The organism is Paracoccus sp. SSJ (genome assembly GCF_030234105.1).
In the GTDB taxonomy this organism is placed as follows: Bacteria; Pseudomonadota; Alphaproteobacteria; order Rhodobacterales; family Rhodobacteraceae; genus Paracoccus; species Paracoccus denitrificans.
Map to the genome: position 1 here is coordinate 1 of NZ_JASSPE010000024.1, position 52,339 is coordinate 52,339.

Sequence of the window (52,339 nt, forward strand, 5' to 3'; positions counted from 1 at the left end):
TGGAGCCGATGATCACCATCCCCGAGGGCATGCCCGGCGCCGGCGGCTATCGCGAGCACGACATCCTGGTGATCGAGGAGACCGGCAACCGCAACCTCACCGGCTTCCCCTACGGACCAGAGCACCTAATCGTCAAGGCCAAGGCCAGGGCCGCCTGATCCCGCCGACCGCCGGAACACCCGGCAGGCGGATCGCGCAACGGCGGTCCCGACCGCCCCAACCGGCCCGCATCCCACCGCGGGCCGGACAGGATGCCCGCTGCCGGCAGAGGAGGCCGGCAAAACACCCAGGGAGGGTAATCAATGTCCAATCCAATGCTCGCCTCGGCGGCCGAGCTGCCGCAGGATGCGGCGAAAGACGCCGAAGTCTCGCCCGACGTGGTGAAGAAGGTGCTGGGCGCCAGCTTCGTCGGCAATTTCGTCGAATGGTTCGACTATGCCTCATACGGCTATTTCGCCACCGTCATCGCCCATGCCTTCTTTCCCGAGATCGCGCCGACCAGCGCATTGCTGGCGACCTTCGCGGTCTTTGCCATCTCCTTCATCATCCGCCCGGTCGGCGGCATCATCTGGGGTGCGATCGGCGACCGGGTCGGCAGGCGCACCGCGCTGTCCTGGTCGATCCTGATCATGTCGGGCGCCACCACCGTCATCGCGCTGCTGCCGTCCTATCACCAGATCGGCATGCTGGCGCCGGTGCTGCTGCTGGTGGTGCGCATGGTGCAGGGCTTTTCCGCCGCGGGCGAATATGCCGGCGCCACCTCGTTCATCGCCGAGTATTCGCCGACCCATCGCCGCGGGCTCTATACCAGCATCGTGCCGGCTTCGACCGCCGCGGGGCTGCTGGCCGGCTCGCTGATGTCGGCGGGCCTGTTCTCGCTGCTCACCGAGGCGCAGATGCAAAGCTTCGGCTGGCGCATCCCCTTCCTGCTGGCGCTGCCGCTGGGCTTCATCGGCCTCTATATCCGGCTGCGGCTGGAGGATACGCCGAAATTCCGCGAGCTGGAAAAGACCCATCACGTCGAGGCCACCCCGGTGCGCGAGCTGTTTCGCAACCACCGCCGGCAGATCGCCATCGCCTTCGGCGTCACCTGCCTCAACGCGGTGGGCTTCTACCTGATCCTCAGCTACATGCCCACCTATCTCTCGACCGAGATGGGCATGGGCAAGGCCCAGGCTTTCCTGGCCACCAGCATCTCGCTGGCCAGCTATATCTTCCTGATCTTCCTGATGGGCATGCTGTCGGACCGGCTGGGGCGCAAGACGGCGCTGATCACTGCCTCGGTGCTGTTCATCGGCCTGACCGTGCCGCTGTTCAGCATGCTCGACGGCGCCAGCTTCGCCACCATCGTGCTGATCCAGATCGCCTTCGGGGCGCTTCTGACCGTCAACGACGGCACCCTGCCCTGCTTCCTGTCCGAGATCTTTCCGACCCGGGTGCGCTATTCCGGCTTCGCCTTCAGCTTCAACGCCGCGAATGCGCTGTTCGGCGGCACCGCGCCCTTCGTCGCGACCTGGCTGATCAGCGCGACCGGCAGCAAGCTGGCCCCGGCCTGGTATCTGGTCGGCGCCGCCGGGCTGGCGCTGATCGCCATGCTGATGGCGCGCGAGACCGCCGGCAAGCCGCTGGAGGACTGATCGCGCCGCCCAAGGGGCCGGCCGCAGGCGATCCGCCGGCGGCCGGTCCTTACGATTCCACCGCCGGCAGGAAGGCCCCGTTCAGCGCCAGGACATGATCGTGAACGCGCTGCCCGGCCGGCGACAGCGCCATGTCCTCGCGCCGGATGATGAACCAGTTGCGCTGGATCGGCAGCCCCGCCGCCTTCAGCGCCACCAGCCGGCCCGCGCGCAGTTCCTCGGTCACCGTGTGCTGCGAGATCAGTGCGATCCCCAACCCCGCGATCACCGCCTGCTTGATGGTCTCGTTCGTGCCCATCTCGACCATGCGCCAGGGCGTGCCGTCCCCGATCCGGTCCAGGAACCGCGTCATCAGGATGCGCGTGCCCGAGCCGGGCTCGCGCGCCAGATAGGTCTCGGCCAGCAGGTCCTGCGGCAGGGCCGGATCGGCGGCGGCCAGCGGGTGGTCGGGGGGCGCGACGATGATATGGGGATGCGGGCCGATGGGCTCGGCCAGCACCGCCGGGCTGCGCGGCGGCCGGCCCATGATCGCCAGGTCCAGCGCGCGCGAGGTCAGCCACTGGATCACCGCATCGCGATTGCCGATGCGCAGCGTCACCTCGACCTCGGGCAGCGCGCGGCGCAGGTCGGCGACAAGGCGCGGCGCGAAATATTTCCCGGTCGAGACCACCCCCAGCGAGACGTTGCCGGTATGGCCGCTTTGCAGCGCCGCCACCCGGCGCGCGCAGGTCTCCAGCGCGATGGCGATCTGCGCCTCGGCCTCCAGCACCGCGCGCCCCTCTTCGGTGGCCAGAAAGGCGCCATGCTCGCCCCGGATCACCATGGGCGCGCCCAGCAGGTCCTCAAGCGCGCGCAGCTGGCTATGGATCGCGGGCGGGCTGAGGCTCAGCAGCCCCGCCGCGCCGGTCAACGAGCCGCTGTCGATCACCGCGCGCAGCACGCGCAACTGGCGCAGGGTGACGGCATTGATGCGGGCCATTCAGAATTTCCGAAATACATTTTTGCATTATTAAATGTTCCTTAAAATTTTGACATGTCAACAAGAGGGTGGGACTTGCGCCAGAGGAGGGGCCGATGACCGCCGAAACAATCCAGACCGACCGGATTCCCCCGCATCTGCGACCGGCCATGCAGGCCCTGGCCGAGGCCGGCGCCCGGCTGGCTGCGCTCATACGCCGGGGCGGCGACCTGGCCCAGCCGGTCGGCACCAATGCGGATGGCGACGGGCAGAAGGCGCTGGACGTGATTGCGGACGACCTGTTTTGCCAGACGCTTGCCGGGGCGGGCGTGCGCTGGCTTGCCTCGGAAGAGCAAGAGCAGGCCGTCTCGCTGGATCCCGAGGGCATGCTGGCCGTGGCCATCGACCCGCTGGACGGCTCATCGAACATCGACACCAACGTCTCGATCGGCACGATCTTCTCGATCTACCCCGCCGAGACCACGGCCGAGGCCAGTTTCCTGCGCCCGGCCCGCCAGCAGATCGGCGCGGGCTACATCATCTATGGACCGCGCTGCGCGATGATGGTCACCTTCGGCGACGGCGTGCAGCATTATGCGCTGGACCCCGAAGATGGCGTCTTCCGGCTGGTCGCCACGCGGCGGCAGATGCCGGACTGCGCGCTGGAATTCGCCATCAACGCCTCGAACTACCGGCACTGGCCGCAGCCGATCCGGGCCTATATCGACGACTGCCTGGCCGGCAGCGACGGCCCGCGCGAGCAGAACTTCAATATGCGCTGGATCGCCTCGCTGGTGGCCGAAACCCATCGCATCCTGGTCCGGGGCGGCGTGTTCCTTTATCCCTCCGACGCGCGCAAGGGCTATGAGCACGGCCGGCTGCGCATGCTTTACGAATGCGCCCCCATCGCCTTCCTGATCGAACAGGCCGGGGGCGGCGCCACGGACGGCCGCACCGCGATCCTGGAACAGGGCGCCCCGACGCTGCACCAGCGCACGCCCTTCGTCTTCGGCTCGGCCGAGAAGGTCGCCCGCATCGCCGCCTATCACGAACTGCCCGAGACCGAGGTTTCGGCGCTTTTCGGCCATCGCGGCCTGTTCCGGGCCTGACCTGGAAAACCGAGGGACAACCATGAGCAAGAAACACCCGATCATTTCCGTCACCGGCTCGTCGGGCGCGGGCACCACCACGATCAAGAACACTTTCGACCAGATCTTTCGCCGCGAAAAGATCACCGCCGTCAGCATCGAGGGCGACGCCTTCCACCGCTTCGACCGCGCGGCAATGAAGGCCGAGCTGGCGCGGCGGACCGAGGCGGGCGACCATACCTTCAGCCATTTCAGCGTCGAGGCCAACGAACTTGAACGGCTGGAGCAGGTGTTTCGCCATTACGGCCAGACCGGCACCGGCCAGACCCGGCATTACGTCCATGACGACCGCGAGGCCGAGAAATACGGCACGCCCCCCGGCCATTTCACGGCATGGGAGGATTTCGCGGCGGACTCGGATCTGCTGTTCTACGAAGGGCTGCACGGCGCGGTCAGAACCGATGGCATCGACATCGCCGGGCAGGCGGACCTGAAGATCGGCGTGGTGCCGGTGATCAACCTGGAATGGATCCAGAAGATCCACCGCGACAAGGCCAGCCGGGGCTATTCGACCGAGGCCGTGACCGACGTGATCCTGCGCCGGATGCATGCCTATGTGCATGTGATCTGCCCGCAATTCACCCAGACCGACATCAACTTCCAGCGCGTGCCGGTGGTCGACACCTCGAACCCCTTCATCGCCCGCTGGATCCCGACGCCGGATGAAAGCCTGGTCGTCATCCGCTTCAAGAACCCGAGCGGCATCGATTTCCCCTACCTGACCTCGATGATCCAGGGCTCGTGGATGAGCCGCGCCAATTCCATCGTCATTCCGGGGCCCAAGATGGACCTCGCCATGCAGCTGATCCTGACGCCGATGATCTTGCGTCTGGTCGGCGAATCGAAACGCGCCTGAAGGGAGGAAGGATGATGAACCAGATGGCAAGGATCGACACCGGGCAAGAGGCGCAGATGGCCAATGCCATCCGCGCGCTGGCGATGGATGCGGTCGAGGCCGCGAAATCCGGCCACCCCGGCGCGCCCATGGGCATGGCCGACGTGGCCGCGGTGCTGTTCAACCGCTTCATGAAGATCGACCCTGCGGATGCGTCCTGGCCCGACCGCGACCGTTTCGTGATGTCGGCCGGCCATGGCTCGATGCTGGTCTATGCGATCAACCACATGCTGGGCTATGACGACATGGACATGGACCAGCTGCGGAATTTCCGCCAGTTGGGTGCGCGCACCGCCGGCCATCCCGAATACGGCCATGCCAAGGGCATCGAGACCACCACCGGCCCGCTGGGCCAAGGCATCGCCACCGCCGTCGGCATGGCGCTGGCCGAGCGGATGATGAACGCGCGTTTCGGCGACGATCTGGTGGATCACTGGACCTATGTCATCAGCGGCGACGGCTGCCTGATGGAGGGCATCAGCCACGAGGCCATCGACTTTGCCGGCCACCAGCAGCTTGGCCGGCTGATCCTCATGTGGGACGACAACGGCATCACCATCGACGGCGGGACCGACCTTTCGACCTCGACCGACCAGCAGGCGCGCTTTGCCGCCGCGGGCTGGCATGTGCAGGTGGTGGACGGCCATGACCGCGAGGCGGTGGCCGCCGCCATCGAGGCGGCGCGCGAAGACGACCGCCCCTCGCTCATCGCCTGCAAGACGGTGATCGGCTATGGCGCGCCGAACAAGCAGGGCAGCCACGACGTGCATGGCGCGCCGCTGGGCGCCGACGAGATCGCCGCCGCGCGCGCGCATCTGGGCTGGAGCCATCCGCCCTTCGAAATTCCCCAAGACATCCTGGACTCCTGGCGCTCTGTCTCCGCGCGAGGGGCCGAGGCGCGGTCGGCCTGGCAGAAGCGGCTGGAAACGTCCCCAGATCAGGGCCGCTTCAACGCCATGCTGGCCGCGCCCGATGCGGCGGCGCTGCGCAGCGCCATCCGCGACCATACGGCAAAGCTGGCGGCCGACCGGCCCAAGGTCGCGACCCGCAAGGCGTCCGAGATGGCGCTGGACGTGGTGAACACCACCCTGCCCAACACGGTGGGCGGCTCGGCCGACCTGACCGGCTCGAACAACACCCGCAGCAAGGGCATGGCCTCGGTGACGCCCGGCGACCGCAGCGGCCGCTATGTCCATTACGGCATCCGCGAGCACGGCATGGCCGCGATCATGAACGGCATCGCGCTGCATGGCGGGCTGGTGCCCTATGGCGGCACCTTCCTGGCCTTCAGCGACTATTCCCGCCCGGCGATCCGGCTGGGCGCGCTGATGGGGGTGCCGGTCGTCCATGTCATGACCCATGACAGCATCGGGCTGGGCGAGGACGGCCCGACCCACCAGCCGGTCGAGCATGTCGCGGCGCTGCGGGCGATCCCGAACCTGATGGTGTTCCGCCCCGCCGATGCGGCCGAGACCGCCGAAAGCTGGGAGATCGCGCTGACCGCGCCCGCCAGCCCTTCGGTCCTGTGCCTGTCGCGCCAGAACCTGCCTGCCGTGCGGCTGGAGGCCGGCGACGACAACCTGACCCGGCAGGGCGCCTATGTCCTGCGCGAGACCGAGGGCGCGCGCGACGTGACGCTGATCGCCACCGGCTCCGAGGTCGAGATCGCGCTGGAGGCCGCCGACCTGCTGGCCGCACAGGGCGTGCGCGCCGCCGTCGTCTCGGCCCCCTGCTTCGAGCTTTTCGCCGAGCGCCCACAAGCCGAGCGCGAGGCCGTGCTGGGCCGCGCCCCGCGCATCGGCATCGAGGCGCTGATCCGGCAGGGCTGGGACGGGCTGATCCTGCGTCCCGGCGACGGCTTCATCGGCATGGCGGGCTTTGGCGCCTCGGCCCCTGCCCCCGCGCTTTACCGGCATTTCGGCATCACCCCCGAACGTGCCGCCGACCTTGCCAACCAGCTTATCCAGGGAGGAAAGTGATGGCCCTCATCACGCTGCGACAGCTTCTGGACCACGCCGCCGAGCATGGCTATGGCGTGCCCGCCTTCAACATCAACAACATGGAACAGGGCCTGGCCATCGTGAAGGCCGCGGCCGAGGTCGATGCGCCGGTGATCCTGCAGGCCAGCCGCGGCGCCCGCTCCTATGCCGGCGACATCATGCTGAAGCGCATGGTCGAGGCGCTGGCCGAGATGAACCCGGGCGTCCCGATCTGCCTGCATCAGGACCATGGCAACAACCTCGCGACCTGCATGTCGGCGATCCGCCACGGATTCACCAGCGTGATGATGGACGGCTCGCTGCACGAGGACATGAAGACGCCCGCCGATTACGACTACAACGTCGCGGTGACGGCCAAGGTCTCCGAGGCCGCCCATGCCGTCGGCGCCTCGGTCGAGGGCGAACTGGGCGTGCTGGGTTCGCTGGAGACCGGCGAGGCGGCGGCCGAGGACGGCTCGGGCGCCGAGGGCAAGCTGGATCACAGCCAGCTTCTGACCGATCCCGACCAGGCGGTGGATTTCGTCGCGCGCACGCGCTGCGACGCGCTGGCCATCGCCTGCGGCACCAGCCACGGCGCCTACAAGTTCAGCCGCAAGCCCGATGGCGACATCCTGGCCATGCATGTGATCGAGGCGATCCATGAACGCCTGCCCGGCACGCATCTGGTCATGCACGGCTCCAGCTCGGTGCCGCAATACCTGCAGGACCTCATCAACGAGGCGGGCGGCGAGATGCCCCAGACCTACGGCGTCCCGGTCGAGGAGATCGAGCGCGGCATCCGCCACGGCGTGCGCAAGGTCAATATCGACACCGACTGCCGCATGGCCATGACCGGGCAGTTCCGCAAGGTCGCCCGCGAGCGCCCCGAGGAATTCGACCCGCGGAAATTCCTGATCCCCGCGATGAAGGAACTGACCGCGCTGTGCCGCGACCGCTTCGAGCGTTTCGGCACGGCGGGCCATGCCAGCAAGATCAGGGTCATCCCGATGGACGAGATGGCCCGGCGCTATGCGTCGGGGGCGCTGGACCCGGCAATCACTGGCGCGAAAGCCGCCTGAGAGGAGGAAGCCCGATGAACGAGATGAGCAAATCCGAAATCACCGACAAGAAGAAGCGCTATGCCGCCGGCGTGCTGAAATACGCCCAGATGGGCTATTGGGACGGCGACTACCAGCCCAAGGACACCGACATCCTGGCGCTGTTCCGCATCACCCCGCAGGATGGCGTGGACCCCATCGAGGCGGCGGCGGCCGTGGCCGGCGAAAGCTCGACCGCGACCTGGACCGTGGTCTGGACCGACCGGCTGACCGCCTGCGACCAGTATCGCGCGAAAGCCTACAAGGTCGAGCCGGTGCCGGGGCAGGAAGGCCAGTATTTCTGCTATGTCGCCTATGACCTGATCCTGTTCGAGGAAGGCTCGATCGCCAACGTCACCGCCTCGATCATCGGCAACGTGTTCAGCTTCAAGCCGCTGCTGGCCGCGCGGCTCGAGGACATGCGCTTTCCGGTCGCCTACATGAAGACCTTTGCCGGCCCGCCCACCGGCATCGTGGTCGAGCGCGAGCGGCTGGACAAGTTCGGCCGCCCCCTGCTGGGCGCCACCACCAAGCCCAAGCTGGGCCTTTCCGGCAAGAACTACGGCCGCGTGGTCTATGAGGGGCTCAAGGGCGGGCTCGACTTCATGAAGGACGACGAGAACATCAACTCGCAGCCCTTCATGCATTGGCGCGACCGTTTCCTCTATTGCATGGAGGCGGTGAACAAGGCCACCGCCGTCACCGGCGAGGTCAAGGGCCATTACCTCAACATCACCGCCGGCACGATGGAAGAGATGTATCGCCGCGCCGAACTGGCCAAGGAGCTGGGCTCGGTCATCGTCATGGTGGACCTGATCGTCGGCTGGACCGCGATCCAGTCGATTAGCAACTGGTGCCGGCAGAACGACATGATCCTGCACATGCACCGCGCCGGGCACGGCACCTATACCCGGCAGAAGAACCACGGCATCAGCTTTCGCGTCATCGCCAAATGGCTGCGCATGGCGGGCGTCGACCACCTGCATTGCGGCACCGCCGTCGGCAAGCTCGAGGGCGATCCGCTGACCGTGCAGGGCTATTACAACACCTGCCGCGAGATGGTGAACGAGGTGGACCTGCCGCGCGGCATCTTCTTCGAGCAGGACTGGGGCAACCTGAAAAAGGTGATGCCGGTCGCCTCGGGCGGCATCCATGCCGGGCAGATGCACCAGTTGCTGGACCTGTTCGGCGACGACGTGGTCCTGCAATTCGGCGGCGGCACCATCGGCCACCCGATGGGCATCCAGGCGGGCGCCACGGCGAACCGCGTGGCGCTGGAGGCCATGGTGCTGGCCCGCAACGAGGGCGTGGACCTGAAGACCGAGGGCCCCGAAGTCCTGCGCCGCGCCGCTAAATGGTGCAAGCCTTTGGAGGCCGCTCTGGATGTCTGGGGCAACATCACCTTCAACTATACCTCGACCGACACCTCGGACTTCGTTCCGACCGCGTCCGTCAGCTAAGGGAGGATCACATGCGTATCACTCAGGGCTGCTTTTCCTTTCTGCCCGACCTGACGGACGAGCAGATCCGCGACCAGGTCGAATACATCCTGTCGCGCGACTGGGCGGTCGGGATCGAGTTCACCGACGAACCCCATCCCCGCAACACCTATTGGGAGATGTGGGGCAATCCGATGTTCGACCTCAAGGACGCCAAGGGCGTGATGATGGAGCTGGACGAGTGCCGCAAGGCGCATGGCGACAGCTATATCCGCATCAACGCCTTCGACAGCACGCGGGGATGGGAGACGGTGATGATGTCCTTCATCGTCAACCGCCCGAAATCGGAGCCCGGCTTCAGGACATGGCGGATGGAGGCCGACGGCCGGCATATCCGCTATACGCATGAGCTGGTCGGCTGATGGCATGGCCGGACCGGGGGGCCGTCTGCCCCCCGGACCCCCCGAGAGTATTTGGAAAACGGAGAAAGGCCGATGGACGGCGATATGGGCGAGAAGCTGGCGACCGTGGACCTGAAGGCCGAGTATGAATCCTCGGGCGTGCGTGAGATCCTGGACGAGCTGGACCGGGAGCTGATCGGCCTGGCCCCGGTCAAGGAGCGCATCCGCGAGACGGCGGCGCTGTTGCTGGTCGACCGGGCGCGGCGCGACCTGGGGCTGGCCTACGAGACGCCGACCCTGCACATGAGCTTTACCGGCAATCCCGGCACCGGCAAGACCACCGTGGCGCTGAAGATGGCGGGGCTGCTGCATCGCCTCGGCTATGTGCGCAAGGGCCATCTGGTCAGCGTCACCCGCGACGACCTGGTCGGGCAATATATCGGCCATACCGCGCCCAAGACCAAGGAAGTGCTGAAGAAGGCCATGGGGGGCGTGCTGTTCATCGACGAGGCCTATTACCTCTACAAGCCCGACAACGAGCGCGACTATGGCCAGGAGGCGATCGAGATCCTGCTGCAGGTGATGGAGAACAACCGCGACGACCTGGTCGTCATCATGGCCGGCTATGCCGACCGGATGGACCGCTTCTTTGCCGCCAATCCGGGCTTTCGGTCGCGCATCGCCCATCACATCGAATTTCCCGACTATACCGACGAGGAACTGGCGCGGATCTCGGCCTCGATGCTGGAGAACCAGGGCTATGCCCTCGACGAGGGCGGGCGGCTGGCAATGGAGGACTATATCCGCCTGCGCCGCGACCAGCCGCATTTCGCCAATGCGCGCTCGATCCGCAATGCACTGGACCGGGCGCGGCTGCGACAGGCCAACCGGCTGTTTTCCGGCGATGCGCCGGTGGATGCGCAGGCGCTATCGACCATCACCGAAGCCGATATCCGCGCAAGCCGGGTGTTCTCGGGCGGGCTCGACATCGACGGCAGCCGCCGGGTGGACGCGGACTGACCGGAACACCGCTGTCGCAACCGTGACAGCATGCCGCCCCGCCCGGCACCGATCAGGGGTTGAACGGGCGGCACGGGGCGCCATGTTGGAAGGGACCGTTAAGGTCGCTAACGACCCTTTTTCGACAGGTTGGACAGTGAAACGGCTTGGCTCTGACGACGATGCGATGCGGGTGGTCCCGGCATCGGGGACGCCCCGGCGGCTATCCGCGCCGCGGCCCGGACAAGGCGGGACGGGGGTCGGCGGACGGCCCACTCGTTTCGTCGCAGGGTTCTGACATGGCCCGCTCCTTCCTGCCCACGGTTTGCCCGCAATGCGGACGCGACGTGCCGCGCGCCGCCGCCCGGCGCTGCCCGATCTGCCATGCGCCTTTCGATCCGCCCTTCCAGGGCGAAGCCGAACGACCGTCCCACGAACCGGGCGGTCGCCGGGAAGATACCTGACGCACCTTGCAGGCCGGCCTTCGCAACGGCCTTTCAGGCTGCGCTGACGGGCCAGGGGGCGATTTCGGACAGCAACCGCCGGGCAAGGGCGGGAGCCGCGCCGCCCCATCGCGCCTGCAATGCCGCTTCGCCGCCCCGCTGCCAGAGGCGCCAGACCTCGGGTGCGGGGATCGCGCCGAACCAGCCGATGCCCCCGGGCGAGCGGGGGGTGCAGAGCAACTCGCGCTCGGCCAGCAAGCCGTCCTCGACCAGGATGGCGGGCTCGATCCGGGGCGCGGTCGGTGCGATGAGCGGGTGATCGTCGGGAAAGTCCCGGCGTGCCGACCAGAAGGGCGCGTCGCGAAAGCGGGTCTCGGCGCGCAGGAAGTCGCGGCCGACGCGCATCTGGTGCAGGCTGGTCTCCCAGGCGCGGCGGATCAGGAAGCGGCGGCATAGCGGACCTGATCCCGGCCGGGCGGCCAGGGTGCGGCGGACGGCGGCGACGGCCAGCGCACTCGATACCGCCCAGAACTGGCCATGTCCCGACAGCGGGTCCATCGCGGCAAAGGCATCGCCGACGCGCAACAGCGCCAGGTCCGCGACCGGGGCCGGCAGCCGCGGCGCCGCTTCGCGCGCCAGCACCGGGCCCGCCGGTGCGGCGCAAAGCGCGGGCTCGGCCTCGACGAGCGCGGCCAGGAGCCGTGCCTGCGGGTCGCCCTCGCCCGCCGCATCCAGCGTGGCCTGCGCCCAGGCCCGGCCATCGGGCAGCGCCACGCGCCAGAGCCAGCCCCGCGCAAAGGCGGTCAGCCGGATGCCGGGGGGCAGCGCCGCCCGGACCCAGCCCGACAGGGCCACCGTCGCGGACGCCCGCCCGGCCGTTGCCTGCGCATTGCGACCGCGCGCATCGATCACCAGCGGGGCATGAAGCCGCCGGCCGTCAGACAGCACGGCACCACCCGCCTCGGGCCTGCCGCTGGCGACGACGGGCACCGCACCGGCGGCCACCGCCGCTTGCCGCAGATGCGCATCCAGCGCACCACGCAGCACCACATGTTCCGCATTGCTGTCGCTGATCCCCGCCCAATCCACCTGCCTCCGCAAGGGCCCGTGGATATGGGCAAAGCCGCGCAGCAACCCTTGCTGCGCCAGCCAGCGATGCAGGCGCGGGCTGAGCCCCTCGATCCGCGGGCGCTGGCGGTCGGGATCGACCAGCAGCACGCCCAGCCCCTCGCGCGCCGCAAGCCAGGCCGAAACGGCGCCCGCAGGCCCGCCCCCCAGCACGATCAGATCGGCATGGCGTGTCATTCCGGTCCCCCGCCTTAGGTCCATCGCCGCTGCGACAATGAGCAGTCTGGCCTCGCATCGGGGGCGATACCTGACATTTCCGGCCAGAGTGGCGCGCCGCGACGATTGGCCGCGTCTTTGGCCGGGAATGACAAGAACGCCGCCGCGCCCGGCGCTTTTCTGGACGGCGAAGCAATCGGGCCCCGCCCGGCCAGCCAGAGGAAACGCCAGATGAAGCCATTCACCCGAACCGCGCTGGTCTCTGTCTCCGCCCTCGCCTTCGCCGCGCCGGTCCTTGCGGTGACGGGCGAGGAGGTGCTGCAGAACGCCTGCGCCGCCTGCCATGTCCAGCACGAGGACGGCCGATGGGAGCGCATCGACGCCGCGCGCAAGACGCCGGAAGGCTGGGACATGACCGTCACGCGGATGATGCGCAACCACGGCGTCGCGCTGGAACCCGAGGAGCGCGCCGCCATCGTGCGCCACCTCTCGGACACGCGCGGCCTGAGCCTGGCCGAGACCGAGGAGCGCCGCTATATCCTGGAACGCGAGCCGGTGGCCTGGGACGAGGGCCCCGACACGTCGATGACCCAGACCTGCGGCCGCTGCCATTCCTATGCCCGCGTCGCGCTGCAACGCCGCACGCCCGAGGACTGGAAGCATCTGGTCAACTTCCACCTGGGCCAGTTCCCCACGCTGGAATACCAGGCGCTGGCGCGGGACCGCGACTGGTGGGGCATCGCGCAGGCCGAGATCATCCCCTTCCTTGCCAGGACCTATCCGCTGGGCGAGGCGCCGGACGCCTATGCCGGCGACGCCTCGGGCGACTATGTGCTGGCCGGACGGCAGCCGGGGCGCGGCGATTATACCGGCCGGCTGGTGCTGAAGAAGGCAGGCGAGGATTACGAGGTGACCATGACCCTCGACTTCGCCGATGGCAGCCGGAGCTTTTCCGGCACCGGCCGCATCCTCGGCGCCGGCGAATGGCGAGCGACGCTGAGCGACGGGACGGTGACCATTCGCCAGATTTTTGCCCTGCAGGACGGCCGCTTCTCGGGCCGCTGGCACGACGCGGACAGCGACGTGATCGGCGGGCGGCTGGCAGCGGTCAAGGCGGATGCCGCGCCGCAGGTGCTGGCGGTCGCGCCCGCGCGGCTGAAGATCGGCGAGGAAACGCAGGTCCGCGTCGCTGGCACCGGGCTGGGCAGCGACCTGACCCTGCCCGAAGGCGTCGCCGGCAGCGTCGAAGGCACCGGGGACGGCGTGACCGTGCTGAAGCTGACCGCCACCGGCACGCCCGGGCCGGTCAGCCTGGAATTGGGCGGGCAAAAGGTCGATCTGGTGGCCTATGACCGGCCCGACCGCATCAGCATCGTGCCCGACCTGACCATCGCCCGCATCGGCGGCAATGGCGGCCCGATCCCCAAGGTGCCGGCCCAGTTCGAGGCGATGGGCTGGCTGAACGGCCCAGACGGCCAACCCGGAACCGGCGACGACATCGCCCTTGGCGCCTTTCCGGCCAGTTGGGCCACAGACAATTTCGACGAGGAGGCGGAAAAGATGCAGGACGCGAAATATGCGGGCTCCATCGACGACACCGGCCTGTTCACGCCGGCCGAGGCCGGGCCGAACCCTGAACGCCCGATGCAGACCAACAATGCCGGCAACCTGAAGGTGATCGCCACCGTCGATGCCGAAGGCGAGCCGCTGAGTGCCGAGGCGCATCTTTATGCGACGGTGCAGCGCTTCGTCGATGCGCCGATCCGGTGACGCCATGGGAGCCCTGACCCTGATCCGCCACAACGCCCACCGCGTCGATGTCGACGGCCACGCCATGCTGATGCATGTGCCGACGACCAGCCTGTTCGAACTCGACGGCGTGGCGCGCGACGTCTACGACCTGTTCCGGCGGGCGCCCGCCGTCGACCCCGACCTGATGCGCGCCGAGCTTGGCCCGCGCCACGGCCCCGACACGCTGTCGGAATGCCTGCAAAGCTTTCTGGCACTGGACATCCTGCGCGATGCCGAGGCGGCGGACATTCCGCGCCCGGTGGTGAAGGTCGAGGAGATCCCCCTCTCGACCATCATCCTGAACGTCAACACCGGCTGCAACCTGGCCTGCACCTATTGCTACAAGGAAGACCTGACCACGCCCGCCAAGGGCCAGAAGATGGGCTTCGAGACGGCGAAGGCCAGTTTCGAGCTGCTGCTGAAACAGGCCCATGCGCGCGACCGGGTGAACGTGGTGTTCTTCGGCGGCGAGCCGCTGTCCAACATGCCGCTGATCCGCGAGCTGGTGGCCTATGCCAGGCCGCGCGCGGCCGAACTGGGCAAGGCGGTCGATTTCTCGCTGACCACCAATGCCACGCTGCTGACCCCGGAACTGGTGGACTGGTTCGACGCGCATCGCTTTGCGCTGACGGTCAGCATGGACGGCCCCAAGGCGCTGCACGACGCGAACCGCAAGACGGTGGGCGGCAAGGGCACCTACGACCTGGTGGCGCGCAACGTGCGGATGCTGCTTTCGCGCTATCGCTCGCGCCCCGTGGGCGTGCGGGTGACGCTGACCCGCGGCGTGACCGACGTGATCGGCATCCACGATCATCTGAAGAACGAGCTGGGCTTTCACGAGGTCGGCTTCGGCCCGGCGACCTCGGGACCGATCGCGGTCTTCAACCTCGACGCCGAGGCGTTGAAGCGCGCCTTCGAGGACATGAAGACGCTCGGCCGGCGCTATGTCGAGGCCGCCTGCCGGGGCGAGAACATCGGCTTTTCCAACATGCACCAACTGCTGACCGACATCGCGCAGGGCACCAAGAAGGCCGTGCCCTGCGGCGCCGGGCTGGGGATGCTGGCGGTGGACAAGGAGGGCGATCTGCACCTCTGCCACCGCTTCGTCGGCTCGAACCAGCCGACCTATGGCAATGTCGCCAAGGGCATCGACATCCCCAAGCTCGCCGGCTTTATCGAGACCGCGCAGGACCGCAGCGCCTATGGCTGCAAGACCTGCCGGATACGCTCGATCTGCGCCGGCGGCTGCTATCACGAAAGCTATGCGCGGCAGGGCGATCCCTTAGCGCCGGTCTGGCACTATTGCGACCTGATGCGCGACTGGGTGGATTTCGGCATCGAATCCTATGTCCGCATCATGCAGGCCAACCCGTCCTTCTTCCGCAGCCAGTTGGAGCCCCGGATCGCCCGGTCCGGCACAGCAAGGGAGGTTCTCCAATGAAACATCTGACGCCCGCCAATGCCAAGGCAAAGGCCTTTGTCGAAGCCGAGGCCGAGGGCCGCGAGGAGGAGGTCGTGGCTATGAATGCGCTGGTCGGCTGCACCACCTCGTTCGATCCCGGCTGGGAGGTGGACGCCTTCGGCGCCGTCTCGAACCTGTGCCAGCCGATGGAGGCCGACCTTTACGGCTGCGCCGATCCCTGCTGGTGGCCGGCGCAGGTGGCCGACACGCTCAACACCTATCCGAACTGGAGCGCCGGCGCCGACGACGTCATGCAGGACTGGCGCAAGCTGCAATCGGTCTTCCCCGAAACGAAAGGCTCGTCGTGATGCGCAAATCGCTTATGCTCCTGGCATCCGCCGCGGCGATGCTGGCCGGCCCCGCGCTGGCGCGCGACTACATCCTGGCCCCGGCGCGGCCCGACAAGCTGGTCGTGATCGATACCGAGAAGATGGCGGTGGACAAGGTCATCACCATCGCCGATGCCGGCCCGACCCCCATGGTGCCGATGGTCGCGCCGGGCGGCAGGATCGCCTATGCCACGGTCAACAAGTCCGAAAGCCTGGTCAAGATCGACCTTGTGACCGGAGAGACGCTGGGCCGCATCGACCTGTCCACCCCCGGGGAACGGGTGAAAAGCCTGTTCGGCGCCGCACTGTCGCCCGATGGCAAGACGCTGGCCATCTATGAAAGCCCGGTCAGGCTGGAGCTGACGCATTTCGAGGTCCAGCCCACCCGCATCGCCCTTTACGATGCCGAGACGCTTTCGCGGCGCAAGGCGTTCGAGGCGCCGCGCCAGATCACCATGCTCGCCTGGGCGCGGGACGGCTCGAAGCTCTACGGGCTTGGCCGCGACCTGCATGTCATGGACCCCGAGGCCGGCACGCTGGTCGAGGACAAGCCGATCCAGAGCTGGGAGGCCGAGACCTATGCCCAACCCGACGTGCTGGCGGTCTGGAACCAGCACGAAAGCTCGGGCGTGATGGCGACGCCCTTCTACACCGCGCGCAAGGACATCGACCCGGCCGACCCGACGGCCTATCGCACCGGGCTGCTGACCATGGACCTGGAAACTGGCGAGATGGCGATGCGCGAGGTCCGCATCATGGACGTGTTCTATTTCTCGACCGCGGTGAACCCGGCCAAGACCCGCGCCTTCGGCGCCTATAACGTGCTGGAAAGCTTCGATCTGGAAAAGAACGCCTCGATCAAGCGGGTGCCGCTGCCGCACAGCTATTACTCGGTGAACGTCTCGACCGACGGCAGCACGGTCTGGCTGGGCGGCGCGCTTGGCGACCTTGCCGCCTATGACGCCGAGACGCTGGAGAAGAAGGGGCAGGTCGACCTGCCCGGCAACGCCTCGATGTCGCTGGCCTCGGTGCGGCTGTTCACGCGGGACGAATGACATGCTGCGGGTGGGGGTGATCGACAGCGGCCCCGGCCCCGATGACCGGGCCGAGGACGCCCGCGCCTTCATGGCCGACGGCTCGGCCATCCCCGCCCTGCCCGACCGGCTGGGCCACGGCACCGCCGTCGCCGCGATCATCCGCCGCGCCTGTCCGGGCGCGGCGATCATCCATGCGCAGGTCTTCGACGACCGGCCGGTGACCAGCGCGTTGCGCGTTGCCGCCGCGCTGCGCTGGTTCGGCGCCATGACCGAGGCGCGGCCCCAGGTGATCTGCATGAGCCTGGGCCTTGCCGCCGACCGCGCGCCGCTGCGCCGGGCCTGCGAGGCGCTGGTGGCCGGCGGCGCGGCGCTGGTCGCGGCGCATCCGGCCCGCGGCGCGCCCTGCTTTCCCGCAGCCTATCCCGGCGTGATCGCCGCCACCGGCGATGCGCGCTGCGGCTGGGATGATCTGTCGCAACTCGCCCCGGCGCTGTTCGGCGCCTGGTGCAACTCGCCCGAGCACGGCCCGCCCGGCATGGGCGGCGCCAGCCTGGGCGCGGCGCGCATCGCCGGCCATCTGGCGGCGATCATGGCAAGGACGGGGCGGCTCGACGGGCCTGCCGCCATCGCCGCGCTGGCCGCACGGGCAATCCATCACGGCCCGGAACGGAAATGCGGCCATGGATAGGCTGGCCGCGCGCCTTGCCCGGCTGATCTTCGGCCCCGAGACGGCGGGTTGGCTGGCGCCGGTGATGGCGCGTGCCCTGCCCTCGGGGCTGGTGGTGCTGGCGGCCTCGCTTGCCGCGGCGGCGCTGGGGCTGGCAATGCCGATGCTGACCCGGCAGGTGATCGACGCGGGCATCATGGCGCGGGACATGGGCGCGCTGATCTTCTGGGCCGGGCTGTCCTTTGCGCTCGGCCTTGGTGCAGTGGGGTTCGGGATGGTGAACGGGATGCTGCACCTGCGCGCCTCGGCCCGGATGCTCGCGGACCTGCGCGGCCGGCTGTTCGGCGCGGCCCTGGCGCGCGACCCCGCCTGCCCCGACCTGCCGCTGGGCGAGGCGATGGCGCGGCTGGACGGGGACTGCGCCGAGATCCAGGGCTTTGCCTTCGACACGGGCCTGGTCGCGGTCGGTGCGCTGTTTCGCCTGGCCGGCGGGCTGGGCCTGATGATCGCGCTGGACTGGCGCATGGCGATCCTGCCGCTGCTGGCCGCGCCGTTCGAGCTGTGGTTCCTGTCCCGCGCCCGCCCCCGGACCCGCGCCCTGGCCGAGGAGGTGCGCAGCCAGCGCGGCGCGCTTTCCACGCAGATGGCCGAGACGCTGTCGGCCCGCGCCACCCTGCGCGGGCTGGGCGCGCTGGACCAGCGGGCGGCCAGCTTCGGCGCCGCGCAGCAGGCGCAGATCGCCGGGCTGACCCGCCAGCGGCTCTGGTCCGAAACGGTGGGCGCCGCCAGCCAGACCATCACCGCGATCCTGCGCGGCATCATCCTGCTGGTCGGCGGCTGCCAGGTGGTGCGCGGGGAATGGCAGATCGGCACGCTGGTCGCCTTTCTCGCCTATGCCGGGATGATGTCGGGGCCGCTGCGCAACCTCCTGGGCCTATACCATGCGCAGGCCCGCGCGCGGGTGGCGGCCGACCGGCTGGGCGCGGTGATCGCCTCGGCCCGCCCCGACGAGGGCGCCGAGCCGCCGCCCGGACCGCTGAGCATCGCCCTGCGCGATGCCCGCGCCGAGGGCGCCGCGCATCATCCGGTGACCGCCACGATCCTGCCCGGCCAGCGCGTGCTGCTGGACGGACCGTCGGGCATCGGCAAGTCGCGGCTGATGGCCGTGCTGACCCGCGACGCACCACTGGCCGAGGGATCGGCGCGGCTAGCGGGCGCGGAGGTCGCGCATCTGCGTCCCTTGCGGCTCGCCGCGCGCATTATCCACCTGGCGCAGCGCCCGGCGATCCTGCGCGGCACGCTGGCCGAAAACCTGCACCTTGCCGCGCCGGATGCGGGCGACGCGGCGCTGTGGCAGGTGCTGGAGGCGGCCGACCTGGCCGGCTGGGCGCGGGCCGGGGCGGGGCTTGCCACGCCCATCGGCGAGACCGGGGCCAATCTATCGGGCGGGTTGCGCCAGCGCATCGCCATCGCCCGCGCGCTGCTGCGGCCGGCCGAGGTGCTGATCTTCGACGAAGCCTTCTCGGAGATCGACGATGCCGCCTGCCGGCGTATCCTTGCCGCCATCGAGGCGCGGCACGCCGACGCCACCCGCATCTTCATCGCCCATAGCGGCCCGGCGCGCGAGGGGCGCTTCGATCAGCGGATCACGCTGACCTCTTCGGCGCCCATCTTCCTGATTTCGCGCGGCGAGATGCCATACCAGCGCGAGAAAGCGCGAGAAAAAGCGGTCTGATCGGAATAGCCCAGCAGCAGCGCGATCTCTCCGAACAGCCGGTCGCTGCGCACCAGCAGCGCGAAGCCGTGGATGCGCCGGCATTCCTCGAGTATCTCGTGAAAGGGCTGGCCCTCGGCCGCCAGCGCCCGGCGCAGCGAGCGTTCCGACATGCCAAGCTCGGCGGCGACATGGCTCTGGTTGACCATGCCGCGATCCATCCGGCTCAGGATCAGCTCATGCACCCTTTGCGCGACCGGGGTCTGCCTGCGCAGCTCGATCAGCGCGCCATCCAGCCGTTTCGAGCTCGTCATGGCATCGCCCCCCGGCTCGGCGCAAAGCGTGTTGCCCAGCACCCTTGCGGAAAAGACGATGCGGTTTTCGTCCTGGCCGAAGCGCGGCGTGCGTCCCAGATGATGCGACAGCACCCGAAGGTCGCGGTCGGGCCGATGCTCGAAACACAGGTCCTGGATCGCACCGTTCGGCACGCCGTAGCGGGCGCAGATGCCGCGGATCAGCCCCAGCGTCAGCTCGGTATCGGCGCGGCGCGGCCAGATGCGCGGATCGAGCACGCGATACGAGACATGCGCCTCGTCGTCGATCACCTCGAACGAGACCCGGCTGTTCGATTGCAGCACCGGAAAGCCGCGGGCAAAGACGCGCAGCGCCTCGCCCAGCGTGCGGCGCGGGGCGACCGCCTCTCCCAGAATGCCGACGGTGGCAAGCTCCATCGCCTCGCCCGACCGCCACGAGCGCAGGCCGTCCGCATTGGCCGCCCGTTCCTGCTCAAGATGATCGACGAAGGTTTGCAGCGGCATCGCGGGTGCGGCGGCCGCGCGCGCGGCATCGGCCTCGGTCCCGATCAGCATGAATGCGATGGCTCCGCGAATCCATGACGTCTGCATGGCGTTTCCCGTGGCTGGCGCCGGGTGGCCGCTGTTTCGCACCTTGCCCCGGCTATTTCCCTGTTGCGACAAACTGTAGCATATCGGCAGCGCAATCCCCAAAGAACCTGTCCCAAGCGCAGGATCGGCGGGAAATGCCGAAAAACCGTTACAAATCCGACAGTTTCAATGCCTGGTGCCGCGATTCCCGGCAGGGCGCAACTTGACATTCCCGGCCAGATTTTCGCCCCGGGCCGCGGGAGCGCATGATTTGGCCGGATTTGGCAAGAATCGCCCGGCCCTTCTGCCCCAGACTGGCCCGACCGTTTTGGGGAGGGACGAAATGACGGAATATCGATTGCTGATCGACGGCAGGCTGGTCGCGGGCGACATGGCGATGGAGGTCGTGAACCCGGCGAACGAACAGGTGCTGGCGCTCGCCCCCCGCGCCTCGCAGGCGCAGCTTCATGCGGCGGTGGCGGCGGCCAAGGCGGCCTTTCCGGCCTGGGCCGCCCGCCCCATCGAGGAACGCCGCGTACTGATCCTGGCCATCGCCGACAAGCTTGAGGCACAGGCCGAGGAATTCGCCCGGCTGCTGACGCAGGAACAGGGCAAGCCGCTGCCCGAGGCGCAGGCCGAGATCGCCTATACCTGCGCCTTCATCCGCCATCTGGCCGGCTACGACCTGCCGGTGAAGGTGATCGAGGACAACGACAGCCGGCTGGTGCGGCAGTTCCGCAAGCCGCTGGGCGTGGTCGGCGCGATCATCCCGTGGAATTTCCCGGTGCTGATCGTGGCCTTCAAGCTGCCGCTGGCGCTGCTGGCCGGCAATACCATGGTGATCAAGCCCGCGCCGACCACGCCGCTGACCACGCTGCGCCTGGGCGAGATCATGGCGGACATCCTGCCGCCGGGCGTCGTCAACATCGTCACCGACCAGAACGACCTGGGCGCGGTGCTGACCGGCCATCCCGATGTGGCCAAGATCTCGTTCACCGGCTCGACCGCGACCGGGCAGAAGATCATGGCCAGCGCGGCCTCGACCATCAAGCGGCTGACGCTGGAACTGGGCGGCAACGATGCAGCCATCGTGCTGCCGGGCGCCGATCCGGCCAAGGTCGCGCCGGGGCTGTTTGCCGGCGCCTTCATGAACGCGGGACAGGTCTGCCTCGCCATCAAGCGCGCCTATGTCCACGACTCGATCTATGACGAGGTCTGCGCGCGGCTGGCCGAACTGGCCGATGCCGCCGTGGTCGGCGACGGCTTGCAACAGGGCACCACCATCGGCCCGCTGCAAAACCGCATGCAATTCGACAAGGTCAAGGCATTCCTCGATTCGGCCCGCGCCGACGGCCGCATCGTCGCCGGCGGCGCATTGCCCGACGGGCCGGGCTATTTCATCCGCCCGACCATCGTCGCCGACGTGAAGGACGGCGACCGCATCGTGGACGAGGAACAGTTCGGCCCGATCCTGCCGGTGATCCGCTTCGACGAGGTGGAATCGGCGGTGGCCAGCGCCAACGGCATCGATCTCGGCCTTGGCGGCTCGGTCTGGGGCGAGAATCGCGACCTGGCCCGCAGCGTCGCCGAACGCATCGAAAGCGGCACGGTCTGGATCAACAAGCACCTGGATTTCGGCCCCAACATCCCCTTCGGCGGCGCCAAGCAATCCGGGCTCGGCGTCGAGTTCGCCGAGGAAGGGCTGGCCGAGTTCACCCAGATCCGCATCGTGAACGAGGCGCGCTGAGCAGGACCGGGCCGGCCCGGAAAAGGGCCCGCCCACCGGTCTTGGGCGGATCAGCCGGAAAGATCGGAACGCGCCGGCCGCTGCGGCGCGCCGAAGGTCTTGCGGAACCAGTCCTGCACCATCAGCTTGTCATGGATGAAGCGCCGGCTGTCGCCATGGCCGCGCGGGTCCGAAAGATAATTCATGTCGGTCAGCGGCTCTTCGCCCGCGCGAATGACCGTGCCGTCCTGCATCAGCCGATAGCGCAGGCGGATGCGCGGCGGCGTGGTGTCGCGCAGGAAACGCACGTCGTGAAATCCGCTGCGCCAGGGCTCGAACTCGCCCGCAAGGTCGATGTCCAGCACCTCGACATGTAGGCTTTGTCCGGCGGGCAGGTAGCGCGCGCCAAGCCCGGCGAACCAGCGGTCGAACTCGGCCAGCGCCGAGGTGCGGCTGCGTTCGCGACGAAATTCGCGGTCGCGGAAGGTCTCGGGCGCGACATAGCTGACGGTGACGCGCCCCTCGGCCGGCGCTACCGGGCCGGCCATGGCTACGGGCACCGCAAGCACCAGTGAAAGGGTCAGGCAGACGGTTCTGAGCATGGCTTTGCCTTTCGCATTTCCAGCCCTGCGAAAGCATATGGGAAGGCGGCGCGAAAAGTCAAAGCCGGGGCTCAACCCCTCGCATCCTCCAGCATCATCCGCGCGGCCTTTTCGGCGATCATCATCGCCGGCGCGTTGGTGTTGCCGCTGGTGATCGTCGGCATGACCGAGGCATCGGCGATCCGCAGCCGGCCAAGCGCGCGCATCCGCAGCCGCGGATCGACCACCGCGCCCTCGTCGGCGCCCATGCGGCAGGTGCCGACCGGGTGGAAGATCGTGGTGCCGATATCGCCGGCGGCGCGGACCAGATCCTCGTCGCTCTGGAAGGCGATGCCGGGGATATGCTCCTCGGGGTCGAAGCGGTTGAAGGCCGGCTGCGCGGCGATCTTGCGGGTCAGGCGGACGGCGCGCATGGCCACCTCGCGGTCGGCCTCGGTCGAAAGGTAGTTCGGCCGGATCGCGGGATGGGCGCGGAAATCCGGCCCGGCGACATGGACCGAGCCGCGGCTTTCCGGCCGCAGGTTGCAGACCGAGGCGGTCATGGCCGGAAAGGGATGCACCGGGTCGCCGAACTTGTCCAGGCTGACCGGCTGGACGTGGAACTCCAGGTCCGGCGTCGCCTTGTCCGGCCCCGAGCGGGTGAAGATGCCCAGCTGGCTCGGCGCCATCGACATCGGGCCCGAGCGTTTCAGCAGGTATTCCAGCCCGATCGCCGCCTTGCCCATCAGGTGCGAGGCCTTTTCGTTCAGCGTCGGCACGCCCCGGACCTTGTAGACCAGCCGCAATTGCAGATGGTCCTGCAGGTTCTCGCCCAGCCCCGGCACCTCGACCTGCGGGGCGATGCCGGCAGCCTGCAATATCCCGCCCTGCCCGACGCCGGAATGTTCGAGGATCTGCACCGACCCGATGGAGCCCGCAGCCAGCACCGTTTCGCGCGCGGCGCGGACTTCGCGCCGCTGGCCCAGGTGGTGAAAGACCACGCCCGTGACCTCGCCCGCCTCGATCACCAGCCGCTCGACCTCGGCCCCGGTCAGGATGCGCAGGTTCTGGCGGTGGCGCACCGGGCGCAGGAAAGCCTTGGCCGCGCTCCAGCGCCAGCCGCTTTTCTGGGTCACGTCGAAATAGCCGCCGCCTTCGTTGTCGCCGCGATTGAAATCCTCGGTGCGCGGGATGCCGGCCTGTTCCGCCGCCTCCATGAAGGCGTCGAGCACCGCCCAGCGGACCCGCGCCGTCTCGACCCGCAATTCGCCGCCGGCGCCATGCACGTCGTCGGCGCCGCGATAATGGTCCTCCTGCGCCTTGAAGAGCGGCAGCACGTCGTCCCAGCCCCAGCCGGTGCAGCCCAACTGGCGCCAATGGTCGTAATCCGCCGCCTGCCCGCGCATATAGATCATGCCGTTGATCGAGGAGCAGCCCCCCAGCACCCGCCCGCGCGGATAAAGCAGCGCGCGGCCGTTCAGCCCCGGTTCGGCTTCGGTGCGAAAGCCCCAGTCGGTGCGCGGATTGCCGATGCAGTAGAGATAGCCCACCGGGATATGGATCCAGTGGTAATTGTCGCGCCCCCCGGCCTCGAGCAGCAGCACGCGGTTGCCGGGATCGGCGCTGAGGCGGTTTGCCAGCACGCAGCCGGCGCTGCCCGCGCCGATCACGATATAGTCGTAGCTTTCCATCGGACACTCCATGCTGGCCCCCGCCGGCGCGGGGGCCCTACCCTCACGATTCCGCCCTGAACCCGAGTTTTTTCCCGATTTTGGTTGCGAAGAACTCGCCGACCAACCCGCGTCGGAACAGCAGGACGCAGACCATGAAGACGACACCGGTGATGATGGTGACCGGGACGTCGGAGGTGGCGAGGTAGTTCTGCAAGCTGACCACCAGGCCTGCGCCGACGATGGGGCCCAAGAGCGTGCCGATGCCGCCCAGCAGCGTCATCAGGATCACCTCGCCCGACATCTGCCAGGTCACGTCGGTCAGCGTCGCGAATTGGAAGATCAGCGCCTTGACGCCGCCCGCGAGCCCCGCCAGCGCCGCCGACATCACGAAGGCGCCCAGCTTGTAGCGCTGCACCGAATAGCCCAGCGAGATCGCGCGTTGCTCGTTCTCGCGGATCGACTTCAGGATCATGCCGAAGGGCGAGTTCACGAAACGCCGGATGACCAGCAGCCCGATCACGAACACCGCCAGCACGAAGTAATACATGTTCATCGGCCGGTTCAGGTCGATCAGCCCGAACAGATGCCCCCGCGGCACCGACTGGATGCCGTCCTCGCCATGGGTGAAGGGCGCCTGCAGGCAGAAGAAGAAGAACATCTGCGACAGCGCCAGCGTGATCATGGCGAAATAGATGCCCTGCCGGCGGATGGCGATGGCGCCCATCACCAGCCCCAGCACCGCCGCGCCCAGCACCCCCAGCAGGATGCCCGCCTCGGGCGACCAGCCCCAGACCTTCACCGCATGGGCGGTGAAATAGGCCGCGCCGCCGAAGAAGGTGGCATGGCCGAAGGACAGAAGCCCGGTATAGCCCAAGAGCAGGTTGAAGGCCGAGGCGAAGAGCGCAAAGGCCAGCAGCTTCATCAGGAAGATCGGGTAGAGGAACATCGGCGCCACCAGCAGCCCGGCCAGCGCGACGGCGACCAGCACCAGCCGGACCTGCCCGGCGCGGGGATGGGCCGCGACATGGTCCGAGGCGACGGTTTCGGATTTTGCGGCCATGTCAGGCATCCTTTCCGAAAAGGCCCGCGGGCCGCAGGATCAAGACGATCGCCATGATGACGAAGATCACGATGTTCGAGGCCTCGGGGTAGAACACCTTGGTCAGCCCCTCGACCACGCCCAGCATGTAGCCGGTGACGATGGCGCCCAGGATCGAGCCCATGCCGCCGACCACCACCACGGCGAAGACGATGATGATCAGGTTCGAGCCCATCAGGGGCGAGACCTGGTAGACCGGCGCCGCCAGCACGCCGGCGAAACCCGCAAGCCCGGCGCCAAGCGCATAGGTCAGCGTCAGGAGCAGCGGCACGTTGACGCCGAAGGCCTGCACCAGCACCGGGTTCTCGGTCGCGGCGCGCAGATAGGCGCCGAGCTTGGTCTTTTCGATCAAGAGCCAGACCGCGATGCAGACCGCCAGCGAGGCGATGACCACCCAGCCGCGATAGATCGGCAGGAACATGAAGCCCAGGTTCACCGCCCCGGTCAGCTGCGCGGGCGGCGCATAGGGCTTGCCCGAAGCGCCGAAGAAGTAGCGAAACGTCCCCTCGATCGCCAGCGCCAGCCCGAAGGTGAACAGAAGCCCGTAAAGCGGGTCCAGCTTGTAGAGCCGCGACAGCATGGTCTTTTCCACCAGCGCCGCGAACACCCCCACGATGACCGGCGCCAGCAGCAGCGCCAGCCAGTAGTTGATGCCGCCCACCGTCAACAGCAGCAGCGCCGCAAAGGCGCCCAGCATGTATTGCGCGCCATGCGCGAAGTTGATGACCCGAAGCAGGCCGAAGATCACCGCCAGGCCCAGGCTCAGCAGCGCGTAGAACGAGCCGTTGATCAGCCCCACCAGCAATTGTCCCATCAGCGCCTGGACGGGAACACCGAAGATCATCGTCATGTCACACCCCCAGTTCCCGATGCAGCATGTCCATCTGCGCCGGCAGTTCGGCGACCGGGAATTCCGCCGTCATCCGGCCGTGATCCATCAGGTAGAAGCGGTCGGCGACCTTGGCGGCAAAGCGGAAGTTCTGCTCGACCAGCACCACGGTCATGCCGCGCCCCTTCAGCTTCTGCAGCACCTCGCCGATGGCCTGGATGATGACCGGCGCCAGCCCCTCGGTCGGCTCGTCCAGCAGCAGGCAGCGCGCCCCGGTGCGCAGGATGCGCGCCATGGCCAGCATCTGCTGCTCGCCCCCCGACAGCTTGGTGCCCTGCGAATTGCGGCGTTCCTTCAGGTTCGGGAACAGCGCGTAGATCTCCTCGACCGACATGCCGCCATCGGCGACCCTGGGCGGCAGCATCAGGTTCTCCTCGACCGAGAGGCTGGCGAAGATGCCGCGCTCCTCGGGCACGAAGCCCAGGCCCGCCCGCGCGGTCTGGTGCAGGGCCACCGCCGTCATGTCCCGCCCGGCGAACTCGATCCGGCCGCTGCGCTTGCGCAGGATGCCCATGATGCTGCGCAGCGTCGTGGTCTTGCCCATGCCGTTGCGGCCCAGGATGCAGATCATCTCGCCCTCGGCCACGGTCAGGTTCACGCCGTGCAGGACGTGGCTTTCCCCGTACCAGGCATGCAGGTCGCGGACGTTCAGAAGCGGCGCGCTCATGCTTCGGCCCCCATATAGGCGCTGCGCACGCGCGGATCGGCCGAGACGGCGGCATAGTCGCCCGCCGCGATGATCTCGCCGCGCTGCAGCACGGTGACGTGGTGGCAGATATCCGCCACGACGCTCAGGTTGTGCTCGACCATCAGCACCGCGCGCTCGGTGGCGACGTCGCGGATGATGCCTGCGACCATGGCCACGTCCTCCTGCCCCATGCCGGCCATCGGCTCGTCGAGCAGCAGCACCTCGGGGTCCAAGGCCAGCGTGGTCGCGATCTCCAGCACGCGCTTGCGGCCATAGGACAGGTCGGCGGCGCGGTGGTCGCGCCAGCGCGCCAGGCCCAGCTGCTCGATCAGCTGGTCGGCGCGCGCATCCAGCCGGTCCAGCGCCGACAGCGGCAGCCAGAACTGCACCGCCAGCCCCGCCGGCCGCTGCAGCGCCACCTTGACGTTTTCGCGCACCGTCAGATGCGGGAACACCGCCGAGATCTGGAACGACCGCACCAGCCCCATCCGCGCCACCTTGTCGGGCCGGGTATGGGTGATGTCCTGGCCCAGCAGCGTGATCGAGCCCCGCGTCGGCTGCAGGAACTTGGTCAGCAGGTTGAACACCGTGGTCTTGCCCGCCCCGTTCGGCCCGATCAGCGCATGGATGCGCGCATGCTCCACGTCCAGGTCGACATCGTTCACCGCCGTGAAGCCGGCGAAGTCCCGGCCAAGCCCGCGGGCGGACAAAACCACCCGAGGCTCGGCCTGTATTGCCAGGGATGCCGACATCACTGGACCAGAGGGCAGCCGCTTTCGGCCGGGTTCAAGAACGCCTCGTCGCCCGGAATCGTGGCCAGGACGTTGTAGTAGTCCCAATCCTCGGTCACGTCGCCGGGCGCCTTGACCTCCATCAGGTAGACGTCCTTGATCAGCCGGCCGTTCGGCCCGACCTTGCCGCCCTGGGCAAAGACGTCGTCGACCGGCATCTCGTGCATCTTGGCGGCGACGGCCTCGGTTTCGTCGGTGCCCGCGGCCTCGATCGCCTTGAGGTATTGGGTGACGGCCGAATAGGTGCCGGCATGGACCATGTTCGGCATCACGCCCGTCCGCTCCTTGAAGCGTTCGCCGAACTCGCGCGATTCCGGCGTGCGGTTCCAGTAGAAGCTTTCGGTCAGCGTCAGCCCCTGCGCGGCGTCCAGCCCGATTCCATGCACCTCGGCCAGGGTAAAGAGCAGCGCCGCAAGGCGCTGGCCGCCGGCGGTGATGCCGAATTCGGAGGCCTGCTTGATGGCGTTCTGCGTGTCCATGCCGGCATTGGCAAGGCCGATCACCTTGGCGCCCGAGCTTTGCGCCTGAAGCAGGAACGAGGAATAATCCGTCGTCGCCAGCGGGTGGCGCACCGCGCCCGCGACCGTGCCGCCCTGCGACTTGACGAAATTGCCGGTCTGCTCTTCCAGCGAATAGCCGAAGGCATAGTCGGCGGTCAGGAAGAACCAGCTGTCGCCGCCCTCCTTCACCAAGGCGCCGCCGGTGCCCACGGCCAGCGCATGGGTGTCATAGGCCCAGTGGAAGCCGTAGGGCGTGCATTGCGCCCCGGTCAGCTCGGTCGTGGCCGCGCCGGTGTTGACGGTGATCTTCTTCTTTTCCTGGCTCAGCGCCTGCACGGCCAGGCCGACCGACGAGGTGGTCAGCTCCATGATCGTGTCGACCTGCTCGGTATCGTACCATTGCCGGGCGATGTTCGAGGCGATGTCGGGCTTGTTCTGGTGGTCGGCGGTGACGACCTCGATGGGCGCGTCCAGCACCTTGCCGCCGAAATCCTCGACCGCCATCCGCGCGGCCTCATAGGAATACTTGCCGCCGAAATCGGCATAGACCCCGGACTGGTCGTTCAGGATGCCGATCTTGACCTTGCCGTCCGAGACTTCGGCCAGGGCGGGCGTGGCAATAAGGCCGACCGCAGCGGTCGACAGCAGAAACTTTCGCATAATGTCCTCCCAAAGGCGCATCCCTTCCACCGGCCGACTTTGCCTGCCGGGTGGGAATGCTGTCCTGTTACCGTCAGGCGCGACTCCATCCCGCGCCCTCCCGGACCGAACGATGCCGGCAATTCGGTTTTGACACAAGTGTTCAGATAGGTTTAATTTCTTACAGGGTATGTGCGTTTTCGAACAGATGGCCAATCTCAGCTGGGACGATCTGCAATTCTTTCTGGCGGTTGTGCGCGAAGGCCAGCTTTCGCGCGCCGCGCGGCACCTGGGCACCTCGCATGTCACCGTCTCGCGCCGCATCGACCGGCTGGAGCAGGCGCTGAACACCCGCCTGTTCGAGCGCAATCCCCGCGGCTATGAGCCGACCCCCGCCGGGCAGCGCCTGATCGAGGCCGCCGAGCGCATGGAGGAGGCCGCCGGGTTGATCCCACTGGAACAATCCGCCGCGCCGGGACAGGCTCGGCCGCTGCGGCTGGCCATGCCCGAGGGCTTCGGCAGCCTGTTCTCGACCCATCTGCTGCCGGCCTTCATCGCGCGCTTCCCGCTGATCTCGCTGGAACTCATCACCATGCCGCAGGTGCTGTCGCTGTCGCGGCGCGAGGCGGATATCTCGATCACGCTGGACCCGGTGACGAGCGGTCCCTATCGCTCGGAACGGCTGGTGGACTATACCCTGCATCTTTACGCCACGCGGGCGCATCTGCGCAGCCTGCCGCCCATCGCCGGTCCCGAAGATCTGCGCCAGTTGCGTTTCATCGGCTATATCGAGGAGATGATCTTCGCCCCCGGCCTCGACTATCTGGGCGAGATCCATCCCGCGATCCGGGCCAGCGTGAAAAGCTCCAGTATCTTCAATCAGTTGGCAGCGGTGCGCAACGGGCTGGGGATCGGCGTCCTGCCCTGGTATGTCGCCGCGAAATACCCCGAGCTGCAGATCGTGCTGCCCGACCGGGTCCGGCTGACCCGGACCTATTGGCTGACCTGCCATCGCGACCTGCGCATGATGCAATGGGTGCGCGCGGTGATCGGCTTTCTGTCGGCCAGCCTGGCCGAGCGCGGCCACGAGCTGTCCCGCCCGCCGGATCATGCCGGGCCGGGCTGAGGCCCGAGGCGGTTTCGCGCCCCGGCCGGGCCGGGCGCAGGCAAGGCGATGCGGCGCCTGGCCTGCCCACCGGCCTTGCGCCCCGGTGGTGGCTTTCCCTGGCGGGATCGGAGCGGGACGACCATCGCCGCCCTGCCCCGCTTGCCCGCCAGCGCCACCAGATCCCTAGCTAGTCGTAAAGCCCGGCGAAGCGGTCGCGCAGCAGGTTCTTTTGCACCTTGCCCATGGTGTTGCGCGGCAACTCGTCCATGAACAGCACGCGCTTGGGCTGCTTGAACTTCGCCAGCCGCCCCTCCAGCGGGGCCAGCACCTCGGCCTCGGTCAGGGCGGGGCTGCCGGTCGGGACGACCACCGCCGTCACCCCCTCGCCGAAATCGCGATGCGGCAGGCCGATGACGGCGGATTCGACCACGCCGGGCAGCGCGTCGATCTCGGTCTCGATCTCCTTGGGATAGACGTTGTAGCCGCCGGTGATGATCAGGTCCTTGCCGCGGCCGACGATGTGCAGGTAGCCGCGCTCGTCGAATTTCCCCAGGTCGCCGGTGATGAAAAAGCCGTTGTCGCGCAGCTCGGCGGCGGTCTTTTCCGGCATGCGCCAATAGCCCTTGAACACGTTCGGCCCGCGCACCTCGATCATGCCGATCTCGCCCCGCGGCAGCTCGGCGCCGGTCTCGGGGTCGGTGACGACGATCTCGGTGCCGGGCAGCGGCAGACCGACGGTGCCGGCGATGCGCTCGCCGTCATAGGGGTTCGAGGCGTTCATGTTCGTCTCGGTCATGCCGTAGCGTTCCAGGATGGCATGGCCGGTGCGGGCCTGCCATTCGCGATGCGTCTCGGCCAGCAGCGGCGCCGAACCCGAGACGAACAGCCGCATGTTGGCCGTGGTCTCGGCATTCAGCATGTCGTCCTGAAGCAGGCGGACATAGAAGGTCGGCACGCCCATCAGCACGGTCGCCCGCGCCATCGCCTCGAATATCCGGTCGACGTCGAATTTCGGCAGGAAGATCATCGAGGCGCCCGAGAACAGCACCACATTGGTGGCGACGAACAGGCCGTGGGTGTGAAAGATCGGCAGGGCGTGGATCAGCACGTCCTGCGCGGTAAAGCGCCATGCCTCGCGCAGCACCTGCGCATTCGAGACCAGGTTGCCATGGGTCAGCATCGCGCCCTTGGACCGGCCGGTGGTGCCCGAGGTGTAAAGCAGCGCGGCCAGGTCGTCGCTGTCGCGGGCCACGGTGGCGAAAGCCTCGGGGGCGGCATCGGCGGCGTCGGTCAGGCTGCCCCGCTCCTCGGCGTCCAGCGTCACCATGCGGGCACCGGCGGCCTCAGCGGGCTCGCGCAGCGCCTCCTGCCGGGCGGAGTCGCAGACAAAGACCCGGGGCTCGGCATCGCCCAGGAAATAGCCGATCTCGGCGGGGGTGTAGCCGGTGTTCAGCGGCAGGAACACCGCGCCCGCCCGCAAGGTGGCGAGATAGAGGATGATCGCCTGCACCGATTTCTCGACCTGAACCGCCACCCGGTCGCCGGGCTGGACGCCGAAGGCCGCCAGCGCATTGGCCATGCGGCCGCTGCGGGCGATCAGGTCGCCATAGCGGATGCGCTCGCCGGCCTGCGTTTCGATGGCCACGGCCTCGGGATCGCTGATGCCGGCGGCGAGAAGGTCGAACAGATTGTCACTCATGAGTTGTCCCCGTGGTTCATGGGTTGGAGGCCGGCAGCGCGCGCTTGACGCTGTCCGAGGCGGCGATGGCGCTGCGTTCGGCAAAGGCTTCGTGGTTCGCCTCGATCCGGTCGAGATCGTAGAGATAGTTCACCATCAGCCCATGCGACTGCTTCAGTCCGTTGGCCGAGACATCGCCCAGGAAGTTCAGCCGCTCCAGCCGGGCGCCGTTGCCCAGGTGGAAGCGCGCCACCGGATCGACGACCCGGCCCTTGCCGTCGCGGGCGCGCAGGAAATAGGCCGCGGCGGCAGCCAGCAGCGGCGCGCGCAGGCTTTCGGCCACGGCCGGGTCCTTGTGCCAGTCGGGATCGTCCAGCACGGCAAAGGCCAGGCGCTGGTCGGCGTCGATCAGTTCCGACATCGCGTCCTTGCGCTGCTGGGCCAGCCAGGCGGCAAAGCCCGGCACCGGCGACAGCGTGACGAAGGTGCGGATGTTGGGCAGTTCCGCCTTGAGCTCCTCGACCACCTGCTTGATCAGGAAATTGCCGAAGGACACCCCGGCCAGCCCGCGCTGGGTGTTCGAGATGGAATAGAACACCGCGGTGCTGGCGCGCTCCGCCTCGATCGGCTGGCGGTCGAGGTCGAGCAGCCCCGCGACATTGTCCGGGATCTCCTCGGTCAGCGCCACCTCGAGGAAGATCAGCGGCTCGTCCACCAGCTGCGGATGGAAGAAGCCGTAGCAGCGCCGGTCGGTCGGCTGCAGGCGATTGCGCAGGTCGTCCCAGTTCTGGATGGCATGCACCGCCTCGTAGCGGATGATCTTTTCCAGGATGCTGGCGGGCGTGTTCCAGTCGATATGGCGCAGCACGAGAAACCCCCTGTTGAACCAGGATGCGAAAAGATGCGCGAAATCGCCGTCCACCCGGCGCAGCGGGGGATTGCCCTTCAGGTGGCGCAGCAGCTCCTCGCGCATCCGCACCAGCGCCGCCGTGCCGCCGGGGGCGAGGTTCAGGCGGCGGAACAGTTCCTGCCGGCGCGGCTCGGCGGCATCGTGCAGCGCCTCGATGGCCCGCCCGTCCTCGGGGTCGCGCTGCACGGCCTCCAGCGCAGCGCGGACCGCCGCCGGATCGGGGCCGAAGCGGTCGGCGAGGTTTTGCAGGAAGGCCAGCCGCGTCACCTCATCGGCATCCTCGAAGGCGGCAAGCAGGCCCTGCGCGATGGCCACGCCCGAAGCCTCGCCCCGCCGCGACAGCAGCGCCTCGCCCAGTTCGCACAGGTCGGGCGCCTCGGTGGCAGTGCCCGCGCCCCGCCGCCCAAGCAGGCGGCGGCCGCGCTCTGTCAGCACCTCGAACAGCTCGCCCAGAAAGGCCGGGCGGCTGGGGCGCGGGGTCTCGACGGTCTTGATCATTTCGGGCCTCCGAAAAGCGGGTGGCCTGCCGGGATCATCCCGGCAGCACGACGAAGATCAGCCACAGCACGACCGGAGCGACCAGCGTCACCAGCGCACCATAGCTCAGCAGTTTGCGGAAAAAGACCTGACGGTCCACCCCGCGCGCATTGGCCAGGACCAGGGCGCCGTTGGTCGAGAACGGGCTGACATCGACGATGGTCGAGGCGACGGCCATGCCTGCGATGAAGCCGATGGCGCCCACGCCCGTATCGCCTTGCAGGAAGGGCACCGCCAGCGGGATCAGCGAGCCCAGCACCGCCGTGGACGAGGCGAAGGCCGAGACGACCGCGCCGATCAGGAACAGCATCAGCGCCGCCAGCAAGGGCGAGGCCATGCCCGCCACGCTGTCGCCGACGAAATCGATGGTGCCCATGTGTTCCAGCACCGCGACATAGGTGGAAACGCCGGTGATCAGCATGATCTCGGGCCAGGCCACCTGCGCCATGGCGCGTTTCTGCATGGTCGGGTTCCACAAGGCCAGGCCCAGACCGATGGTCAGCGAGACGAACCCGATGTCGAGGTTGAAGGCCAGCACCAGCACGGCCAGCAATGCCAGCCCGGCCAGCGTGACGATCTGGTAGAGCGTGCCGTCGGGCTGGTCGCCCTCGTCCACCTCGGCGACGAGGCGGTTCGATTCGCCGCCGCCCTCCTCGCCGATGCGGCGGCTCAGCGCCTCGGCCTCGCTGTCGCCGAAGATCTGCGGGCCGGTGGCCGGGCGGGCGATCTCGACATGCGGCACCGCGACAGGCTCGATCCGGTCCTGCCGCGCCTGCATCAGCTTGCGTCCGCCCAGCATCATGAACAGCAGAAGCGCCACCGCCGCGTTGACGAAGAAGCTGGCGGCAAAGGTGGTCATGGGCGACAGCGGCAGCCCGGCCTTGGCCACGACGCCGTTGGTGATGCCGCCATAGATGCTGATCGGCGAAAAGCCCCCGGCCTGCGCGCCATGCACCACCATCAGGCCCATGAGCAGCGGCGAGATCTGGTAGCGGAACGCGAAGCCCAGCGCGATGGGTGCCACGATGGCAACGGCGCCGGGGCTGACCGCGCCCACCGCGGTCAGGACGGCCGAGATGCCGAACATGATCCACGGGATCGCGCCGATGCGGCCCTTGACGGCGCGCACGGCCATGCGCACCAGCCAGTCGATGGTGCCGTTGTTCTGCGCCAGGGCGAACAGCCAGGTGATGCCGACCAGCGTCAGGAACAGGCCGCTGGGGAAACCGGCGATGATCTCCTTGGCGGCCTGCCCGGCCAGCAAGGTGCCGACCAGGAAGGCGCCGACATAGGCCAGCACGCCCATGTTGATCGGCCAGATCGTGGCGACGACGAACATCGCCGCCAGCGCGTAGATTGAAAACAGATGCGGGGTCATGCGCGGCTCCTCTCCTTGCAATCTCCTGTGGCCGACAAGGCGGCCGTCGATTCCCGCGCCCTCCTCCGGCACGCGAATCCTCACCCGGCTGTTATACGTTTCCTCTTGTCTGTTGTATATATCAAATCCGAACATGGATAAATGCATGGAACCCGCTTATCTTTCGGGCAGATATCCGAAGGAGGCTTCCCATGGCGACGATCCCCAACACGCTGCGCATCCGCAACGCGCTGGAAAACGCCATCGTGGAGGGCAAGTATCCGCCCGGCGCCCGGCTGGACCCCGAGGCGCTGGAGCGGGAATTCGAGGTCTCGCGCACCCCGATCCGCGAGGCGCTGCACCAGCTGGAAGCCTCGGGACTGGTCCGGGTGGTGCCCAAGCGCGGCACCTTCGTCACCGAATGGAGCGCGGGCGAGCTGGCCGAGCGATTCGAGGTCATGGCCGAGATCGAGGCGACCTGCGGCCGCCTTGCCGCCCGCCGCATCACCGAGGCGGAGATGGCCGATTTCGAGGCCGTCCACGAGGCATGCCGCCAATTGGCCGAGGCCGGCGAGGTCGAGGCCTATTACGCCCGCAACTCGGATTTCCACCATTGCATCTATCGCGCGACCCACAACGCCTTCCTGGCGCAAGAGGCGGCGCGGCTGCATGCCATGCTGCAACCCTATCGGCGCATGCAGCTCAAGGTGCGCAACCGGATGATGCGGTCATTCGCCGAACATGACGCGGTGGTGGCGCGCATCCGTGCCGGCGACGGCGAGGGCGCGGCCCAGGCGCTGCGCACCCATGTCATCGTGCAGGGCGACCGTTTCCACGACCTGATCGCGGCCTTGCGGCAAGGGGACTGACGGGCGCCAGACGGCATCCTGCGGGAAAACTCCTCTGGCGCATCGGGCCGAAGGGATGGGATAAAGGCCCGGGACAGGCCGATGGGGGTGCCGATGCGCTATTTCGACTTCAGCACCTGGCAGGGGGTTCTGACCACCCTGCTGGGCCTTGCGCTGTTCACGCTGATCGGCGTGGGCATCCGGGTGCTGATGCTGCTGACCATCCAGCAGCGCCAGCAGCGCATGAACCGCCAGATCAACGAACGCCTGCGCACGCTGATCGCCGCCTACAAGGTGCTGGGCGGCTCGTTCACCGGCGAGTTGCTGGTCGATCCGACCCATCTGCGCGACCTGCGGCAGCGCGCGCAAGAGGCGGGGGACGAGGAAGCCGCCGGCTCGGATCGCGCAAGGCGCATCCGCGACGCGGTCGAGGCGGCGCTTTCGGACATCATCCTGCTGGGCACCGAGGAACAGGTCCGCCTGGCCAGCCGCGCCGCCACCGAGATGGCCGCAGGACGGCCGATCCATACCGCCGAACTGGTCGTCTCGCTGCGCGATTTCATCCGCAAGGCGCTGGACCTGGGTCCGGTGCCCGGCGACGTGACCATCCCCTCGCAAGGTCCGACGCGGCAATCGGGCGGCTCGTCCAGGGGCGGGCGCGGCGAAGGCGGCAGCAAGGGCGGCGGCGGTGGAGGCGGCGGTGGCGGCGGCATGGGTGGCGGCGGTGGCATGGGCATGGGAATGGGGCTTGGCCTTGGCCGCCATGCCGACGACGCCCCGTCCTGAGACGCCGGAAACGCCCCGCTTGCGATGCGGCATCGATCCTGCGATCCTGCCGCCATGACCGGGGATCTGCATATCCTGCGCCAGCACGTCCTGCTGACGGCGCGGCTGTTTCGGAACTACGGCGCGGTGCTGGCCGCCACATGGCTGGCGGGCATGCTGCTCGGCACGCTCCTGATGATGCTGGCGGTCGAGATCGGCTTTGTCGACCGGCTGGCCGGGCTGATCGCGCTGGTGCCGGTGATCCTGCTGCAACTGGTGCTGTTCGTCGCCATGTTCGTCATCCTGCGCGACGGGCTGCCGGTGCTGCGCTTTCGCTCAAGGCGCCGTCGCAGGGCGCCCGCCGACGGGGAAACCTCCGACGAGGCCCAAGGCCAGCCCGGCATCGGCATGCTGGCCGGGGCGCTGCTGGCGGCGCTGATCCCGTTCTATGGCTATTATGCCGGCTGGGGCCTTTTGGGAAACACGCTGCGGGATTACTCCAAGGCTTTCCTGTCGACCTCGATGGAGCGGATCGACTTCTCGGCGGTTTCGCCCGAGCCCCAGCCGACCGCGCTGGAGGTGCAAAGCACGCTTTGGGTCATGGTCGCCGTGCTGCTGATCTGGGCGATCCGGCGCGGCGCCAAGGCCATGCACAAGCGCAGCGAGGCCGGGATCTGGCCGCTGCTGGTCGTCGCCTGCGAGGCAAGCTGGGCGGTGCTGGGCCTTTACGTCATCTCGGGCTGGCAGGCGGGGTTCATCGAATGGCTGGCCGGCCTGCCCTCGCCCGCCGAGCTGTGGCGGAACCTGGCCCCGCCCGCCTCGGCCGAGGTCGTCGATGCCGCAAGGCGCCCGGTGGACTGGGCGCCCGTATTCCAGCCCGGCCCCTGGCTCGTGGCGCTGTTCTGGTATGCGCTGCTGCCGCTGATCTGGTTCAACCTCGGCGCCATCGTCTATGGCCATGACCTGAACCTGATGGCCGAGGAGACGCGCCGCTCGGCCGGCAGGGTCGTGGAGCGCTGGCAGGCATTGCCGAAGCCGCTGACCGACTTCATCGGCCATTTCTGGGCCGGGCTTGTGAAACGCTGGCACGCGGTCGCGAACGGCGTGCTGCTGGCCGGGTCGGCGGGCTTTGCGCTGACCGTCTCGGTGCTGGTGCTGTGGCGGCTGGCCGATTGGGCCGGCCGCTGGGCCTGGATCGGGCTGGCCGAACTGATCGGGCCGCAAGACCTGAGGGTCTGGCAGGTGGCGCAATATCCGCTGGGCCTGCTGTTCGGTGCGCCGGGCCAGCCGCAGCAGGGCGTGGTGGTCTGCGTCCTGCAATTCTGCATCCTTGCCGCCGGGCTGGAGCTGGCCGGGCGCGCCCAGGCGGAAAAGGCAGCTATTGCAGGTCGCGCAGAACCGGCTTGACCGCGAATTCCAGCGCCTCGGGCCGCGTCCCCCAGGCCGAGACGCGCAGCCGCGCACCCTTCAGCAATTCGGAGGGCACCAGGAAAAGCTGGTCCGACAGGAACTCCTGCCCGTCCGGCGGCGCGTCGTAGGGGATGGGGTTGCAGCGCCCCTTGTTCTCGCCGTCGGGGGAAAGCACCCGAACGGCACCCTCGGAATCGGCGCTGATCAGCGGCAGCCAGACCCGATCCGCCGCGTCGCGCAGGCTGAGGTCGCAGCCGGCCCAGCCCTGCCGCGCCGCCTCGGGACCGCGCAGCGCCAGACGGACCAGCACCAGCGCCCGCTCGGACAGGTTGGGCGCGCTTCCCGCCCAGACCTGATCGACCCGGACATGCACGCCGCGCAGTTCGGCCCCCGCCTCGCCAGCCTGCGACACGGTCCATTCCCGGGCACGGCGCATGTCGGTGATCTCGGTCCAGCCCCCGACCACCACGTTGGCGAGCAGCAGGACTGCGGCAATGATTACCCAAAGCAGATGTTTCATGGCTCGAACCGGATGATCGGCTGGCTGCCCCCTGCCGGCTCCGGCGGGGCAAGATGCAGGGCGCTGTCGAAAACCGCGGTGAAGCTGTTGTTCACCACCAGCTCGCCGCCCGCGACCTCGTCCGGCGGCAGTTCGAAAACGGCGATGGCACGCCCGGTCAGGCCGGGCTGGAACCAGTGGCTGTCGAGCCCGCGGGGGATGTCCTGGGCACGCCTGGACAGCGCATAGCGCCGCCCGCTCGCGCCCTGCCAAGAGGCATCGATGCGCTGCGAGACGATGGTCGCCTCGACCTCGATCTCGGCGATCAGGAAGACGCCGTCGGTGTCGTGCACGAACTCGGTGCCGAAGCGGGAAAAGGCGATGCGGTCGGCCAGGCGCGCGCCGGAAAAGCGGGCGCGAAAGCTGCGCGCCTCGCCCGTCCCGCCCGCCGCGACATGGCTGCGGAACGGCTGCACGGTGCTGTTGTAATCCGGCGCGGTCTGCATCATCGCGCCCAGCAGGGCGGCGCCGGCCAGCACGATGGCGATGCTGCCCCCCCGGATCATGGCGCCCCCTCGGGCACGACGGACATGCGGGCGGCGGGCTGAAACAGCAGCCAGCTCGACTTGCCGTAAAGATTGTCCTTGAGCTTGAAGATCTGCCGGTGGAAGGTCAGCGAGACCGGCCCGGGCCGCCAGTCCGGCGGAACCTGCCAGACCAGCGTGACCCGCTCGGCCAGGCGCGGATGCAATTGCGCCAGCGGCGCGCCGTCGCGGTCCAGGATCACCTCGGGCTCGGGCCAGGCGGCGCCACCGGCGGCAAGCTCGGGCGGATGCGGCGGAAAGCCGAAGACGGCGATCTGGCTTTCTCCGGTCAGGTTCAGCAGCCGCGCGCGCATCAACAGGCGGGCGGGCTCGCCCTCCTGCCCGGGCGGGACCAGCGACAGCGACAGCGGGGTCAGTTCGACCCGGCCCAGATCGACCGGCTCGCCGGGGACGATCCGGGGCAGTTCCTGCGGCGCCCGCACCTCTTCGACCTTCAGCCACAGGCCGAGCAGCACCGCGGCCGCAACCCCGATCGAGGCGGCCATGCGCACCCTCAGACGCCGCAGCAACGAGGCATGTCGCTTTCCCGTCATGCGGGAATTAAGGCCCGCCGGCCCCTGGCGCACAAGATCCGGCCGCTTCCGGTCGGCGGATTCCGGCCGGAACGCAAGGGCAAGCCGGGGCAGCCCGTCATCTGCCACGGTGCCATGCAGAGGTCGTGGGGCGCGCATGGCGATGTCGCCGGCCGCTCGACGGCAGATGCGGATCGCCCACCCGGGCGCGTTCGGGTTCGCGACGTGGATGCACATGCCTCCCTGACCCGGGATCGGCGATTGCCGGCTCGCCATCCCGTCCGGTCCTGCGAAGGTGACATGGAGGTGTTTCAGCCATCGGTTATCCTTCCCGCGCGCCGCCATCCGCTTCAGAATGGCCCGGCACCACGTCACGGAGCGTCCCGAAGGAAGGTCGAAATGCCGCAACAGGAAACCATCGTCTCCGCGCCGGAACTGACGCTGGACATCACGCCCGAGGCGGCCGAGATCCTGCGCGCCTCGGACCTGCTGTCCGGCCGGCCGCGCACCATGCCGGTCCATGCGACCTATTTCGACACCCCCGCACAGGACCTGGCCGCGGCCGGCTTCACGCTGAGCCTGACCGAGACCGGGGGCGAGACCGGCGATCAGCGCCTCCAGACCGTCAAGGCCACCGGCAGCACCGCCGATCTGTTCCTGCTGCCCGAATGGCGGCAGACCGTGACGGGCGACAGGCCGGTGCTGGACGACCACACGCCGGTTCCCGCGCTGCTGGGGGCGAAGATCGCGGATATCGGCCCGCTGTTCGAACTGCGCGTCATGCGGCATGTCTGGACCCTGCCCGGGCAGGGCGCCAGCATCGAACTGGCGCTGGATCAGGGCGAGATGACGGCCGCCGACCGCCGCGCGATGCGTTGCGCGATCCGGCTGGCGCTGCGCGACGGCCCGCCTGCGGCGCTTTACGCGCTCGCACGCCGGCTGGACGAGATCGCGCCGCTGCGCCTGGCCGCCCAGACCGAGGCCGAGCACGGCTTTCGGCTGCTGGGGCCGGTGCTGCACATGCACAAGGCGGCGCCGGTCGCCCTGCGCCGCGACATGGTGGCGGCGGACGGGTTTCGCCTGATCGGAAGCGCCTGCCTGCGGCAGTTTCGGCTCAACGAGCCGCTGATCGGCCCCGGCAATCCCGAGGCCGTGCATCAGGCGCGGGTGGCGCTGCGCCGGCTGCGCTCGGCCTTTGCCATCTGCAAGCCGATGCTTCAGGACGAAGAGGCCGGCCGGCTGAACCGGGAAACCCGCTGGCTGGCAGGCATGCTGGGCGAGGCGCGCGACCTGGACGTGCTGCGCATGCGCTGCCGGTCCGAGGCGCTGCGCGCCCGTCTGGAGCCGGCGCGCATGGCCGCCTATGCCCAGGCGCAAGCGGCGCTGGAATCGCGCCGGGCGCGGTTGCTGATGCTGGATCTGGGGGAGTATCTCGCCATCGGCCCCTGGACCGCGCTGCCCTCGGCGGCCGAGATCCGCGACCTGCCGCTGCGGGAATTCGCGGCCGCCGCCCTCGACCGCTTTCGCCGCAAGGTCAAGAAGGACGGCATCGACCTTGCCGATCTCGGCGACGAGGCCCGGCACGAATTGCGCAAGGACGCCAAGAAGCTGCGCTATGCCGCGGAGTTCTTTGCGCCGCTCTTCGCGGAAAAGCGCCGCAAGCGCCGGGCCGCGCGCTTCCTTGCCGCGCTGGAGGCGTTGCAGGACCGCATGGGCGCGCTGAACGATCTGGTGAGCGCGCCGGAACTGGTCGAACGGCTGGGCCTTGCCGGCGATCCCAAGGCCGCCGCGCTGCTGGGCACGAAACGCGACAAGCGCACGCAGATCGAGGCCGCCGCCGAGGCGCATGACGCCTTCGTCGATGCCAAGCGCTTCTGGCGCTGAGGGCGGCAGCCCTGCGCTGGCCTACCCGGCCAGAAGCTCGCCCGGTGTGATCGCGGCGATCCCCAGCGCCTCGCCCACCGGCGGCGAGGTCAGCTGCCCCTCATGCGTGGCCAGGCCCCCACGCAGATGCGCATCGTCGGCCAGCGCGCGGCGCCAGCCCTTGTCGGCCAGGGACAGCAGGAAGGGCAGCGTGGCATTGCCCAGCGCCTGGGTCGAGGTCCGCGCCACCGCGCCCGGCATGTTGGCGACGCAGTAATGGATCACGCCGTCCACTTCGTAGATCGGGTCCTGGTGGGTGGTCGGCCGCGAGGTCTCGAAGCAGCCGCCCTGGTCGATGGCGACATCGACCAGCACCGCGCCGCGCGGCATGGTCGCCAGTTGCGCCCGCGACACCAGCTTCGGCGCAGCCGCGCCCGGCACCAGCACCGCGCCGACCACCATGTCGGCGCCCTGGATCAGCTCGGCGGTCGCCGCCGCGCTGGCATGCTGGGTGGTCAGCTTGCCCATGAACAGATCGTCCAGCCAGGACAGCCGCGGCAGCGAGCGGTCCATCACCGTCACGTTGGCGCCCATGCCGACCGCGACCCGCGCCGCCGCCGCGCCGACCACGCCGCCGCCGATGATCAGCACATTGGCCGGCCGGACCCCCGGCACCCCGCCCAGCAGCACGCCGCGTCCGCCATTGGCCTTTTGCAGCGCCCAGGCGCCGACCTGCGGCGCCAGCCGCCCCGCCACCTCGGACATCGGCGCCAGCAAGGGCAGCCCGCCGCGCGCATCGGTGACCGTTTCATAGGCGATGGCGGTCACGCCCGAGTTCAGCAGATCGCGCGTCTGCGCCGGATCGGGCGCCAGGTGCAGATAGGTGAACAGCACCTGCCCGCGCCGCAGCATGGCGCGTTCGACGGCCTGCGGTTCCTTGACCTTCACGATCAGGTCCGCCTCGGCAAAGACCGCGGCCGCGTCCGGCGCGATCCGCGCCCCGGCGGCCAGATAGTCCTCGTCCGCAAAGCCGGCACCAAGCCCCGCGCCGGTCTCGACCAGCACCTGGTGGCCATGCACGACGGCCTCGGCCGCGGCGGCAGGCGTCAGGCCGACGCGAAATTCCTGCGGCTTGATTTCCCTGGGGCAGCCGATCTTCATTCCCTTCTCCTCCCGCTGGTTTCAAGGCTCCTGGCACCAGTCTGACATTGCCGTTTCGCAAGGTGCTGCGAAACTGCCCCCGGGCAAGCGGGCGCAACGAGACAGGATCCTCCGGTCGACCAGAAGAATCGAAGAATCTTCCGCCGTCAAGAAAATGGGCGCAAGCATCCGCCGCAGCGGCATTCGGTGCCACGATTGCCCATCGGGTGCATTGCATATATACGCATTCCCGAATATGTCTTGAGGCTGCCGCAAGCGACGAACAGCAGGGGGGAGCAGTCGATGATCCACGCCTCGGGGGTGGCAGGGTTCCGCAAGGCGCGGTCGGGCTGGGCGCACCATGTCCCTGCCGGCCCGGCAAGGCGCGAACGCCGCTCATGGCCGTGCCGGGACAGGAGGAAATGTCGCGAGCGGCTCCATCGCCCTTTCGCCGTCCCCTTCCATCATCGGGGCGCCGGGTCGTGAGGCGGGGCGCAGCCATCGCCGCCGCGCTGGCGGTGCTTGCGCTTGGCGCGGGCTATGCCGTCCTGCGCCTGCTTCCCATGGAATACGACGATCTTCCCGGCACCGATCCGCGGGTCTGGGTTCATCTGCCTGCCGCTCTGCGCGGCTTCGAGCTGCCCGGGCATTGCGCGCCGCCACGCTATTCGCGGCATTTCCTGGAATGCGGCGGGGTATGCGGGCACCAGGTCTCGATCCGCTTCGGCAGCCGCACCGTGACCGAGGATCGGGCGGCGGAACTGGCTGCGCGCGCCGGCGCCGCGACCGGCGCGACCGAAGCGCTGGCGGCAAAGACCGCCCCCTTGGCGCCGGATTGTCCGGGCTGGCGGCTGGACCTGTCTTTCGACACCCGCGCATCCCAAGGCGGGGCCGCACCATGAGGCACAACACGGGCGCCCCCGCAGCATCCGGCGTCGATCCGGCGCCGTCGGGCCTGGTCGCAGCGACCAGGGCGATACGAGGGATCGACCGCAGATGCGCCTGATCCACCGCCTGCCCCTCCTGCAATGGGCGCGCGGCTATGGCGGGGCGGTGCTGGGCGCCGACCTGCTGGCCGCGGTGATCGTCACGATCATGCTGATCCCGCAAAGCCTGGCCTATGCCATGCTGGCCAACCTGCCACCCGAGGTCGGGCTTTACGCCTCGATCCTGCCGCTGGTCGCCTATGCGGTCTTCGGCACTTCGCGGGTGCTGGCGGTCGGGCCGGTGGCGGTGGTCTCGCTGATGACCGCCTCGGCCATCGGGCCGGTGGTTCAGGCCGGGCTGGCCGATCCGCTGGACGCCGCCGTCGGGCTGGCGCTGCTTTCGGGCGCGATGCTGGTGGCGGCGGGCATCTTCCGGCTGGGGTTCCTGGCGAATTTCCTGAGCCATCCGGTGATGTCGGGCTTCATCACCGCCTCGGGCATCCTGATCGCGGCCGGGCAGGTCCGGCACCTGCTGGGGGTGGGCGGCGGCGGCGCGACCCTGCCCGAGATCCTGCCCTCGCTCTGGGGTGCCCTGCCGCAGACCAATCCATGGACGCTGGCCATCGGCACGGGCGCGCTGGCCTTTCTCCATGCGGCGCGGCGCTGGGGCAAGCGCGGGCTGATGCGGGCCGGGCTGCCCGGCTGGCTGGCCGACATGCTGGCGCGGGCGGCGCCGATCCTGGCCATCGCGGCAACCATCGCGCTGGCCAAGGCGCTGGAGCTGGGGGGCAAGGGCGTGGCGCTGGTCGGCACCATCCCGCAGGGCCTGCCCCGGCTGGCGCTGCCGGGGCTGTCGGCCGAATTGCTGGTGGCACTGGCGCCGGCGGCGCTGCTGATCTCGGTCGTGGGCTTCGTCGAGTCGGTCTCGGTCGGCCAGACGCTGGCGGCACGGCGGCGCGAGCGGATCGCACCGGACCAGGAACTGATCGGGCTGGGCGCCGCCAATATCGCGGCGGGGCTCAGCGCGGGCTATCCGGTGACGGGGGGCTTTGCGCGCTCGGTGGTGAATGACGACGCGGGCGCGCAGACGCCGGCGGCGGGGATATTTACCGCCATCGGCATCGCGCTGGCCGCGCTGTTCCTGACGCCGCTGCTGGCCGACCTGCCGCAGGCGGTGCTGGCGGCGACGATCATCCTGGCCGTGCTGTCGCTGGTAGATCTGCGTGCCATCCGCCGGGTGCTGGACTATTCCCCGCGCGATTTTCTGGCCATGGCGGCAACCATCCTGGTCACGCTGCTTGTAGGGGTCGAGCCGGGCATCAGCGCCGGGGTGGTGCTGTCGCTGGTCATGCAGCTTTACCGCAGCTCGCGGCCGCATTCCGCCGTCGTGGGCCAGGTGCCGGGGACCGAGCATTTTCGCAACATCGACCGCCACCGGGTGCTGGTCTGGCCCGAGATCCTGTCGCTGCGCGTCGACGAAAGCCTGTATTTCGCCAATTCGCGCTTTCTCGAAGATCGCATCGCCGCGCTGGTGGCCGAGCATCCCCGCGTCCGCCACGTCGTGCTGATGTGCCCGGCGGTGAACGATATCGACGCCAGTGCGCTGGAAAGCCTTGAAGAGATCAACCGCCGCCTGGCCGAAAGCGGGGTCAAGCTGCATCTCTCCGAGGTCAAGGGGCCGGTGATGGACCGGCTGCATCGCAGCGATTTCCTGCGCCACCTGTCGGGCAAGGTCTTCCTGAGCCAGCACGAGGCCATTTGCCGCCTGCGCCGCGAACTGGGCCCGGACGCGGCCCCCGAACAAGAGATGGGACCGGGCTGCCGGCGGGACGGGGTCTTGGGCGGATAGACCCGCGGGCCGGCCCCGGCCTTGAATACCTACGGTAATGCGAACATATCGTCATGGCACCGTCGAGAACCGAGGTCGAGCATGTCCGGCACCGATATCCAGATCGCCTGCACCGCTTGCGGCGCGACGAACCGCCTGCCGCCCGGGCGCGACCCGCGCGAGGCGCGCTGCGGCAAATGCCGCGCGGCCCTGTTTTCCGGACAGCCCGCCGATGTGGACGGGGCGATGTTCCAGCGCCAGGTCGGGCGCAATTCGATCCCCGTGCTGGTCGATGTCTGGGCGCCCTGGTGCGGCCCCTGCCAGATGATGGCGCCGGAATTCGCCCGCGCCGCCGCCATGCTGGAGCCCGGAATGCGGCTGATCAAGCTGAACTCCGAGGCCGAGCCGCAGGCCGCTGCCACCCTGGGCATCCGCGGCATCCCGACGCTGCTACTCTATCGCGGCGGGCGCGAGATCGGGCGGCAGTCCGGCGCCATGGACGCCGCCTCGATCGCCGGCTGGGCGCGCGCGCAACTGCGCGGCTAAGGCCGGGGCGGTTGCCCGCACCGTCCGCTTGGCTATGCTGGGGACCGGACGGAAACGCGCGAGGACAGCATGGGCCAGTTGATCGACGGCGTCTGGCATGACGAATGGTATGACACCGACAGCAGCGGCGGGCGCTTCCACCGCAGCGTGACCGCCTGGCGCAACTGGATCACCCCGGACGGCAGTCCCGGCCCCAGCGGCAGGGGCGGATTCGGCCCGGAAAGCGGGCGCTATCACCTCTATGTCTCCTATGCCTGCCCCTGGGCGCATCGCACGCTGATCTATCGCGCGATCAAGGGGCTGGCGCCGCATATCGACGTCTCGGTCGTGCATCCCGACATGCTGTCCGAGGGCTGGACCTTCGCCACCGACTTCCCCGGCGCCACAGGGGACGGGCTGTTCGGCCTGCCCTTTCTGCGCAACATCTACCTGAAGGCGGACCCGAAAACCTCGGGCCGGGTGACGGTGCCGGTGCTGTGGGACAAGGCGCAGGGCACCATCGTCAGCAACGAAAGCGCCGAGATCATCCGCATGTTCAACACGGCCTTCGACGGGCTGACCGGCAACGGCGACGATTATTGCCCGGCCGAGTTGCTGGACCGGATCGATGCGATGAACGAGCGCCTCTACGACCGCGTGAACAACGGCGTCTACAAGGCGGGCTTCGCCACCACGCAGGCCGCCTATAACGAGGCCGTCGGGCCGCTGTTCGAGACGCTGGACTGGCTGGAGCACCACCTGGCCGCGAACCGCTATCTTTGCGGCGAGCGCATCACCGAGGCGGACTGGCGGCTGTTCACCACCACGCTGCGCTTCGATCCGGTCTATCACACGCATTTCAAATGCAACCGGCGCTGGCTGCGCGAATACCCAAACCTCTGGGGCTGGACGCGAGAGCTTTACCAATGGCCCGGCGTGGCCGAGACGGTGCATCTCGACCATATCGTGCGGCACTACCATTACAGCCATGACACGATAAACCCGTATCGCATCATCCCGATCAATCCGCTGATCGACTGGCACGAGCCGCACGGCCGGGGCTGAGACAAGGCGTCGCGGGGCTTTCCTAGAGTTTCTCTCTGGATTGACAAGCCCTGCTGGCGGCGTATTCCTTTTCCCGCCGGCCCGTATTGGCCGGAGACTTGCCGCGATGCCCTTCCGGCCGGCGCGATCCGCCGCCACCGGACCCGCACCACGACAAAATGCTGGGGAAAGGCCGATGCTGGCACCGTTTCTCATCATGCTGCGCGAGGGGCTGGAGGCGGCCCTGATCGTCGGCATCATCGCCGGTTATCTGCGCCAGACCGGCCGGCGCGCCTGGCTGCCCGCGATCTGGGTCGGCGTGTTCCTTGCCGTCGCCATGTCGCTTTTCGCCGGCGCGGCGATCCAGCTGATCAGCAGCGGCTTCCCGCAAAAGACGCAGGAACTGTTCGAGGCGGTGATCGGGCTTGTCGCCGTGGCGGTGCTGGTCGGCATGGTGTTCTGGATGCGCCGGGCCGCGCGCTCGATCAAGGCCGAGCTGCATTCCGGCATCGACGAGGCGCTGGCGCATCGGGGCGGCGCCGGCACCTGGGCGCTGATCGGCATGGTCTTTCTGGCCGTGGCGCGCGAGGGGCTGGAATCGGTGTTCTTCCTGCTGGCGATATTCCAGCAAAGCCGGGACGGCGCGGCGCCCATCGGCGCGCTTCTGGGCGTGATCGTCGCCATCGGCGCCGGCTGGGGCATCTATGCCGGCGCGCTGCGGCTGGACCTGCGCCGCTTCTTTCGCTGGACCGGGGTGTTCATCCTGCTGGTGGCGGCGGGGCTGCTGGCCGGCTCGGTCCGCGCGCTGCACGAGGCCGGGCTGTGGAACGGCTTGCAGGACCGGGTCTATGACCTGAGCCTGACCCTGCCGGAATCCGGCCCGCTGGGCACCGTGCTGTCCGGCCTTCTGGGCTATCGCGAGGCCCCCACGCTGGGCGAGGCGCTGGTCTGGGGCGTCTTCCTGGCGGTGACGCTGGTGCTTTTCCTCAGGCCGCAGGCAGAACCCCTGCCCGCCCGGCCGCAGACTGCGGGGCGCAAATGACTTCACCCTCGAAAGGCATTTACCTGGCGATCGCGGGCGCGGCCGTGCTGGCCGTCGCGGGCGGCGCGGCCTTCTGGTATGCGACGCAGCGGAATGCCGGCACGCAGACCGCGGCGGACCAGCTGGTGACCGTGAACGCCACCACTTGCGAGCCCGATGCCATCACCGTGCCCGGCGGACGGCGCAGCTTCGAGATCGTGAACGCCAGCGACCGCCCCATCGAATGGGAGATCCTGAACGGCGTCATGGTGGTGGCCGAGCGCGAGAACATCGCACCCGGCTTCCGCTCTACGCTGGAGGTGCAACTGGCGCCGGGCGAATACGCCATCACCTGCGGCCTGCTGTCGAACCCGCGCGGCACGCTGACCGTGACGCCGTCGGACGAGGCCGCGGCCGCCGCCTCGGAAGTCACGCTGCGCAAGTTCCTGGGACCGCTGTCGGAATACCGCGTCTATCTGGTCATGCAGGGCAATGCCGCGGTCAAGGCCGCCGAGGCGCTGCGCGACGCCATCACTGCGAACGATCTGGAGGCCGCGCGCGAGGCATGGCACCAAGCCCGCCTGCCCTATCGCCGCATCGAGCCGCTGGCCTATCGCTTTTCGGACCTGGAAGAGCGCATCGACGCCCGCGCCGCCTATCTGGCCGGTCGCGAGCAGGACCCCGCCTTCATCGGCTATCACCGCATCGAATACGGGCTTTTCGCGGAAAACCGCACCGAGGGGCTGGCGCCCTTTGCCGATGCGCTGGTCGCAGACCTGACCGAACTGGCCGCCCGGCTGAAACAGGCGCCGCTGGATCCCGGCCTGCTGATCGAGATGCCGGGCGAAAGCGCGCTTCAGATCGCGCAGGGCCAGATACCGCAGGGCGAGAACCTTTATGCCGGAAACGACTTGCAGGATCTTGCCGCCAGCCTTGAGGGGATCGGCAAGCTGGCCGGCCTGTTGCGGCAGGTCGTGGCCGGGGTCGATCCGGCGCTGGACAAGGTGATCGAACAGGACATGCAGGCGGCCGAGGCGCATCTTGCCGCCATCGCGGCCGAAGCGCACCCGACCTATGGCGATGTCCCGAAAGCCGCGCGCGACGCGCTTGCCGCCGACCTGACGCGGCTTTCCGAGAGCCTGCGCAAATTGCAACCCGCCATCGGGATGAACTGACATGAACGACCAGGGCCGCCTTTCCACCACGCGCCGCGCCCTTCTGAGGCAGATCGGACTGGGCGCCCTGGGCGGGACCATCGCCGGCACCGTCGGCCTGCCGGCCCGGGCGCAGGAGGCCAAGACCGCGCCGCAGGTGGTCGATGCGCCGCCGGGCCATGCCGAGACCGCCGCCCAGCATGTGCCCTTCCACGGCAGGCATCAGGCGGGGATCCTGACCCCGCGCCCGGCCAGCGGCATCTTTGCCGCCTTCGACGTGGTCGTCGCCTCGCTCGACGATTTCGAGCGGATGCTGCGGCTGCTGACCGAGCGCGCCGCTTTCCTGACCCAGGGCGGCGAGGTGCCGGCCCGTGACCCCAAGCTGCCGCCCGCCGATTCCGGCCTGCTGGGTCCGGTGATCGCACCGGACAACCTGACGATCACCCTGGGGCTGGGCGCCTCGCTCTTCGACAGGCACGACTGGCTGGCGGGGCTGAAGCCGGCGCGGCTGCAACGCATGGTGCAATTTCCCAACGACGCGCTGGACCCGGCGCTGTGCCATGGCGACCTGTCGCTGCAATTCTGCGCCAACCTGCCCGACACCAACATCCACGCCCTGCGCGACATCGTGAAGAACCTGTCCGAATTCCTGGTGCTGCGCTGGATGATCGAAGGCTCGGTCCCGCCGGTTCCGCCCGCCCCCGACGGCTCGACCCCCAGCGCACGGAACTTCCTGGGCTTCCGCGACGGCTCGGCCAACCCCGATGCCAACGATGCCGCGCTGATGGAGCGCGTGGTCTGGACCCACGGCCCGAACGAGCCGGAATGGGCCCATGGCGGCAGCTACCAGGCCGTGCGCGTGATCCGCAATTTCGTCGAACGCTGGGACCGCGCGCCCCTGGCCGAGCAAGAGCGCATCTTCGGCCGCACCAAGATGACCGGCGCGCCCCTGGATGCGCCCCGGGCCAGCGAATACGACGTGCCCGACTACGCAGCCGACCCCGACGGCGCCACGACGCCGCCGGATTCGCATATTCGCCTAGCCAATCCGCGCACCCCGGAAAGCGAGCGCAACCTGATGCTGCGCCGCCCCTTCAACTATTCCCGCGGCGTGCTCAGGAATGGCCAGCTCGACCAGGGCCTGCTGTTCATCGCCTATCAGGCCGATCTGGAGGCGGGCTTCATCGCCGTGCAGAACCAGCTGAACGGCGAGCCGCTGGAGGAATATATCAAGCCGGTGGGCGGGGGGTATTTCTTCGCCCTGCCCGGCGCAGCCGTCGGGGACTATCTCGGCGCATCCCTTGTCAACGCAGCCAGGCGGAGCTGACCCGCCAAGCCGGAAATCTTACCCAAACGGGAGTTGGAAACGATGGTCGGACATTACCTGAAGACGACGGCACTGGCGCTGGCCCTGGGCGGCTGGGCCACGGGCGCCATGGCGGCGGACCCCTCGCTGGACTTGGTCGAGCCGCTGGCGGAATACAAGCTCTATGTCGCGGAAAACACCGCCAAGCTGGTCGAGGACACCACCGCCTTCACCGATGCGGTCAAGGCCGGCGACGTGGAAAAGGCCAAGTCGCTCTTTGCCCCCACCCGCACCAGCTATGAAAAGATCGAGCCCATCGCCGAGCTGTTCTCGGATCTCGACGTCTCGATCGACGCGCGCGCCGACGATTACGAACAGGCCGAGCAGGACCCGGACTTCACCGGTTTCCACCGCATCGAATACGGGCTTTGGGAACAGGGCTCGACCGAGGGGCTGGCGGAATATGCCGACAAGCTGCTGGCCGACGTGAAGGAACTCGACGCGCGCATCAACGGCCTGACCTTCCCGCCCGAAGTAGTGGTGGGCGGCGCGGCCGTGCTGATGGAAGAGGTCGCCGCCACCAAGATCTCGGGCGAGGAGGACCGCTATTCGCGCACCGACCTGTGGGATTTCGACGCGAATTTCGAGGGCGCGGAAAAGATCTACGAATTGCTGCGCCCGCTGATCGCCGAGAACGAGGCCGATTTCACCGCCAAGGTGGACGGCAATTTCGCAGCGGTGGACGAGGTGCTGGAGAAATACCGCAGCGCCGACGGCGGCTTCGTCTCTTACGAGAAACTGACCGATGCGGATCGCAACGCCCTTTCGGCCAAGGTGAATACGCTGGCCGAGGATCTTGCGACGCTGCGTGGCAAGCTGGGCCTGGGCTGATCGCCAACCGGCCGGCGAAGCGGTGCCGCCGCTTCGCCCTCGGCCCGGAATGCGGCCGGAATTTCCGAATGAAATTAGGTTTTTCAACTGGTTGAGGCGTTAGTCGAGAATTTTGTACCGAGGCTGCATTTTTCCGCTTGCACCTTCCGGCGCGCCCTCCTATACGACGCCTCACACGGGCGCCGGAGACGCCGCCCGAGACCTCCGGTGGGGCCATAGCTCAGTTGGTAGAGCGCTTGAATGGCATTCAAGAGGTCAGGGGTTCGACTCCCCTTGGCTCCACCAATTCAATCCTGAAGACAGCTGGCACCCAGCCCGAAGCAACCGCAGCAGGCCTGCGCGAAGGCCCCGATCTCGGCCAGCGCTCTGCCCGATCTCCTCTCCGGCTGGGCGAGCAGGCCCCCTGACCGCTCGCCGCGATGCCTTTCCGCCCTAACCGGCAGCCTGCTCGGATTCGATCCAGGACAGGAAAACCTGCCGCGCCTTGCGGCGGGCGGCGTCGCGCGGGGTCAGGTTGGACTGCGTCAGATAATAGTCGAACTCTTCCAGAACCGAGACCTCGGACAGTTGCACCAGCCGTCCCTCGGCCAGATCGGGACGGATCATCGCCAGCGAGCACAGCGCCACGCCCTGCCCGGCCAGCGCGGCGGCGCGCAGCAGGTTGAAATCCTCGAAAATCGCGCCGGGCATTCGCTCGGGCACCGGCTGGCCCGCCCGGTCCAGCCAGGTCCTCCAGCCCGACAGATCGGTGTCATGCAAGAGCCCGACCCCGAGCAGCCATTCCACCGACAGCTTGGGCGGGGCCGATCCGACCAGGGCCGGGCTGGCCACCGGAACGCTGCGCCCCGACAGGAAAGGCCGGGAGGAGATGGTTTCGCCGGCAGGACATGAACTGGAAAAGGTGAATGCCAGATCGGTCGTGGTGAAATCGATGTCGTGCCCGTGATGGGCATAGATCACACGCAGCTGGATTTCCGGGTGCCGTGCCCGAAAACCGGGTAGGCGAGGGATCAGCCAACAGATCGCGACCGACGGAATCGCCGCCACGACCAACGCGCCGTCCGAGGCGGCAGGCCGTGCCCGGCGGCAGGCCGCATCGATGCCGTCGAAGGCCGTCGTCAGGTCGCGCGCCAACGCCACGCCGCGCGGCAAGAGCTTCGGCACCCGCCCGCTGCGGTCGAACAAGGGAACGCCAAGCCATTGTTCCAGATGCTTTATCTGATGGCTGACCGCGGGTTGCGTGACGAACAGGCTTTCGGCGGCGGCGCGGAAGCTGCCGGTTCGGGCGATCGCCTCGAAGGCGCGCAAAGCGTTCAGCGGGGGCTGGGACATGAGTTGCAATCATGAGGAAATCTAATGAACTGATTATAAAACGTCCTTTGACGCCTGCAAAGGTCCGCCTCATCGTAAAGGAAATCTTACGCAAGGAGAGATCGATGACCGAACGCGACCGGCTTCAGAGTTTCATCGGCAATGGCGAGAAGGCGGTCCCGACCTTCTCGGCCTCCGAGATGCAGCGCCGCCAGGACGGCATTCGCGCGCATATGGCGCAGGCGGGCGTCGATGCGGCGCTGTTCACCTCCTATCACAACATCAACTATTACGCCGATTTCCTCTATTGCCAGTTCGGCCGCCGCTACGGCCTGCTCATCGACCACGACA

Annotated in this window: 48 protein-coding genes, 1 tRNA gene and 1 pseudogene; 32 read left to right on the forward strand and 18 right to left on the reverse strand. The window is 68.4% G+C overall.

Annotated features, from left to right (window positions below):
- Together QPR87_RS19965 and QPR87_RS19970 are read left to right on the forward strand one after the other, a co-directional pair.
- Positions 1-158: pseudogene (locus tag QPR87_RS19965) on the forward strand (creatininase); the annotation flags it as partial.
- 144 nt (positions 159-302) lie between these two features.
- Positions 303-1,637 carry an MFS transporter gene (locus QPR87_RS19970; protein ID WP_285051053.1) on the forward strand — a complete coding sequence of 445 codons (1,335 nt, stop codon included), beginning with the start codon at positions 303-305 and terminating at the stop codon, positions 1,635-1,637.
- Positions 1,638-1,686: 49 nt separating this feature from the next.
- Here the strand turns inward: QPR87_RS19970 and cbbR are convergent, their stop codons facing one another.
- Positions 1,687-2,616, reverse strand: coding sequence for a LysR family regulator CbbR (gene cbbR / locus QPR87_RS19975; protein WP_011747989.1), 930 nt, complete (start codon positions 2,614-2,616; stop codon positions 1,687-1,689).
- Positions 2,617-2,711: 95 nt separating this feature from the next.
- Here cbbR and QPR87_RS19980 point away from each other — a divergent pair, with 95 nt between their 5' ends.
- The 8 genes from QPR87_RS19980 (at position 2,712) to QPR87_RS20015 (ending at position 11,017) form a co-directional block, all read left to right on the forward strand.
- On the forward strand, positions 2,712-3,704 hold the full coding sequence (locus QPR87_RS19980; protein ID WP_285051055.1) for a class 1 fructose-bisphosphatase: 993 nt from the start codon (positions 2,712-2,714) through the stop codon (positions 3,702-3,704).
- A 22-nt stretch (positions 3,705-3,726) separates the two neighbouring features.
- Positions 3,727-4,599 carry a phosphoribulokinase gene (locus QPR87_RS19985; protein WP_285051058.1) on the forward strand — a complete coding sequence of 291 codons (873 nt, stop codon included), beginning with the start codon at positions 3,727-3,729 and terminating at the stop codon, positions 4,597-4,599.
- A 14-nt stretch (positions 4,600-4,613) separates the two neighbouring features.
- A complete protein-coding gene (tkt, locus tag QPR87_RS19990; protein ID WP_502921630.1) occupies positions 4,614-6,617 on the forward strand; it encodes a transketolase in 2,004 nt (667 codons plus the stop codon).
- On the forward strand, positions 6,617-7,696 hold the full coding sequence (gene fba, locus QPR87_RS19995) for a class II fructose-bisphosphate aldolase (RefSeq protein WP_285051060.1): 1,080 nt from the start codon (positions 6,617-6,619) through the stop codon (positions 7,694-7,696). The genes tkt and fba overlap by 1 nt, the downstream gene beginning before the upstream one ends.
- A 14-nt stretch (positions 7,697-7,710) precedes the next feature.
- Positions 7,711-9,174, forward strand: coding sequence for a form I ribulose bisphosphate carboxylase large subunit (locus tag QPR87_RS20000; RefSeq protein ID WP_011747994.1), 1,464 nt, complete (start codon positions 7,711-7,713; stop codon positions 9,172-9,174).
- 11 nt (positions 9,175-9,185) lie between these two features.
- A complete protein-coding gene (locus QPR87_RS20005) occupies positions 9,186-9,575 on the forward strand; it encodes a ribulose bisphosphate carboxylase small subunit (protein WP_011747995.1) in 390 nt (129 codons plus the stop codon).
- Between the two features lie 72 nt (positions 9,576-9,647).
- A complete protein-coding gene (cbbX, locus tag QPR87_RS20010; RefSeq protein WP_011747996.1) occupies positions 9,648-10,574 on the forward strand; it encodes a CbbX protein in 927 nt (308 codons plus the stop codon).
- 278 nt (positions 10,575-10,852) lie between these two features.
- Positions 10,853-11,017 carry a hypothetical protein gene (locus QPR87_RS20015; RefSeq protein WP_157137431.1) on the forward strand — a complete coding sequence of 55 codons (165 nt, stop codon included), beginning with the start codon at positions 10,853-10,855 and terminating at the stop codon, positions 11,015-11,017.
- 33 nt (positions 11,018-11,050) lie between these two features.
- Here the strand turns inward: QPR87_RS20015 and qhpG are convergent, their stop codons facing one another.
- Entirely contained in the window at positions 11,051-12,301 is a 1,251-nt protein-coding gene (gene qhpG / locus QPR87_RS20020; RefSeq protein WP_285051062.1) for a flavin-dependent monooxygenase QhpG, read from the reverse strand.
- A 210-nt stretch (positions 12,302-12,511) separates the two neighbouring features.
- Between qhpG and qhpA the strand changes: the two genes are divergently transcribed.
- Genes qhpA through qhpF form a run of 6 tightly spaced genes read left to right on the forward strand, consistent with a single transcriptional unit; the run spans position 12,512 to position 19,301 of the window.
- Positions 12,512-14,050, forward strand: a complete 1,539-nt coding sequence (gene qhpA / locus QPR87_RS20025; RefSeq protein ID WP_285051064.1) for a quinohemoprotein amine dehydrogenase subunit alpha QhpA — start codon at positions 12,512-12,514, stop codon at positions 14,048-14,050.
- Between the two features lie 4 nt (positions 14,051-14,054).
- Positions 14,055-15,512 (forward strand): quinohemoprotein amine dehydrogenase maturation protein QhpD, encoded by a 1,458-nt coding sequence (qhpD, locus tag QPR87_RS20030; protein ID WP_285051066.1) that lies wholly within the window; start codon positions 14,055-14,057, stop codon positions 15,510-15,512.
- Positions 15,509-15,841 (forward strand): quinohemoprotein amine dehydrogenase subunit gamma QhpC, encoded by a 333-nt coding sequence (qhpC, locus tag QPR87_RS20035; protein ID WP_011748000.1) that lies wholly within the window; start codon positions 15,509-15,511, stop codon positions 15,839-15,841. Before qhpD ends, qhpC begins: the two co-directional genes overlap by 4 nt.
- Positions 15,841-16,917 carry a quinohemoprotein amine dehydrogenase subunit beta QhpB gene (gene qhpB / locus QPR87_RS20040; protein ID WP_104492295.1) on the forward strand — a complete coding sequence of 359 codons (1,077 nt, stop codon included), beginning with the start codon at positions 15,841-15,843 and terminating at the stop codon, positions 16,915-16,917. Before qhpC ends, qhpB begins: the two co-directional genes overlap by 1 nt.
- A gap of 1 nt (position 16,918) precedes the next feature.
- Positions 16,919-17,587, forward strand: coding sequence for a subtilisin-like serine protease QhpE (gene qhpE / locus QPR87_RS20045; RefSeq protein WP_285051070.1), 669 nt, complete (start codon positions 16,919-16,921; stop codon positions 17,585-17,587).
- On the forward strand, positions 17,580-19,301 hold the full coding sequence (gene qhpF, locus QPR87_RS20050) for an ABC transporter ATP-binding protein QhpF (RefSeq protein WP_285051072.1): 1,722 nt from the start codon (positions 17,580-17,582) through the stop codon (positions 19,299-19,301). Before qhpE ends, qhpF begins: the two co-directional genes overlap by 8 nt.
- Here qhpF and qhpR read toward each other — a convergent pair.
- Positions 19,205-20,185 carry an AraC-like transcriptional regulator QhpR gene (qhpR, locus tag QPR87_RS20055; protein ID WP_502921631.1) on the reverse strand — a complete coding sequence of 327 codons (981 nt, stop codon included), beginning with the start codon at positions 20,183-20,185 and terminating at the stop codon, positions 19,205-19,207. The genes qhpF and qhpR overlap by 97 nt on opposite strands.
- Before the next feature lie 322 nt (positions 20,186-20,507).
- Between qhpR and qhpH the strand changes: the two genes are divergently transcribed.
- Complete coding sequence (gene qhpH / locus QPR87_RS20060; RefSeq protein ID WP_285051076.1) at positions 20,508-21,911, forward strand: aldehyde dehydrogenase QhpH; 1,404 nt, start codon at positions 20,508-20,510, stop codon at positions 21,909-21,911.
- Positions 21,912-21,961: 50 nt separating this feature from the next.
- Here the strand turns inward: qhpH and QPR87_RS20065 are convergent, their stop codons facing one another.
- The 7 genes from QPR87_RS20065 to QPR87_RS20095 all read right to left on the reverse strand — a co-directional run bounded on the left by QPR87_RS20065 (position 21,962) and on the right by QPR87_RS20095 (position 28,771).
- The gene (locus QPR87_RS20065) at positions 21,962-22,492 is read right to left on the reverse strand and encodes a DUF3016 domain-containing protein (RefSeq protein WP_285051078.1); all 531 of its coding nucleotides are present in this window, start codon (positions 22,490-22,492) and stop codon (positions 21,962-21,964) included.
- Positions 22,493-22,563: 71 nt separating this feature from the next.
- On the reverse strand, positions 22,564-24,162 hold the full coding sequence (locus QPR87_RS20070) for a GMC family oxidoreductase (protein WP_285051079.1): 1,599 nt from the start codon (positions 24,160-24,162) through the stop codon (positions 22,564-22,566).
- Positions 24,163-24,205: 43 nt separating this feature from the next.
- Entirely contained in the window at positions 24,206-25,204 is a 999-nt protein-coding gene (locus QPR87_RS20075) for a branched-chain amino acid ABC transporter permease (protein ID WP_285051080.1), read from the reverse strand.
- 1 nt (position 25,205) lies between these two features.
- Positions 25,206-26,093, reverse strand: coding sequence for a branched-chain amino acid ABC transporter permease (locus QPR87_RS20080; RefSeq protein ID WP_285051081.1), 888 nt, complete (start codon positions 26,091-26,093; stop codon positions 25,206-25,208).
- Position 26,094: 1 nt separating this feature from the next.
- A complete protein-coding gene (locus QPR87_RS20085) occupies positions 26,095-26,799 on the reverse strand; it encodes an ABC transporter ATP-binding protein (RefSeq protein WP_285051082.1) in 705 nt (234 codons plus the stop codon).
- Positions 26,796-27,572 carry an ABC transporter ATP-binding protein gene (locus tag QPR87_RS20090; protein ID WP_285051083.1) on the reverse strand — a complete coding sequence of 259 codons (777 nt, stop codon included), beginning with the start codon at positions 27,570-27,572 and terminating at the stop codon, positions 26,796-26,798. The genes QPR87_RS20085 and QPR87_RS20090 overlap by 4 nt, the downstream gene beginning before the upstream one ends.
- A complete protein-coding gene (locus QPR87_RS20095; RefSeq protein ID WP_285051084.1) occupies positions 27,572-28,771 on the reverse strand; it encodes an ABC transporter substrate-binding protein in 1,200 nt (399 codons plus the stop codon). Before QPR87_RS20095 ends, QPR87_RS20090 begins: the two co-directional genes overlap by 1 nt.
- A gap of 187 nt (positions 28,772-28,958) precedes the next feature.
- Between QPR87_RS20095 and QPR87_RS20100 the strand changes: the two genes are divergently transcribed.
- Positions 28,959-29,876, forward strand: coding sequence for a LysR family transcriptional regulator (locus QPR87_RS20100; protein WP_104492189.1), 918 nt, complete (start codon positions 28,959-28,961; stop codon positions 29,874-29,876).
- Between the two features lie 169 nt (positions 29,877-30,045).
- On the opposite strand, the gene QPR87_RS20105 is transcribed toward QPR87_RS20100, so the two are convergent.
- The 3 genes from QPR87_RS20105 to QPR87_RS20115 are packed head-to-tail and all read right to left on the reverse strand — an operon-like array spanning position 30,046 to position 34,361.
- Positions 30,046-31,557 (reverse strand): malonate--CoA ligase, encoded by a 1,512-nt coding sequence (locus QPR87_RS20105; protein WP_285051085.1) that lies wholly within the window; start codon positions 31,555-31,557, stop codon positions 30,046-30,048.
- Positions 31,558-31,573: 16 nt separating this feature from the next.
- Complete coding sequence (locus tag QPR87_RS20110; protein WP_285051086.1) at positions 31,574-32,944, reverse strand: malonyl-CoA decarboxylase; 1,371 nt, start codon at positions 32,942-32,944, stop codon at positions 31,574-31,576.
- A gap of 34 nt (positions 32,945-32,978) precedes the next feature.
- Positions 32,979-34,361, reverse strand: coding sequence for an SLC13 family permease (locus QPR87_RS20115; RefSeq protein ID WP_285051087.1), 1,383 nt, complete (start codon positions 34,359-34,361; stop codon positions 32,979-32,981).
- A 191-nt stretch (positions 34,362-34,552) separates the two neighbouring features.
- Between QPR87_RS20115 and QPR87_RS20120 the strand changes: the two genes are divergently transcribed.
- From QPR87_RS20120 to QPR87_RS20130, 3 genes are all read left to right on the forward strand, one after another.
- A complete protein-coding gene (locus QPR87_RS20120) occupies positions 34,553-35,209 on the forward strand; it encodes a GntR family transcriptional regulator (RefSeq protein WP_104492183.1) in 657 nt (218 codons plus the stop codon).
- Positions 35,210-35,302: 93 nt separating this feature from the next.
- Positions 35,303-35,974: a hypothetical protein gene (locus QPR87_RS20125; protein ID WP_041530194.1), complete on the forward strand. Its 672-nt coding sequence runs from the start codon at positions 35,303-35,305 to the stop codon at positions 35,972-35,974.
- A gap of 54 nt (positions 35,975-36,028) precedes the next feature.
- Entirely contained in the window at positions 36,029-37,360 is a 1,332-nt protein-coding gene (locus QPR87_RS20130; protein WP_285051088.1) for a hypothetical protein, read from the forward strand.
- On the opposite strand, the gene QPR87_RS20135 is transcribed toward QPR87_RS20130, so the two are convergent.
- The 3 genes from QPR87_RS20135 to QPR87_RS20145 are packed head-to-tail and all read right to left on the reverse strand — an operon-like array spanning position 37,332 to position 38,952.
- Complete coding sequence (locus QPR87_RS20135) at positions 37,332-37,883, reverse strand: hypothetical protein (protein WP_285051089.1); 552 nt, start codon at positions 37,881-37,883, stop codon at positions 37,332-37,334. The two genes, QPR87_RS20130 and QPR87_RS20135, sit on opposite strands and share 29 nt — an antisense overlap.
- A complete protein-coding gene (locus tag QPR87_RS20140) occupies positions 37,880-38,428 on the reverse strand; it encodes a hypothetical protein (protein WP_285051090.1) in 549 nt (182 codons plus the stop codon). The genes QPR87_RS20135 and QPR87_RS20140 overlap by 4 nt, the downstream gene beginning before the upstream one ends.
- A complete protein-coding gene (locus tag QPR87_RS20145) occupies positions 38,425-38,952 on the reverse strand; it encodes a hypothetical protein (RefSeq protein ID WP_011748022.1) in 528 nt (175 codons plus the stop codon). Before QPR87_RS20145 ends, QPR87_RS20140 begins: the two co-directional genes overlap by 4 nt.
- 426 nt (positions 38,953-39,378) lie before the next feature.
- Here QPR87_RS20145 and QPR87_RS20150 point away from each other — a divergent pair, with 426 nt between their 5' ends.
- A complete protein-coding gene (locus QPR87_RS20150; protein ID WP_285051091.1) occupies positions 39,379-40,863 on the forward strand; it encodes a CYTH and CHAD domain-containing protein in 1,485 nt (494 codons plus the stop codon).
- 21 nt (positions 40,864-40,884) lie between these two features.
- Here QPR87_RS20150 and ald read toward each other — a convergent pair whose 3' ends face one another.
- Positions 40,885-42,003 carry an alanine dehydrogenase gene (ald, locus tag QPR87_RS20155; RefSeq protein ID WP_285051092.1) on the reverse strand — a complete coding sequence of 373 codons (1,119 nt, stop codon included), beginning with the start codon at positions 42,001-42,003 and terminating at the stop codon, positions 40,885-40,887.
- Positions 42,004-42,464: 461 nt separating this feature from the next.
- On the opposite strand from ald, the gene QPR87_RS20160 reads away from it, so the two are divergent.
- The 9 genes from QPR87_RS20160 to QPR87_RS20200 all read left to right on the forward strand — a co-directional run bounded on the left by QPR87_RS20160 (position 42,465) and on the right by QPR87_RS20200 (position 50,962).
- Positions 42,465-42,884 (forward strand): hypothetical protein, encoded by a 420-nt coding sequence (locus QPR87_RS20160; protein ID WP_285051093.1) that lies wholly within the window; start codon positions 42,465-42,467, stop codon positions 42,882-42,884.
- Positions 42,885-42,978: 94 nt separating this feature from the next.
- On the forward strand, positions 42,979-44,757 hold the full coding sequence (locus QPR87_RS20165; RefSeq protein ID WP_285051094.1) for a SulP family inorganic anion transporter: 1,779 nt from the start codon (positions 42,979-42,981) through the stop codon (positions 44,755-44,757).
- 81 nt (positions 44,758-44,838) lie between these two features.
- A complete protein-coding gene (locus QPR87_RS20170; protein WP_285051095.1) occupies positions 44,839-45,282 on the forward strand; it encodes a thioredoxin family protein in 444 nt (147 codons plus the stop codon).
- Between the two features lie 69 nt (positions 45,283-45,351).
- Positions 45,352-46,326: a glutathione S-transferase family protein gene (locus QPR87_RS20175; protein WP_285051096.1), complete on the forward strand. Its 975-nt coding sequence runs from the start codon at positions 45,352-45,354 to the stop codon at positions 46,324-46,326.
- Between the two features lie 175 nt (positions 46,327-46,501).
- Complete coding sequence (efeU, locus tag QPR87_RS20180) at positions 46,502-47,347, forward strand: iron uptake transporter permease EfeU (protein ID WP_285051097.1); 846 nt, start codon at positions 46,502-46,504, stop codon at positions 47,345-47,347.
- Positions 47,344-48,501: an iron uptake system protein EfeO gene (gene efeO / locus QPR87_RS20185; protein ID WP_285051098.1), complete on the forward strand. Its 1,158-nt coding sequence runs from the start codon at positions 47,344-47,346 to the stop codon at positions 48,499-48,501. Before efeU ends, efeO (QPR87_RS20185) begins: the two co-directional genes overlap by 4 nt.
- Position 48,502: 1 nt before the next feature.
- A complete protein-coding gene (gene efeB / locus QPR87_RS20190; protein WP_104492157.1) occupies positions 48,503-49,807 on the forward strand; it encodes an iron uptake transporter deferrochelatase/peroxidase subunit in 1,305 nt (434 codons plus the stop codon).
- Between the two features lie 42 nt (positions 49,808-49,849).
- Positions 49,850-50,677, forward strand: coding sequence for an iron uptake system protein EfeO (gene efeO, locus QPR87_RS20195; RefSeq protein WP_285051100.1), 828 nt, complete (start codon positions 49,850-49,852; stop codon positions 50,675-50,677).
- A gap of 209 nt (positions 50,678-50,886) precedes the next feature.
- Positions 50,887-50,962, forward strand: a tRNA-Ala gene (locus QPR87_RS20200).
- A gap of 147 nt (positions 50,963-51,109) precedes the next feature.
- Here QPR87_RS20200 and QPR87_RS20205 read toward each other — a convergent pair.
- Positions 51,110-52,009 (reverse strand): LysR family transcriptional regulator, encoded by a 900-nt coding sequence (locus tag QPR87_RS20205; protein ID WP_285051101.1) that lies wholly within the window; start codon positions 52,007-52,009, stop codon positions 51,110-51,112.
- 104 nt (positions 52,010-52,113) lie between these two features.
- On the opposite strand from QPR87_RS20205, the gene QPR87_RS20210 reads away from it, so the two are divergent.
- Positions 52,114-52,339, forward strand: a 226-nt coding sequence (locus QPR87_RS20210; protein WP_350310468.1) for an aminopeptidase P family N-terminal domain-containing protein, incomplete at its 3' end; no start/stop codon positions are given.

Bases quoted from the DNA above. Each gene is read 5' to 3' on its own strand.
- QPR87_RS19970 (WP_285051053.1), top strand. From the start codon at position 303: ATGTCCAATCCAATGCTCGCCTCGGCGGCCGAGCTGCCGCAGGATGCG.
- cbbR (WP_011747989.1), bottom strand. From the start codon at position 2,616: ATGGCCCGCATCAATGCCGTCACCCTGCGCCAGTTGCGCGTGCTGCGC.
- QPR87_RS19980 (WP_285051055.1), top strand. From the start codon at position 2,712: ATGACCGCCGAAACAATCCAGACCGACCGGATTCCCCCGCATCTGCGA.
- QPR87_RS19985 (WP_285051058.1), top strand. From the start codon at position 3,727: ATGAGCAAGAAACACCCGATCATTTCCGTCACCGGCTCGTCGGGCGCG.
- tkt (WP_502921630.1), top strand. From the start codon at position 4,614: ATGAACCAGATGGCAAGGATCGACACCGGGCAAGAGGCGCAGATGGCC.
- fba (WP_285051060.1), top strand. From the start codon at position 6,617: ATGGCCCTCATCACGCTGCGACAGCTTCTGGACCACGCCGCCGAGCAT.
- QPR87_RS20000 (WP_011747994.1), top strand. From the start codon at position 7,711: ATGAACGAGATGAGCAAATCCGAAATCACCGACAAGAAGAAGCGCTAT.
- QPR87_RS20005 (WP_011747995.1), top strand. From the start codon at position 9,186: ATGCGTATCACTCAGGGCTGCTTTTCCTTTCTGCCCGACCTGACGGAC.
- cbbX (WP_011747996.1), top strand. From the start codon at position 9,648: ATGGACGGCGATATGGGCGAGAAGCTGGCGACCGTGGACCTGAAGGCC.
- QPR87_RS20015 (WP_157137431.1), top strand. From the start codon at position 10,853: ATGGCCCGCTCCTTCCTGCCCACGGTTTGCCCGCAATGCGGACGCGAC.
- qhpG (WP_285051062.1), bottom strand. From the start codon at position 12,301: ATGACACGCCATGCCGATCTGATCGTGCTGGGGGGCGGGCCTGCGGGC.
- qhpA (WP_285051064.1), top strand. From the start codon at position 12,512: ATGAAGCCATTCACCCGAACCGCGCTGGTCTCTGTCTCCGCCCTCGCC.
- qhpD (WP_285051066.1), top strand. From the start codon at position 14,055: ATGGGAGCCCTGACCCTGATCCGCCACAACGCCCACCGCGTCGATGTC.
- qhpC (WP_011748000.1), top strand. From the start codon at position 15,509: ATGAAACATCTGACGCCCGCCAATGCCAAGGCAAAGGCCTTTGTCGAA.
- qhpB (WP_104492295.1), top strand. From the start codon at position 15,841: ATGCGCAAATCGCTTATGCTCCTGGCATCCGCCGCGGCGATGCTGGCC.
- qhpE (WP_285051070.1), top strand. From the start codon at position 16,919: ATGCTGCGGGTGGGGGTGATCGACAGCGGCCCCGGCCCCGATGACCGG.
- qhpF (WP_285051072.1), top strand. From the start codon at position 17,580: ATGGATAGGCTGGCCGCGCGCCTTGCCCGGCTGATCTTCGGCCCCGAG.
- qhpR (WP_502921631.1), bottom strand. From the start codon at position 20,185: ATGCAGACGTCATGGATTCGCGGAGCCATCGCATTCATGCTGATCGGG.
- qhpH (WP_285051076.1), top strand. From the start codon at position 20,508: ATGACGGAATATCGATTGCTGATCGACGGCAGGCTGGTCGCGGGCGAC.
- QPR87_RS20065 (WP_285051078.1), bottom strand. From the start codon at position 22,492: ATGCTCAGAACCGTCTGCCTGACCCTTTCACTGGTGCTTGCGGTGCCC.
- QPR87_RS20070 (WP_285051079.1), bottom strand. From the start codon at position 24,162: ATGGAAAGCTACGACTATATCGTGATCGGCGCGGGCAGCGCCGGCTGC.
- QPR87_RS20075 (WP_285051080.1), bottom strand. From the start codon at position 25,204: ATGGCCGCAAAATCCGAAACCGTCGCCTCGGACCATGTCGCGGCCCAT.
- QPR87_RS20080 (WP_285051081.1), bottom strand. From the start codon at position 26,093: ATGACGATGATCTTCGGTGTTCCCGTCCAGGCGCTGATGGGACAATTG.
- QPR87_RS20085 (WP_285051082.1), bottom strand. From the start codon at position 26,799: ATGAGCGCGCCGCTTCTGAACGTCCGCGACCTGCATGCCTGGTACGGG.
- QPR87_RS20090 (WP_285051083.1), bottom strand. From the start codon at position 27,572: ATGTCGGCATCCCTGGCAATACAGGCCGAGCCTCGGGTGGTTTTGTCC.
- QPR87_RS20095 (WP_285051084.1), bottom strand. From the start codon at position 28,771: ATGCGAAAGTTTCTGCTGTCGACCGCTGCGGTCGGCCTTATTGCCACG.
- QPR87_RS20100 (WP_104492189.1), top strand. From the start codon at position 28,959: ATGGCCAATCTCAGCTGGGACGATCTGCAATTCTTTCTGGCGGTTGTG.
- QPR87_RS20105 (WP_285051085.1), bottom strand. From the start codon at position 31,557: ATGAGTGACAATCTGTTCGACCTTCTCGCCGCCGGCATCAGCGATCCC.
- QPR87_RS20110 (WP_285051086.1), bottom strand. From the start codon at position 32,944: ATGATCAAGACCGTCGAGACCCCGCGCCCCAGCCGCCCGGCCTTTCTG.
- QPR87_RS20115 (WP_285051087.1), bottom strand. From the start codon at position 34,361: ATGACCCCGCATCTGTTTTCAATCTACGCGCTGGCGGCGATGTTCGTC.
- QPR87_RS20120 (WP_104492183.1), top strand. From the start codon at position 34,553: ATGGCGACGATCCCCAACACGCTGCGCATCCGCAACGCGCTGGAAAAC.
- QPR87_RS20125 (WP_041530194.1), top strand. From the start codon at position 35,303: ATGCGCTATTTCGACTTCAGCACCTGGCAGGGGGTTCTGACCACCCTG.
- QPR87_RS20130 (WP_285051088.1), top strand. From the start codon at position 36,029: ATGACCGGGGATCTGCATATCCTGCGCCAGCACGTCCTGCTGACGGCG.
- QPR87_RS20135 (WP_285051089.1), bottom strand. From the start codon at position 37,883: ATGAAACATCTGCTTTGGGTAATCATTGCCGCAGTCCTGCTGCTCGCC.
- QPR87_RS20140 (WP_285051090.1), bottom strand. From the start codon at position 38,428: ATGATCCGGGGGGGCAGCATCGCCATCGTGCTGGCCGGCGCCGCCCTG.
- QPR87_RS20145 (WP_011748022.1), bottom strand. From the start codon at position 38,952: ATGGCCGCCTCGATCGGGGTTGCGGCCGCGGTGCTGCTCGGCCTGTGG.
- QPR87_RS20150 (WP_285051091.1), top strand. From the start codon at position 39,379: ATGCCGCAACAGGAAACCATCGTCTCCGCGCCGGAACTGACGCTGGAC.
- ald (WP_285051092.1), bottom strand. From the start codon at position 42,003: ATGAAGATCGGCTGCCCCAGGGAAATCAAGCCGCAGGAATTTCGCGTC.
- QPR87_RS20165 (WP_285051094.1), top strand. From the start codon at position 42,979: ATGCGCCTGATCCACCGCCTGCCCCTCCTGCAATGGGCGCGCGGCTAT.
- QPR87_RS20170 (WP_285051095.1), top strand. From the start codon at position 44,839: ATGTCCGGCACCGATATCCAGATCGCCTGCACCGCTTGCGGCGCGACG.
- QPR87_RS20175 (WP_285051096.1), top strand. From the start codon at position 45,352: ATGGGCCAGTTGATCGACGGCGTCTGGCATGACGAATGGTATGACACC.
- efeU (WP_285051097.1), top strand. From the start codon at position 46,502: ATGCTGGCACCGTTTCTCATCATGCTGCGCGAGGGGCTGGAGGCGGCC.
- efeO (WP_285051098.1), top strand. From the start codon at position 47,344: ATGACTTCACCCTCGAAAGGCATTTACCTGGCGATCGCGGGCGCGGCC.
- efeB (WP_104492157.1), top strand. From the start codon at position 48,503: ATGAACGACCAGGGCCGCCTTTCCACCACGCGCCGCGCCCTTCTGAGG.
- efeO (WP_285051100.1), top strand. From the start codon at position 49,850: ATGGTCGGACATTACCTGAAGACGACGGCACTGGCGCTGGCCCTGGGC.
- QPR87_RS20205 (WP_285051101.1), bottom strand. From the start codon at position 52,009: ATGTCCCAGCCCCCGCTGAACGCTTTGCGCGCCTTCGAGGCGATCGCC.